We start from the raw sequence: 57507 nt of genomic DNA on the forward strand, positions 1-57507 counted from the left end.
AGCGTCGAAACCGCCTGGCCACGGATCGGCAAGAACAAATTCCGCATCGATAACGTCTCCCGCCTGTTCGATCGGCCTACCGGCTGGATGCTTGCCGGTCACCTCGGCACCCGTCGCACCCGATTGGGGGAAACCGAAGTCACCGTCGCCTCGCCCCAAGGCCAGGGCATGCGCCGCATGGATGTGCTGACGCTGCTGACGTTTGTCTGGCCGCAAGTGCAGGCCGTGTTCCCGCGTCATCCTGCCAAGTTGCTGATTGTCGGCGCCAACGACCCGATGTGGCGGGGCAGCCTGGCCGCGCGCGAGTCGATCTATCTGAATACGCGCCTGCCACTGGTCAGCGAAAGCGGCAGCAGTGTGCTGGTACGTGAACTGGCCCAAGTGTTCGGGCGGATCAATGACAAGCAGCGCAGTGACTGGATCAGCGAAGGTTTTGCCGAGTATTACGCCATCGAACTGGTGCGACGTGCCGGCGGGATGAGTGATGAGCGGTATGAACATTTGCAGAAGAAGTTGGCCAAAGAAGGCCAGAAGGTCACGACCTTGCGGGGTGAGCAGATCAGCCCGGCACAGATAGGCAAAGCAGTTTTATTGCTGGGTGAGCTGGATCAGGAGATTCGTATCAAGACCCGTAACAAGCGTTCGCTGGACGATGTGATGCGCGGGGCGATGCATTTGGAGAGTGTCGATACCAAGGCGTTCGTTCAGCTGGCCGAGAGTGTGATTGGCGAGTCTTCCAAAGTCTTGGATACCGGGTTGCTCCAGTAAAGTTGCCATCGCGGGCAAGCCCCACAGGGATCAGGGGTGTCCACAAATTCGTGGCCCAACACTAAAACCTGTGGGAGCGGGCTTGCCCGCGAAGAGGCCATAAGCCTCAACGAAAACTCAGATCAAACCCCGGTTTTCGGCGACTTCAACGAATCATTCCCGGTGACGGTCGCGGTTTTGGTCGCCGCCTCGGCATTCGCCTTCAGCCGACCCAACTCTTCCCCGGCACGCTCGATTTTCGCCCGCACGTTGTTCATGTCCTGACGGCTTTTCTCCAGCAGGCTCTTGGCCGAACTGTGGCCGGTAATGCCACGGGCCAGCGCTACGCCGCCGATGGCCACCTGGAGCAAACCGAATATTCCGCCGCGACGCAGGCCCTTGCCGACCATCACCACGCCACCGGCCAGGGAGCCGATGCGCTCCCAACCCTGAACGTTCTGATCGGAATGGGTCTGGAACGGGGTGGATTCGATGCGCTCTACGCGTTTGAGTTCGCTCATGATCTGTCTCCTGGCGGGAAGGACTGCTTCAAGAATAGATAATTAAGCTGACTGCCGAGGCGGGCGGCTTGTTCCATCGGATGTGCGTCGATTCAGCGGAATTTTGGACCGGAGCGGGTGTTGAGGCCCTTGGCCATGCGGTCGTACAGCACGACGTTGACCGTGGCAGCGAGGTTCATGCAACCGGTGGTCGGGATGTAGACCACGTCTTCGCACCAGTCGCGAATCTCTTTATCCAGCGAGCCGTCTTCCGGGCCGAAGATGTACAGCGCGCGATCCGGGTGGGTGTATTCAGGCAGCGAGCGTGCGCCTTCGACCAGCTCCACGGCGACCGGTACGCAGCCCAGTGGCAGGATTTTTTTCAGGTCGTCGATGCCGATCAGCGGGATGTCGTAGTGGACGCGTTTGGTGTCGGTGACGAAGTCGGCGGCGCGGTCATAACGCTTGCCGGTGTAGAACACGGACGCCACGTTGTAGCAGCCGGCGGCGCGCATGACCGAGCCGACGTTTTCCGGTGATTTTGGATTGAACAAACCAATGCAGCTGTACCGTTTGTCTGCCACGAGCGGGGTGCCTTCGGGGAAAAAACCGCGATTATACGGGGATTGGGGGAGGGGGTGTCTGATTTGAGATTGGTGGTGACTGGATAATTGCTATCGCCAGCAGGCTAGCTCCCGCATTGGATCTGGGGCGTTCACACATACTTATGTGCGCAGAAGATCCCCTGTGGGAGCTAGCCCGCCAGCGATGGGGCCAGGTCAGACAATGAAGATATTCAGTCGTCCTTCTTCATCAACCCTGCCAACGCCGCAAACGGGTTATGCGTCGCCTTGGCAATCTTCGGCGTGCTCAACGAGCCTTCATCGAAATACTGCTGATCGGTGTACCGCGAGTGTTCGTTGTCATGGCAATACAGGCACAACAGTTCCCAGTTCGAACCATCCTGCGGGTTGTTGTCGTGGTTGTGGTCGCGGTGGTGCACGGTCAGTTCGCTCAGGCGCTTGCCGGAAAACTCGCGGGCGCAGCGGCCGCACACGTGCGGGTACATTTTCAGGGCTTTGTCGCGGTAACCCATTTCCTTGTCGCGCTGGTTGTCGGCGAGGATGCGGTCCAGCTTCGAAGTGTTGGTCGGCGTTGACGAACTCATGGGTTCACCTTTGTAAAAGACTAATGACGGTTATGAACGAAGTTTAGCTCAGCCCTTGAGCTTCTCGGCAATCCAGATGGTGTGGCGGGTGCCCTTGTTGCCGTGGGCAAAGACCTGGACTTCCTCGGCCTTGAAGCCGGCTTTTTTCAGTTTGTCGGAAAACTGCTTGTCGGCGCTGGCCGACCAGACGGCCAGCACCCCTTTTGGCCGCAGGGCTTTGGCGCACGCGCTCAGGCCGCCTGCGGAGTAGAGCCAGCTATTGGCCCTCTGGGTCAGGCCTTCGGGGCCGTTGTCGACGTCGAGCATGATCGCATCGAACCCTTGCGGCTCGGCCTGCAGTACTTTGGCCACGTCTTCCATGCGGATCACCGTGCGCTGATCGAGCAACGGATTGCCGGCTTTCTCGCCCAATGGCCCGCGATTCCACTCGACCACGCCGGGCACCAGTTCAGCGACCACGACTTCTGCGGTCTTGCCCAAATGCTTGAGGGCCGAGGCGAGGGTGAAACCCATGCCCAGGCCACCGATCAGCACCCGCGAATTCGGCCGGCCAGCGACCTTGCGGCAGGGGATTTCGGCCAATGCGTCTTCGGAGCCGTGCATGCGGGTGTTCATCAGCTGTCCGCCGTCGCCGCCCTGGATCTTGATGACGAAATCCTCACCGTATTCGAACAGGCACAGGGCGCCGCCGTTTTCAGGAATGGGGGCGGTGTCGAGGAGAACGAAACGTTTCATGGGGCTCTCTTGAGAAGGAGGGGCAGGGGGGAGGCAAACGAACGCCGTTGGGAGTAGCCTGCAACCAGACAACAAGGCCAACGGAGCCATTGATGAAGCGCACCATTCTAACGGTCATTGCCTTGGCCGCGCTCTCGATAACTGCAGTGCAGGCCCAAGAGCTGCAAACCATTCCGACCAGCCCGGCGCCGCTGCCCGGTTCGCCCGGCACCGCGACGCCGACGCCGTATCCGCAGATCACCCCGACCATCCCGCACAAAGCCGGGCCCGGCGGTGGCGGGCCACCGCTGTTGCCACCGATCGAAGTGCCCAGCCCGCCCAAGGACCAGACGTTGCCGGGCCTGGAGCAGAACAATACGAAGATCAAGTCGCCGGGCGGTTAGACCTGCTGTGACAACAGTTGCCCGTCGGCCATGCGCAGGCGTTTGGACAGGGAGACGGCAAGGGCGCGGATGATCTTGGCGGCGATTTTCGGCGCGTCGTTGAGCATCTTTTCCAGCGAGTCCTTGCCCAGGTTCAGCAGCTGGCAATTGCTCGCCGCCACGCAACTGGCGGAACGACGCTCACCATCAAGCACGGCCATTTCGCCGAACGCCCGACCGCTGCGCAAGGTGGCCATGGTCACCAATTGTCCGTCGCTGCCGGATTTTTGCACCGCCACCTGGCCGGTATGGATGATGCACATGAAGCTGCCGGCGTCGCCTTCGTGAAAAATCTCTTCGCCTTCGGCCACGGTGCTGATACTGAAGTAGCCGGAAGCGGCAGCGAAGTCTGCAGGCAGCAGTTGGTCGAACAGGCCGCAGTCCATCAGCCAGTCACGGATTTCGTTGTTCAACAGGGTTGGTTCTGACATGTCGTCACGGTCTTTTTTTTGTGTCTGGTTCCGGTTTTCGGGATGTCCTCAATCCCTTGTGGGAGCGGGCTTGCTCGCGAAGGCGGTGTAACACCCAACATTGATGTTGAATGTGCTGGCTTTCTTCGCGAGCGAGCCCGCTCTCACATTGGAATTGTGTGGGAGCAGACCCGGTGTCTGGTCTTAAGACCGACGTGTCAGGCCAAGTTCCTCAGGCAATCCCCAAAACCTTGAAAACAAATGCGTATTCGAGTGCTACGTCACGTAATCCCTGGTAACGACCGCTCATCCCGCCATGCCCGGCGCCCAGCTCGGTCTTGAGCAGCAGCGGGTTGCTGTCGGTTTTGGTCGCGCGCAACCTGGCCACCCATTTGGCCGCTTCCCAATATTGCACGCGACTGTCGTTGTAGCCGGCGACCACCAGCGTCGCCGGATAAGCCTGTGCAGTGACGTTTTCGTACGGGGCGTAAGCCTTGATCCGATCATAAACGTCCGGCTCTTCAGGATTGCCCCACTCGTCGTATTCCGTGACGGTCAGCGGCAGCTCCGGGTCGAGCATGGTGTTCAGCACGTCGACGAACGGCACTTCGGCAATTGCCGCGCCGAACAGCTCCGGACGCATGTTGAGCACCGCGCCAATCAACAAGCCGCCAGCACTGCCGCCGCTTACCGCCAGTTGCTTTGATGTGGTGAAGCCATTGGCGATCAGGTGCTCGGCGCAGGCGATGAAGTCGCTGAAGGTGTTGTGCTTGTGTTCCTGCTTGCCGGCGCGATACCAGGCTTCTCCCAGTTCGCCGCCACCCCGCACGTGGGCGATGGCAAACGCCACGCCGCGATCCAGCAGGCTCAGGCGCGCATGGGAGAACCACGGGTCGAGGCTTTCGCCGTAGGCGCCGTAGCCGTACAGATAAAGTGGCGTCGGCTTACCGAGGGCCTCGCGTTTGACGACCAGGCTGATCGGCACTTGCGTACCGTCCGGCGCTGTCGCCCACAGGCGCTGGCTGACGTAGGCGTCGGCGTCGAACGGACCGAGCACCGGGGTTTCCTTCAACACTTTCTGTTCGCCGCTGACCAGTTCCAGTTGGCGGATCTGCGCCGGACGGTTCAGCGCTTCGTAACGCAAACGGATGCGGTCGCTGACGAATTCCAGGCTGTTTTGCACGTGCAGGCTGTAGGCCGCATCCGGCAACTGCACGCGGTAGCTCGGAAGGTCTTGCGGGTGGACTTGGATGATCGGCAAGCCACCTTCACGCAGGCTGAGGGTCAAGGCCCGGGCGTTGAGGCTCATGCCGTCGATCATCGTGGTGTCGCTGTGGGGAATCAGGTTCTGCCAGTCGGCTTCGGTCGGCGCAATGCCGGTATCGACAGCCGTGTACAAGGCAAAGTTGATGCCGTCGCGGTTGGTGCGAATGAACCAGGTCCATTGGCCATCGAGTGCGCCGTGATCAACGTCGTACTCATGGTCTTCAACCCTCGGCGCGATGCAGGTGAACGCCTGTTGCGGCTGGGACGCGTCGAGCACCCAGACTTCGCTGGTGGTCTTGCTGCCCAGCGCCAGCAGTAATTGCTGCTCCGAACTCGAGCGATAGCAATGCATGAAGAAGCGGCCGTCCGACTCATGGAACACTTCTTCGGCCGCCGTGCCGTCCAGTCGATAGCGGAACAGTTTGTGCGGGCGGTGGGTGTCGTCCAGTTCGCCGAAGAACAGCGTCAGGCTGTCGTTGGCCCAGATCATGCTGCCATCGCAGTCCGAGAATTCCAGTTCGCTGACGCGGCCGCTGGATAATTCCTTCACGAACAGGGTGTAAATCTCATCGCCGGTGGAGTCGATACTGTAGGCGAGGCGCTGGTGGTCCGGGCTGATACTGAACGCACCGAGGGAAAAGAAGCCGCCGTTGGCCAGTTCGTTCGGGTCCAGCAGCAGTTGTTCGTGGGCTTCATCGAGCTGCAGGCTGTCATCCGCCGGGCGGGGGCAGCGGTAGTGACGAGCGTATTCGTCACCGGCCGTGGTGCGCGTGTAATACAGATACGGGCCCCACGGGGAGGGCAGCGACAGGTCGGTTTCGAGAATCCGGCCCTTGATCTCTTCGAACAGGGTTTCGCGCAACCCGGCCTGATCGGCGGTTTGCGCCTCTTGATAGCGGTTTTCAGCCTTGAGGTAATCGAGCACCGCGTCGGTGTCGCGTTCCTGTAGCCAGGCATACGGGTCAGAACCTTCGGCCTTGTGGGCAATCGGGGCGCTGGTCATGTTGGCGGATACGGGCATGAAGGGGTCTCGGACGATGTACGGAATTAGGGCTTCGCAGGGGGCAGGAAACATCCTGATGCCTTACACAGATCCCTGTGGGAGTCTTGACCGGCTGGCATTGGGACAAGCCTGACGTGCGAAAAGTCGTTACTATAAGCGCCTCTGTGCGACACGCGTAGCGTGTCTTCAAGACTTCAAGGTGTATGGTCATCTTGAAGGGTTTTCGAAAGGAAACCGACAGCTTGGGTAACCAATCCCGAGAAACAAAATCGTTCCAGAAGTCCAATGCCTTCAAGGACTTGCCGCTGCGGCGGTGGCACCCCAAGGTCGACTAGCGCTCGGAGGTTCGACCACAGAACGGGTTTCACTGGTTCTGGAGCGCCCATCAAATCATCGGTTCTTTTTAGAACCCTACCCATGCGGGAGAGAATCCCCGCAGGGGTTTTCTCCTGCTTCTGAAACAGGAGGAAATAATTCTTTGGGCATGCTGCTAGTCAGTTCCTGCCCCCCTCAATGTGAAGACGCGAGCGAAAGCTCTGTCTGTCATTGTCCATCTAGCTTGTCCTCAAGCTAGCAGCGGACTCGTTGTGCGACCAACGATAGCCTAGGAAGACATGCGTCACTGGTAACGGTGAGGTGTGAAGCTCTTCTCACAATGTAGTCCCCGTCAGGGTGTGCTTTTGCCGCGAGGCAAAGCATAGATGCTCGGAGCAGTGCCGGGTTGAGACGCTAGGCTGGTTGGCATGGGTAACGTAAGTGAACTGCTGATAAACGCCGTGATTATAAACAAGCCAAAACTGCTGTCAGGCTTGAGCCAAAAGGCACGTGGTCGGATACCTCTGTAGAGGCTTGAGGTACGTCGTCATAGGACCATCGGTGAAAAGGCAGACCCTAAACCAATCGTGTGACAGGCAGGGAACGTGGTAAGCCCGTATGGCTGCCCTTCGGGCAGGTGAACCGTAAGGTGAGCTGTTGGCGGTGCGGGTATGGGATCGCAGAGAAAGCGAAAGCTGGGCTGTAATGGCTCGGATAGGGGTTGGGACATTACCCCACGGGAAACCGGGCAGACTTCTGCGTGGTCTTTCGTCGCATGAACTCTGAGTAAACCTGTCTCAATGTACGTAGAGGTCCAGCTGTAACGGACCTTTTATTAATCTAGCCCTGACGGGAGCGTCCATTCCCGTCAGGGGATGCGTACGTCTTTCGCTTGGGGAAACTTGAGAGGAAGGCAGCATGTTAGAACATAGCCAAATGGCCGTGTCTGCGCCTTCCGGCGCTCCGCAGCACTGGCATGACATCGATTGGTGGCGTGTCCAGCGGAATGTCCGGGCGATGCAGATACGGATTGCGAAGGCTTGTCGGGAAGGCAACTGGCGCAGGGTGAAAACCCTGCAGCGGATGCTGACCCGCTCTCGCTCGGCCAGATACTTGGCCGTACGGCGAGTCACTGAAAACCAGGGTAAGCGCACGGCGGGAGTCGACCGCGTGCTCTGGGATACACCCGATGCCAAATGGAAGGCGGCAAATGGGTTGAAGCGCCATGGATATAAGCCGCGGCCTTTACGACGTGTGTTTATTCCGAAGTCAAATGGAAAGGAGCGTCCTCTGGGCATTCCAACCATGACGGACAGGGCTATGCAGGCGCTGTATCTGCTGGCTCTGGCGCCTATTGCAGAAACCACGGGTGATCCAAATAGCTACGGCTTCAGGATCGAACGCTCTACGGCGGATGCGATGGGGCAGCTGTTCGTTTGCCTATCCAAAAAGGTTTCGGCCCAATGGGTTTTGGAGGCGGACATCAAAGGCTGTTTTGACCATATCAATCATGACTGGCTAATCGCCAACGTCCCAACGGACAAAGTGGTTCTCCGGAAATGGTTGAAAACTGGTGTGATTCATAAAGGCCAGCTACAGGCAACGGATGCCGGTACGCCACAGGGCGGGATTATCTCGCCCACCATGGCAAATTTGGTGCTGGATGGGCTGGAGTCACAACTCAAGCTGTACTGGGGGGTGACAAAGGCCAAGAAGCTGAAAATCAATGTGGTGCGTTATGCGGATGACTTTGTGATAACTGGAACCTCGCGAGAGGTGCTGGAAACTGAAGTCAGACCTTGGGTAGAGCAATTCCTCGCGACGCGTGGATTGCAGTTGTCACCCGAGAAAACCCATGTCATCCATATAGAAGAAGGCTTCGACTTCCTTGGTTGGAATTTCCGCAAGTTCGATGGGAAGCTTCTGATCAAACCGAGCAAGAAGAACGTCAAGGCGTTCTACTGCAAAGTGAAGGAGGTCATCAGCACCAACAAGACGGTGACGCAAGACTATCTGATAGGTCTGCTTAATCCGATCTTGAAAGGCTGGGCGTTGTATCACCAGCCAGTAGTCGCCAAGCAGGCGTATAGCCGCATGGATAACCAAATATTCCATGCTTTATGGCGTTGGGCAAAACGGCGGCACCCTAACAAATCGCTGGAGTGGATCAGGAAGAAGTATTTCCAAAGTCACGAAAGTAAAAACTGGGTGTTCTCCACCGTTGTGCTGGAAGAAAGCGGGACAAAACGGACGATCGCGTTGTATTCGCTAGCGGATACGCCGATTGAGAGGCACAAGAAGGTGAGTGGGGAGTACAACCCCTTCGATCCCTCAATGGAAGAAATGGGTGAGAAGCTGCGTATGGCGCGGATGCTGAACAAGCTGAAGTACCGCAAGCAGATTTTGAGCCTATTCCAGAGCCAAAAAGGAGTGTGTCTGCTGTGCAAGGAACCGATTAACAAGGAGACGGGATGGCATGACCATCACATCGTTCATCGCTCCCAAGGCGGTGGAGACACCTTGGATAACCGAGTACTATTGCATCCAGTTTGTCACCAACAGCTTCATAGCCGTGGATTGACAGTGAACAAGCCGGCTCCGCGAGGAGCTTACTAAAGACTTGAGCCGTATGCGCTGAAAGGCGCACGTACGGTTCTTAGGGGGAGGCAGGCCAGTAATGGTCTGTCTCCACCCGACTTGCCTGCCTTGCCATGGACACCATGACCGAGAACGACTATCTGATCGCCTGGGGCCTCTACGCCTTCGCCGCTTTAGGCTGCCTGTTGGTGTGGATGCGCATGACCCGCTGGATGTGGCGCTGGCTGCGGGAGCCGTTGCGACTGCTGGTCGCCGTGTTGCTGTTCAGTCCGACGATCATCGATCCGGTGAAGGAAAAGGTCGCCCCGGCCATCGCCATCACCGCCCTGGACCTCGCGTTCAAGGTTGGCAACAACGCCTGGCGGGCGGTCTCCGACCTGCTCATGTACGGCATGATCGCCTTCGGCCTTTATCTGGTGCTCGTCGCGATCCGCTTCCCGATCGAACGCGCCGCCAAGGCGCGCAAGGAACGGACGGCGGCTGCCAAGGCTGCGGCCAAGGCCGACGATCCTGAAGACGATCATCCTTTCGGCGGTGCCGGTGATGACCGTTATGGTCGCCCGCCGGTCCCGAGCAACCCTCAGCGTATGCGCGTAGAACCGCGTTTGTAACCTTGCCCCTGCCTTACAGAGAGTCCGAACATGTGTGAGTTATTGGGCATGAGCGCCAATGTGCCGACCGATATCGTGTTCAGCTTCACCGGTCTGATGCAGCGCGGCGGTCGTACCGGTCCGCACCGTGACGGTTGGGGCATCGCGTTCTATGAGGGCCGTGGCCTGCGGCTGTTCCAGGATCCGGCGGCCAGCAGTGAGTCGGAAGTTGCTAATCTGGTGCAGCGCTATCCGATCAAGAGCGAAGTGGTGATCGGGCACATCCGCCAGGCCAATGTCGGCAAGGTCTGCCTGTCCAACACTCATCCGTTCGTGCGCGAACTGTGGGGGCGCAACTGGTGTTTCGCCCACAACGGCCAGCTCGCGGATTTTCAACCCATCACAAGCTTTTACCGCCCGGTCGGCGATACCGACAGTGAAGCGGCCTTTTGTGATTTGCTCAATCGTGTGCGCGCAGCGTTTCCGGAACCGGTAGAGATCGAAGCGCTTTTGCCCGATCTGGTGGCCGCCTGCGCCGAATACCGCGGCAAGGGTGTGTTCAATTGCCTGCTCAGCGATGGCGATTGGCTCTTCTGTTACTGCTCGACCAAACTGGCGCAGATTACCCGTCGTGCACCGTTCGGCCCGGCGCGCTTGAAAGATGTCGACGTGATCGTCGACTTCCAGGCCGAAACCACGCCCAACGATGTGGTCACGGTGATCGCCACCGAACCCCTGACCGAAAACGAAACCTGGACCCGCTACGAACCGGGCCAATGGAGCCTGTGGCGACGCGGTGAATGCGTCAGCCAGGGCAAGACCGAATAAAGGACGCTCACATGTTGCTCAGTTATCTACGGCTGGTGTTGTTCGCGGCGGGCCTGTTGATCGGTGTCCAGGTGCCGGGGTTCATCAACGATTACGCCAAGCGGGTCGAGGCCCACCTGATCGAGGCACAGACCGGTCTTAGCGGCTTTCAGGGCACCGCCAATCAATTCTTCAAGGGCGACATGCAGGCCCTGGTCGCCCATTACCGCGCCAGCGAAGACCCGATCTTTCGCAGCGATGCCGACAGCCTGAGCAACCTGCTCACCCGTCAGCTGGCCCTCGATAAACAATTCCAGGCCATGCAAGGCCCGTGGTACATCCGTTTCCTGCAGGTTGTACTGGCCGCCGACCCGGACATCCGCAAGGAAACCTGGAACGGCTACAGCTACCAGATCCTGCTGACGCCAGAAGCGATGATCTGGGGCATGAGTGGCGCGTTGCTGTTGTCGTTCGGGATTGAATGCCTGTTCAGGCTGATCGATTGGGTGGTGCTGGGCGGCAAGCGCCTGCGCCAGAGCCGGCCGATTGAAGAGCGGGATTTGCGCGGGTTGTAAGAGGGGCCATGCGAACCCTGTGGCGAGGGAGCTTGCTCCCGCTCGGCTGCGAAGCAGCCGCCAAGCTTTTGGGGCGCTGCGCGACCCAGCGGGAGCAAGCTCCCTCGCCACAAGTTCGGTGTGCTATTTGGAAAGAAACCGCATCCCTTCTTCAAGCCCCCGCAACGTCAGCGGGTACATCTGGTCATCAATCAAATCCCGCACGATATTGGTCGACGACGTATAGCCCCACGTATCTTTCGGATACGGGTTAATCCAGATGAGCTTCTTGTACTTTTCCTTGAACCGCTGCATCCACACGTAACCGGCTTCTTCGTTCCAGTGCTCGACGCTGCCGCCGGCCTGGGTGATTTCATAGGGCGCCATGGCGGCGTCACCGATGAAGATCACTTTGTAGTCGGCGCCGTACTTGTGCAACAAGTCCTGGGTCGAGGTGCGTTCGGAGGTGCGGCGCATGTTGTTCTTCCACACCGACTCGTAAATGAAGTTGTGGAAGTAGAAGTACTCAAGATGCTTGAACTCGGTCTTGCAGGCCGAGAACAACTCTTCGCAGATCTTCACGTGGGCATCCATCGAGCCGCCGATGTCGAACAGCAGCAACAGCTTGACGGTGTTGCGCCGCTCCGGCCGCATCTGGATGTTCAGCAACCCGGCATCTTTCGCGGTGTGATCGATGGTGCCATCGATGTCGAGCTCTTCCGCCGCACCCTGACGGGCAAATTTACGCAGCCGGCGCAGGGCAACCTTGATGTTGCGCGTGCCCAGTTCCACCGAATCGTCGAGGTTTTTGTACTCGCGCTGATCCCAGACCTTGGCTGCCTTGCCCTGGCGCTTGCCGGCATCACCGACCCGAATGCCTTCCGGGTTGAACCCGCCGGAGCCGAACGGGCTGGTGCCGCCGGTGCCGATCCACTTGTTGCCGCCGGCGTGGCGTTCTTTCTGTTCTTCGAGGCGTTTCTTGAACTCTTCGATCAGCTTGTCCAGGCCGCCGAGGGACTGGATCGCCGCCCGCTCTTCGTCGGTCAGCGAGCGCTCGAATTCCTTGCGCAACCAGTCTTCGGGAATCAAGGCCTGAAGGTGATCGTCGAGTTTTTCCAGGCCATTGAAGTAAGCACCGAAGGCCCGGTCGAACTTGTCGAAATGCTTTTCGTCCTTCACCAGAATCGTCCGGGACAGGTAGTAGAACTCGTCCATGTCGGCGAAGGTCACGCGCTGTTTCAGCGCGTTGATCAGATCCAGCAGCTCGCGCACCGAGACCGGCACCTTGGCTGCGCGCATTTCATTGAACAGGTTGAGCAGCATGGCATCAGCCTCTTAGCGGGTGCCGCGACGGCTCATGAACGCCAGACGCTCAAGCAGTTGCACGTCCTGTTCGTTCTTGACCAAAGCACCGGCCAACGGCGGGATGGCCTTGGTCGGATCGCGTTCGCGCAGCACGGCCTCGCCGATATTGTCGGCCATCAGCAGCTTCAGCCAGTCCACCAGTTCGGAGGTCGATGGCTTTTTCTTCAGGCCCGGCACCTTGCGCACGTCGAAGAACACGTCCAGCGCTTCGCTGACCAGGTCCTTCTTGATGTCCGGATAGTGCACATCGACGATCCGCTGCATCGTGACGCGATCCGGGAAGGCGATGTAGTGGAAGAAGCAGCGGCGCAGGAAGGCGTCAGGCAGCTCTTTTTCGTTGTTGGAGGTAATGATGATGATCGGGCGCTTCTTGGCCTTGATGGTCTCGTCGATCTCGTAAACATAGAACTCCATCTTGTCGAGTTCTTGCAGCAGGTCGTTCGGGAACTCGATGTCGGCCTTGTCGATTTCGTCGATCAGCAGGATCACCCGCTCTTCAGACTCGAAAGCCTCCCAGAGCTTGCCCTTTTTCAGGTAATTACGAACGTCGTGAACCTTTTCCGTGCCCAGCTGCGAATCGCGCAGGCGGCTGACCGCGTCGTACTCGTACAGGCCTTGATGCGCCTTGGTCGTGGATTTGATGTGCCAGGTGATCAGCCTGGCGCCGAAGGACTCGGCCAGTTGCTCGGCCAACATGGTCTTGCCGGTGCCCGGCTCGCCCTTGACCAGCAGCGGGCGCTCCAGGGTGATGGCGGCGTTGACCGCCAGCTTCAGGTCATCGGTGGCGACGTAGGCCTGGGTGCCTTCGAACTTCATCTGCTAATCCTCGAACGGTAACGCCGACCTGACGGGGCAGGGCGGGGCGCAATAATTGTAGTACCCGACTATAACGCGCTGCCCGGTCGACTGTGAACGCAGACGGCTTATTCAGTCTCTGAATGGGGCGTCACATCTTGACTCAGTCCGCTTCCGGCTTCGGCCGTTCATACCGGGCATTGAAGGCCTGGACAAAACCATTACGCAAAATCTGCAAAAACGCCTGGAACGCGCTGATGTCTTGCCTATGAACGTTGCCGCTCAGTTCCACACGCGTGGCAAACTGGTTTTTGCCCTGGTTTTTCAGCACGGTTTCGGAGCCGCCGACTATGGCCTCCCAAATGGACCGGAACAGCCCTTTGTCCTTGTTTTCTACGTCCTGCTGCCAATTGAAAACGTCAACATCCTTCAGGAGCGGTTTGATGTAGCCGGTCAATTGGGCCTTTTTCGCTTGCGCTTCAATCACCACATCACCGTGCCCGGCATTGAAATCGAACTTGCCATAGGCCGAGGCGAAGTCGTTCATGCGTTTGAGTTCAATGTCCCTGGCGCGCAGGCGGAACTGGAAGTCTTCGAAATTGCTCAGCGGATCGAAGGTCGCGGTGGTTTCCAACGGGGCGTGCCCCAGCAGCAGCGCTTTGCCGTCGAAGCGTGCGTCGCGCTTGCCTTCCTTGTCGACGACGTTGGTCAGGTTGTAAATGCTGGCGTTGACCTGGGTCGCGTTCATGTTCACGGGAGGCTTGGAGTTGAAATTTCTGAAGCTGATCTTGCCATCGAAGATACGTACTTCGTCCAGGGTGATCGGTGCCAGTTTGCTCAATTGCGCGCGCCAGTCGGTGCCCTGGCCGGTCTGCGAGTTTTGCTTGTTGGCGCCGCCATCGACGAAGTTCACCTCGGGGTTGAAGAACTGCACCTTGGCCACCACCGCATGGTCGTACAGGAGCGAGTGCCAGCTCACGGCAAGGTCGATCAACGGCGCATTGACGAAGGGCACCGGGACCTTGCCATCGACCTTGACGATTTTCAGCCCGTTGATTTTGTAGGCGCCGCGCCACAGTGCCAGGTCAACGTCGGTGATCTGTCCACGGTAGTCGCCCATGTCGGCGAGCTTGTCATTCAGGTAGTCACGCACCATGTAGGGCAGGGCCACATGCAAGGCAATCAGTAGCACAACGAGGCCGACGAGGATCCACAAGGGCCAGCTGTATCGACGTTTCATGATGGCAAATCTCCGGCGATGTAAGACCATTGACTGCGGTGGTCACCGGACGTTCGACCCGACTGGACGACCACGGGCAACAGGCATACCGTGAAGGGCTAATTCAACGCTGCATAAGGACCCAGCCATGAGCCGTATTTTTGCTGACAACGCCCATTCCATCGGCAATACGCCGCTGGTGCAGATCAACCGCATCGCACCGCGTGGCGTGACCATCCTGGCCAAGATCGAGGGGCGCAATCCAGGTTATTCGGTCAAGTGCCGGATCGGAGCGAACATGATCTGGGACGCCGAAAGCACCGGCAAACTCAAGCCTGGCATGACCATCGTCGAGCCCACCTCTGGCAATACCGGCATTGGTCTGGCGTTTGTTGCCGCTGCACGGGGCTACAAGCTGATGTTGACCATGCCGGCGTCCATGAGCATTGAGCGTCGCAAAGTGCTCAAGGCACTCGGCGCCGAACTGGTGCTGACCGAACCGGCCAAGGGCATGAAAGGCGCGATCGAAAAGGCAGCTGAAATTGTTGCCAGCGACCCGTCCACCTATTTCATGCCCGCACAATTCGAGAATCCGGCCAACCCGGCCATCCACGAGAAAACCACCGGTCCGGAAATCTGGAACGACACCGACGGCGCGGTCGATGTGCTGGTGGCGGGCGTAGGAACGGGTGGAACCATTACCGGCGTTTCGCGGTATATAAAGAATACCCAAGGCAAACCGATTCTTTCCGTGGCGGTTGAACCGGTGGTTTCGCCGGTGATTACGCAGAAGCTGGCCGGGGAAGAAATCAAACCGAGCCCGCACAAGATCCAGGGCATCGGCGCCGGTTTTGTACCGAAGAACCTGGACCTGTCGATGGTGGACCGTGTCGAGCTGGTGACCGACGATGAATCCAAGGCCATGGCCCTGCGCTTGATGCAGGAAGAGGGCATTTTGTGCGGCATCTCTTGCGGAGCTGCCATGGCTGTGGCGGTACGCCTGGCGGAAACCCCGGAAATGCAGGGCAAGACGATCGTGGTGATCCTGCCCGATTCTGGCGAGCGCTACCTGTCGAGCATGCTGTTCAGTGACCTGTTTACCGAACAGGAGAATCAGCAATAGACGTTGCCAAAGCCGTGATTATTTGATCGTGGGGTGGGGGGTTGATTCAGATCAGCCCCCGTTCAGGAACGCTATGGTAAGAAGTGCTTTATTGCATAATTCTTAACAGTGAATGTTGAGTTAGACGGGTTTTTCCCGTGGCCGGTAATGTTTATCATGGCCGGCTGCAACGTCGGGTAAATGGCGTTGTGCAGAGTTGTTTTTTCTCAAGGAGTTGTTGATGACCTTTTCCTTTGCCGCGAAGGCGTCGCTGTTGCTGCTGTTCCTGGGCAGTACTCTTTATGTGCATTTGCGCGGCAAGGCGCGTTTGCCGGCCTTGCGTCAGTTCGTCAACCACTCCGCGCTCTTCGCGCCTTATAACGCCTTGATGTACCTGTTCTCCAGCGTGCCGTCCAAACCTTATCTGGACCGCAGCAAGTTCCCGGAGCTGGATGTGCTCAAGGACAACTGGGAAGTCATCCGCGACGAAGCGATGCACCTGTTCGATGAGGGTTACATTCGCGCCGCCGAGAAAAATAACGACGCCGGTTTTGGTTCGTTCTTCAAGAAAGGCTGGAAGCGCTTCTACCTCAAGTGGTACGACAAACCCCTGCCATCGGCCGAAGCGCTGTGTCCGAAAACCGTGGCCCTGGTCAGCAGTATTCCCAACGTCAAAGGCGCCATGTTCGCGCTACTGCCGGGCGGCAGCCACCTCAACCCGCACCGCGATCCGTTTGCCGGTTCCTTGCGTTATCACCTGGGCCTGTCGACCCCGAACTCCGATGATTGCCGCATTTTCGTCGACGGTCAGGTGTATGCCTGGCGCGACGGTGAAGATGTGATGTTCGATGAGACGTATGTGCACTGGGTGAAGAACGAAACCGAGAAAACCCGGGTCATTTTGTTCTGCGACATCGAACGTCCGCTGAGCAACCGCGTCATGACCCGCCTCAACCGTTGGGTCAGTGGCTTGCTCGGTCGCGCAACGGCGCCGCAGAATCTCGACGACGAACGGGTTGGCGGAATCAACAAGGCTTACGCCTGGAGCAAGAAGTCCAGTGACAGGGTCAGCGGTGTGGTCAAGCAGTGGAAGCGTCGCAACCCCAAGGCTTACCGCGTGTTGCGGCCGGTGTTGGCGGTGGTGGTGTTGACGTTGTTGGGGTATTGGTTGTTTGGGTGATTCCGGGCAAGAAATGAAAAACCGCTCATTGAAGCGGTTTTTTTTCGCCGATTTAATGGTCGCCCGACATTTCTCTCGAAGGTAGTTTCGGCGCGACAGCTTTCGTTACTGGCCCTTTGTCCAAGTCATTGCAATCCGGGTCGCCCGCTGGTTATAGTCGGCGCTCGGTGTTATCCAACCCACCGTCCACTTCATCAAAAAAGATCAGCCCATGCCTGCATCCCTCATCAACGCGGTAGTCGATTCAGCGGTCAACGCTGGCGTCGTGCCGTGCGGGAATCAGCAGCCTGCGCAGATCAGTCATTACCCCCCACCTGTCCGTAGCACGCCGGTGTACGCAGTCGTATCACCGCCGGGCGTTGGCGTTTCGGGCTGATCAGTTTCTATCTAGTTGCTGTTACCCGCGCCTGCCTGAAAAAGCTACTGGATTTCAGCTTCGGCTGAGTTGGCTTTTTGCCTGACTACAGGTGGTCTTCATGTTTGTCCTTTCGAAAAAATCCGCGCTCGCGGCGGCGTCCACGAGCCTGTTCGTTCTGCTGTGGAGCAGCGGGGCGATCTTCTCCAAATGGGGCCTGGCCCATGCGTCACCCTTCGCTTTTCTGCTGATCCGCTTTGCTATCGCTCTGTGTGGGTTGGTACTGCTGGTGCCGTTGCTCAAGTTGAAACGGCCCAAGGGCGGTAAGCCGATGTTGTATGCGATGGCCACGGGCGTGGTGTTGCTGGGGGCTTATCAGATTTTCTATCTGCTGGCCCTGGACCTGAAAGTCACGCCGGGTGTGATGGCCACAATCATGGGCGTGCAGCCGATTCTCACGGTAGTGATCATGGAGCGGCAGCGTTCAGCCAGCCGAATGTTCGGGCTGACCCTGGGCCTGGTCGGTCTGGTCATGGTGGTTTACCAGGGCATCGGTCTGGCGGGTATGTCGCTGGCGGGGATGCTCTTCGGTTTGCTGGCGTTGGCGAGCATGACGTTCGGTTCGATCATGCAGAAGCGCATTACCGATAATCCCCTCGGCACGTTGCCGGTGCAGTACCTCGCGGGGTTGTTGCTGTGCGGGATCTTTGTGCCGTTCCAGCCGTTTCATTTCGAACACAGCAGCGGTTTTATCGTGCCGGTGTTGTGGATGGGGCTGGTGGTGTCGGTGCTGGCGACGCTGTTGCTTTATCGGCTTATCGCTCGGGGTAATTTGGTGAACGTCACCAGTTTGTTTTACCTGGTGCCGGCGGTGACCGCGGTGATGGATTACCTGTTTTTCGGCAACAGACTGGCGGGGTTGAGCATGCTTGGGATGGTGCTGATTATTGTTGGTTTGGGGTTTGTGTTTCGTAAGACAGGGTGACGCGGTTGGGAACCTATCCGTTTCTGCGGTAATGGCTTCTGGCGGTTTCGCTTTTACAGCGAGTCACTTGGAAAAGCCCCGAGTGAACAACCTACAGAGAGATCACAGCTAGCCTGCTAGCGATGGACTTCAACGATAACGCGTGCTGTCTGAATGAACGTGTTGTCCGGACTTCCATCGCTAGCAGGCTAGCTCCCACAGGGGGGGCGGGGGACATGACATTGGTGTTCCGCGTCGATGATCCTGACGGACTTCAGGCAGGCTCTCAGGTCGCCTCGCCTTGGCTTTTGATCTTGATCTGCCCCGTCGGAAGGCCGTACGTCAGGGGCGTCAGGGCGGAACCAATAGTCGCCGTTACTCAAGAAACGGATATACACCAAAAAACCAGACCTCCATCCGGCCCTGTTACTTGGTCAACGCATGCTCCGCCCGCACCGAATTCATAAACGCCTGCATCGCCGACGATTGAATTCGATGACGCCGGGTAATCAACCCATACGGCGGCAGCCGCGCTTCAAACTTGATCGGCAACACCGCCAGCAAATCCCGCCCCGGATAATCCTCGACCACCGACACCGGCGTAACGCCAAGCATGTCAGTCTGCTGGATCAACGAGAGCAAGGTCATGATCGAGGTGGTTTCAACGATGCTGCTGGGAATGTCGACCCGTGCATTGTGGAACACCTGATTGATGATCGCGCGCATCGGGCTCGGTTGCTGTTGCAGCACCCAGGTCATGTTCTGCAATTCCGCCCAGCTCAGGTGTTTCTCCTGCGCCAACGGATTCTGCGCGCCGGCAATGACGCACAACGCCTCTTCGCCGAGGCTGTCGAACAGCAGTTCTTCGGCCCTCGCACCGGCCGGAATCCGCCCCAGCACGATGTCGAGTTGATCCTGCAGCAGTGCCTGTACCAACACGTCACTGGTATCGACCTGAATGCTCATCGACAACCGTGGATGGCTTTGCTTCAAGGTGGCGATGGTGCGGGTCAACAACCCCGAGGCCAACGCCGGAATCGCGCCGACGGCGACCCGCCCGAGGTTGCCGGATTCCAGTGCGACCAGTTCTTCACGCATGCCGCTGAGTTCGGCAAACACCATGCGCGCGTAGTAGATGACGGTTTCCCCGAATGGGGTCGAGCGCATGCCACGGGGCAGGCGTTCGAACAGCTCGACGCCGAGCAAGTCCTCGGCCTCGTGGAGCATCTTGGTCGCTGCCGGTTGGGTCATGCCGATGTGATCGGCAGCCCGGCGCAATGAGCCGAATTCCTGCAATGCCAGCATCAACCGCAATTGGCGCAGACGCAGTCGACTGTGGATTACATTGGCATCAGGAATTCGGGTCATGGGCCGCGCTCGCAGAAAAGACTGCGGCAAGCCTGACAACAAATGTCAGGCGTTGCCAGCATTGCTGTGTCACAGCACCGATTTGGTCTTGGCGACGGTCGGTTTGCGCAGGCCCGTCAGGGCGCCCAGTGCCTTGGAAATCAGCGGCCAGAACAGCATCAGCAGCGCTGCCGTGGTCAGGCAACCCACCAACGGGTTGGACCAGAAAATCCCCAACTGCCCGTCAGAAAACAGCATCGATTGACGGAACGCATCTTCAGCCTTGTCCCCTAGCACCGCGGCCAATACCAGTGGTGCAATCGGGTAACCGAGCTTCTTGAACAGGTAACCCAGCGCGCCGAAGCCCAGCATCAGCACCACGTCGAAGAACGAGTTGTGCACCGAGTACGCACCGATGGCGCAGACCATGATGATGATTGGCGCAATGATCGAGAACGGAATGCGCAGGATCGAGGCGAACAGCGGCACGGTGGCCAACACCACAATCAGACTCACCACGTTGCCCAGGTACATGCTCGCAATCAGGCCCCAGACAAAATCGTGTTGCTCGACAAACAGCGTCGGGCCAGGGTGCAAGCCCCAGATCATCAACCCGCCGAGCATCACTGCCGCCGTGGCGGAACCGGGAATCCCGAGGGTCAGCATCGGCAGCAGGGCGCTGGTGCCGGCGGCGTGGTCAGCGGTTTCCGGGGCGATCACGCCTTCGAGTTCACCCTTGCCGAAGTTCTCGCGATTCTTCGAGAAACGCCGCGCCAGGCTGTAGCTCATGAACGAGGCCGCCGTCGGGCCGCCGGGCGTGATGCCCATCCAGCAACCGACCAGGGTGCTGCGCACGATCGTCCACCAGTAACGCGGCAACTTGGCCCAGGTGCGCAGAATTACCATCGGCGTAATGCGTGCATGTTCGCCACGGAACACCAGGCCTTCCTCGACGGTGCAGAGGATCTCGCCGATACCGAACAGCCCGATGACTGCCACTTCAAAACTGATCCCGGTCATCAGGATCGGCTGGTCGAAGGTCAGGCGCAGGTTGCCGGACACGGTGTCCATGCCAACCGCTGCCATGGCGAAACCGATCATCATCGCCACCACGGTTTTCAGTGGTGGGTTCTTGCTCATGCCGATGAAGGTGCAGAACGCCAACAGGTACACCGCAAAGAACTCCGGTGAGCTGAACGACATGGCAAATGCGGCGATCTTGGTCGACAGGAAGGTCAGCAACAACACCCCGGCCAGTGCGCCGATCAATGCCGAGCTGAACGCCGCTGTCAGGGCTTCGGCGGCGCGGCCTTCGCGGGCCATCGGGTAGCCGTCAAACGTCGTCGCCACCGATGAGGGTTCGCCGGGTATGTTGAACAGGATCGAGGTGATCGAGCCGCTAAACAGCGCGCCCCAATACATGCACGACAGCAGGATGATCGCCGACACCGGCGACATGGTGAACGTCAGCGGCAGCAGCAACGCCACGCCATTGGGGGCGCCGAGGCCGGGCAATACGCCGACCAGAATGCCCAGCAGCACGCCGATCACCATCAGGCCGATATGGCCCGGGGTCAGGATCAGGTTCATGCCTTGCAGCAGGGAATCGAACTCACTCATTTGAAATTTCTCCCGGCCAGGGCAATCCAGTCGCCCATCGGACCGGCATCCAGCGGGACCTTGAACCACAGCGCGAAAATCAGGTAACTGGCAAGCACCGCGCCGAGGGATACGCTGGCGATCATCAATTTGCCGTAAGGCTTGGTGCGGACCTTGTCACGCCACATGAACCAGGCGATGAAACAGGCTGACGCCACATAGATGCCGGTGAACGGCATGGCGCCAACGAACAGCGCAATCGGAATGAACACTGACAGCACCTGTTTGAACGCGCTGCGGCTGACGAATGAAAGGCTCAGGGCTTTCCAGCGCACCATCGTCCATACGCCGTTGGCCACGCTCGCGGCGCTCAGCATCAGGCCGATGTAGAAGGGGAAATAACCCGGCTCAGGGCCGGAATCGCCCCAGCCGATACCTTGTTCGACACTGCCGAACATCACCACCACGCCGATCAGCGCGGTGAAGACAGCCAGGCCGAGTTCGACCCAGCGGGTACCGACCAGCGCCGGTGAATCCGAAGAATGGGACATGAAGACACCTCCAGAGGTGACGGCCGTGCGCAGGCGGACGGCCGTCGGCAACTCAGTTTTTCAGCCAGCCGGCTTCTTTGAACACCGGGGTGACGCGGGCGGTGTCTTTCTCAATGTAGGCAGTCAGCGGCTCGCCTTCGAGGAAGGTCGGCACCAGCGCGTTCTGCTTGACGTAGGCCTTGAACTCCGGGGTCTCGGTGACTTTACGCATCAGTTCGACATAGAACGCCCGCTGCTCGGCGGTGACTTCGCCGGGCATGAACACCGTGCGCGGGAAGCGATACTGATCTATGCCCAGGCCTTGCTCGTGGCAGGTCGGCACATCGGCCCAGGATTTTTCGCCGGCGACCTTGTCGGTATAGCTCATGCGCTCCTTGCTGAACACGCAGAGTGGCTCGACCTGATCACCGCGCCATTGGCTGATGCTTTCGCTGGGGTTGTTGACGTTGGCGGCGATGTGTTTGCCGGCCAGTTGGGTCGCGGCTTCACTGCCGCTCTTGAACGGGATGTACACCAGTTTGCTGTTGTTGGTCTGGTTCAGCAGCAGGGTCAGGGTCTGGTCGACATCCTTGGACTGGCTGCCGCCCATGCGCAGTTTAGACGGATCAGCCTTGGCAGCTTCGTAGAAGCCTTTGGCGTCTTTCCAGGGGGCATCCTTGTAACTCCAGAGGATAAAGTCGTCCTCGGCCACGGCCGCCACGGGAGTCAGCTCCTGCCATTGATAACCGAGCTTGGACACCAGTGGCAGCAGGTAAATGTTGTTGGTGCCAATCACCAGTTTTTCCGGATCGCCCTTGTTCATTTTCAGGTCGAGGAAGGCTTCGGCACCATTGCCGCCACCCTTGTTGAGGACGATGGTATTCACATCGAGAAACTTGTGGGTGGTGATGATCGACTGGATCAGGCGGCCGAGTTGATCGGTGCCGCCACCAGGGCCGCCAGCGACGACGATTTCGACGTTCTTGTCCGGTTGCCAGGCGGCGTGAGCGAGAGTGGGAAGGGTTCCGGCGGCGATCAGCGTGCAGCCAAGAAACAGACGGGATGTGCGACGGAGGAATGCATTTCGCATGATGGAAGGCCTCGTTTTTGTAGTTGTTATGAGTGACTTGTCGGTGTTCAAAAGCTGCAAGCCTGGCCTGAGTGTGGGAAGCCTCCGTCCTCGCGTCTAGTCAAAACAATACATACACCGATAGCCTGCGGTTATAGGTCTGAAGGGCCAATATCGCCATGATCGCCAAGGCCGTTGCACCAGAGCGGTTTGATAGGAAAGTCAGGCAGGTACTGCCCATTGAAAGCCCGCTGAAAGCATGGCGTGACATAACCCGAGGCTATCGCCGTATTTCAAGTTTTGATTAGACGGTTATCACTGGGCCTTCGATAGTGCTCACCAACGCCGCCTGAAGCGGCAATGCTGCATCTCACAAAAATAATAAATCGAGGTACGCACCATGGCTCGTCCCAGTGCTTCCCTGCAGCTGCCCGGCGCAGTTGCCCAGCCTGTCGCAGCGGCCACTCCGCTGACCGGCACGAACAAGGCCAGCAGTGTGCGCTGGCGGATCTTCGCGATCATCTTCGCGCTGACCATGGTCAACCTGATCGATCGGGTGTCGCTGTCGATAGCGATGCCAACCATCGCCCATGAATTTTCCCTGTCGCCGAGCATGCAAGGGCTGATCCTCAGCAGCTTCTTCTGGGCTTATGCATTGCTGCAGATTCCTGGCGGCTGGATGATCGATCGCTTCGGGCCGCATCGGGTCATCAGTTGGTCCACCGGGTTGTGGGGCACGTTTCAAGTGCTGGCGGCGTTCGCCACCGGCGGGTTGTCGTTACTGTTCGCCCGGGTTGCGCTGGGCGCTGCCGAGGCGCCGTTGTTCCCTTCGGGCGGCAAGCTGATTTCCCTGTGGCTGGCGCCGAGCGAGCGCAGTCGCGGCGCGGTGCTGATGGACAGTGGCAGCCCGTTGGGCGTGGCGCTCGGCGGGTTGATCATTGCCTACCTGATTGCTTCGCTGGACTCCTGGCGCCTGGCATTCGTGATCGCCGGTATCGCGACGCTGGTACTGGCCTGGCTGGCGCGGCGTTATCTGCGCGATGACCCGGCCAGTCACCCGCAAGTGAATGCCGAAGAACTGGAGAAGATCAACGCCGGGCGCGCGACGCCTGCTGCCGAAGCGGCGCGAGTGCCGGTCAAGGGCCTCGGCATCGCCGCCCGTTCCCTGAGTGGTTTGCTCATCGGACGCGCCAGTTGGGCGATGGTGTATTTCGGGTTGCTGACCTGGGGCCCCAGTTATCTGGCGCAGGCCCGAGGCTTCGATATCAAAGGCATTGGCGCGGCGACGTTCGTGATTTTCGTCTGCGGCGCGCTGGGTTCGTTGACCGGTGGTTTCCTCTGCGACGGGTTGATCCGCAAAGGCGTCAGTCGCGGTGTCGCGGTCAAGAGCCTGCTGGCATTTTCCGGTGTGATCGCCCTCGGCGCGTTCCTGTTGCTGCCGACCCTGACTGACCCGTTTGCCGCCGTGGCGCTGTTGGCCATGACTGCGTTTTTCCTGATGTGGGGCAGCCTCTACTGGAGCTTCCCGGCATTGCTGGCGGCACCGGCACGGGTCGGGTTGATTGGCGGGGTGATGAACATGGCCGGCAGCACTGGCGGGATTGCAGTCCCGATCCTGGTCGGCGTGATCCTGCAAATGGCCGGTGGCTTTGCGCCGGTGCTGGGGTTCTTCGCCGCCTGTTCGGCCGTCTTCGTGCTGGCCACATTGTTCATCAGTCTCGACGAGGTGCGGCATGACTAAGGTGTATGACGGTCCGATCATCGACGCCCATCACCACTTCTGGGATCCGACGATCAATCACCATCCATGGCTCGCACCCGAAGCCGACATCCCGTTTCGCTACGGCGATTACAGCGCGATCAAGCGGCGCTATTTTCCCGATGACTACTTCGCCGATGCCGGCTCGCATAACGTCGTGCAAACGGTGTACATCGAGACCGAATGGGACCCGCAAGACCCGATCGGCGAAACCCGCTTCATCGAAAGTCTGGCCGCGCGTTACGGCGTCCCCAATGCCATCGTCGCCCAGGCCTGGCTGGATCATCCGGATGCTATCGCGGTGCTTACCGAACAGGCGAGTTTCAAGGGGGTACGCAGCGTGCGCCACAAACCCGGCGGACCGACCTCGACCGCACAGGTCGGGCATCTGCGCAGCCTGATGAGCGATGAACATTGGCGGCGCAGTTACGCCGCGCTGCAAGGGTTGGGGCTGCATTTCGATTTGCAGACACCCTGGTGGAACCTGTTCGAAGCCGAGCGGCTGGCCCGGGACTTTCCCGGCACCACCCTGATTCTCAACCACGCCGGTTTGCCCAATGACCGCAGTGCCGAAGGCCTGGCCGGCTGGCGTCTGGCAATGGCGCGGCTGGCCGAGTGGCCGAACGTGCAGGTGAAGATTTCCGGCCTGGGCGTGGCGGGGCGGGCATGGCGTGCAAAGGACAACGCGTGGATCGTGCGCGAAGTGATCGCCATGTTCGGCACCCATCGAGTGATGTTCGCCAGCAACTTCCCCGTGGACAGCCTGTGCGGCTCGTTCGACGACATCTACAGCGGTTTCAAATCCATCGTTGCTGACCTGCCTGGCGCCGATCAGCAGCGACTGTTCTACGGCAACGCGCAGCGGGTCTATCGCTGCGAGCCTTGCGCCATTGACCGGACACGGCCCGAACCCTTGAGGAGTGAAGCATGAACAAGACAACCATCGCCATGGTCCTGGGCGACCCGGCCGGCATCGGCCCGGAACTGATCGCACGCCTGCTCGCGGAACCTCAGGTCCGCAGCCAGGCCAACGTGATCCTGATTGCCGACGAGGCGGAAATGCGTCGCGGCATGCGCATCGCCGGGGTGGAGTTTCCTTACCGTCGTGTGGAGTCGTTGGAGCAGCTGTCGTTTGTCGATGACACGCCGCTGTTCTATGACTTTCGCGGCGACACCCTCGGTGAATTCCCGCGCAGCGAAGCCAGTGTCATTGGCGGTCGCTACAGCCTCGACACCTTGGAAAAAGCCCTGCGCCTGACTGAGGCCGGCATCACCGATGCCATTCTGTTCGGGCCACTGAACAAGACCTCGCTGCACATGGCCGGCATGGCCCACAACGATGAGCTGCACTGGTTCGCCGAACTGCTGGATTTCCATGGGCCGTTCTGCGAGTTCAACGTGCTCGACAATCTATGGACGTCTCGAGTGACGTCCCACGTGGCACTGGCCGAGGTGCCGGGCATGTTGACTCAAGCGCGGGTGGTGGAAGCGATCCAGCTGATCGACACCGCGCTCAAGCGCAATGGCCTGGAAAAGCCGCGCATCGGCGTCTGTGGCTTGAACCCCCACAACGGCGACAACGGCTCGTTCGGGCGCGAAGAACTCGACATCATCGGGCCGGCGGTGCGCTCGGCTCAAACGTTGGGGATTGCGGCAGAAGGTCCGTACCCGGGCGACACGATTTTCCTCAAGGTTCAAGGGGATGCCAGCGCCTTCGACGCGGTGGTGACCATGTACCACGACCAGGGACAGATCGCGATCAAGTTGATGGGCTTCTCCCGTGGGGTGACGGTGCAGGGCGGCTTGCCGATTCCGATTACCACGCCGGCCCACGGCACCGCGTTTGATATCTCGGGCCAGGGCAAGGCCAACGTCGGCGCGATCCGCCAGGCCTTCGAGATCGCGTGCCGGATGGGCGGCAACACCTACTGACTCACCGCAATACCCCTGTGGGAGCGCGCCTGCTCGCGATGACGGCATGACAGACACCCTTGAAGTGACTGTCAGATCGCAATCGCGAGCAGGCTCGCTCCCACCTTTTTTTTGTGATGGCTGATAACCCGATCTAACGGATATCCGCTTTTTCCTATCACCCCAGGTTATCGACGGATGTGCATAAGTGATTATCCGCCGCCCCCAAGCGCTGGCTAAAGTCGCTCCATCGAATGACCAGCGCCGATCACCCGAACGGCTCTGCGCACACGACTCAAACAACTACAAAAAGCCGGCAGCGCAAGGAATCCGTACCCATGAAAATCAAAGCAATCCGTACCCGCGTTTTCGAGTGGAAAGGTAAAGTCGTCCCGCCTCAAGCGCACTTCTGCACCAACGCCAGCGACATCCTGTTCGAGCGCGGTGACGCCATGGGCTCGTTCCGTTTCCACGGCTGGCTGGTGGTGGAAGTCGAGACCGACACCGGTCTCGTCGGCATCGGTAACTGTGCGCTGGCGCCACGTGTGGCCAAGGAAATCATCGACACTTACCTGGCGCCGATCGCCATCGGTGAAGACCCGTTCGACAACGAATACATCTGGCAGAAGATGTACCGCCAGAGCCACGCCTGGGGCCGCAAAGGCATCGGCATGGCGGCGATCTCGGCGATCGACATCGCGATCTGGGACATCATGGGCAAAGCGGTCAACAAGCCAGTGTTCAAGCTGCTTGGCGGGCGGACCAAGGAAAAGATCTGGACCTACGCTTCCAAGCTCTACGCCAACGACAACCTCGACCTGTTTCTCGAAGAAGCCCAGGGTTATCTGAACCAGGGTTTCACCGCGCTGAAAATGCGTTTCGGCTACGGCCCGAAAGACGGCCCGGCGGGCATGCGCAAGAACATTGAACAAGTGCGCGCCCTGCGTGAACTGGCCGGCCCGGACATCGACATCATGCTCGAATGCTACATGGGCTGGACCCTCGAATATGCGCGTCGCATGTTGCCGAAACTGGCCGAGTTCGAACCGCGATGGCTGGAAGAGCCGGTGATTGCCGACGACATCGAGGGCTACATCGAGCTGAAAAAAATGGGGATCATGCCGATCTCCGGCGGCGAGCATGAGTTCACTTCCTACGGCTTCAAAGACTTGCTCGAACGCCGCGCCGTCGACGTGATCCAGTACGACACCAACCGCGTCGGCGGCATCACCGCCGCGCGCAAGATCAACGCCATGGCCGAAGCCTGGTCGGTGCCGGTGATCCCCCACGCCGGGCAGATGCACAACTATCACCTGACCATGTCCACCACTGCCTCGCCGATGGCCGAGTTCTTCCCGGTGTTCGATGTCGAGGTCGGCAACGAACTTTTCTATTACGTGTTCAAGGGCGAGCCGCAACCGGTCAACGGCTACATCCAGCTCGACGACAACACGCCAGGTTTGGGCCTGGAAATCTCCGATGAATATTTGAGCGATTTCAACATCATCGAGTGACCCCAATCCCGACTTTATGGAGGGCCGTCATGCGCCTGATTCAATTTGAAAATTCTGTCGGTGAGCGCCAGGTCGGCGTTGTCGAAGGTTCACAGGTCCAGGTGCTGAAAGGCACCCGCAGCACCCGTGAACTGGCACTCGCGGCGATCCGCGCCCAACGCAGCCTGCAAGATGAAGTCGCTTCACGCGGCACCGAGCCTGGCCCGGATTACGCGCAGCTGTTGCAGCAGGGCCAGGTCCTGCCGCCGCTGGACCACGAAGACCCGGCCCATTGCCTGATCAGCGGCACCGGCCTGACCCATCTGGGCAGCGCCTCGGCACGGGACAAGATGCACCAGCAGGACGGCGCCGTTGAAGCCGGCATGACCGATACCATGCGCATTTTCAAGTGGGGCCTGGAGGGCGGAAAACCCGCCGCCGGCCAGGTCGGCGCGCAACCGGAATGGTTCTACAAAGGCGACGGCAGCATCGTCGTGCGCCCCGGCGCGGACTTCCCGGTGCCGCCGTTTGCCGAAGACGCCGGAGAGGAACCTGAGCTGACCGGCCTCTACGTGATCGGCGACGACGGCCTGCCATATCGCGTCGGTTATGCGCTGGGCAACGAGTTCTCCGACCATGTCATGGAGCGGCGCAATTACCTCTACCTCGCGCACTCGAAATTGCGTTTCTGCGCCTACGGTCCGGAACTGCGCGTCGGTGAGTTGCCCCGGCATCTGGCGGGCACCAGTCGCATCATCCGCAACGGCGAAACCCTCTGGGAAAAAGAGTTTCTCAGCGGCGAAGACAACATGTGCCACAGCCTTGCCAACCTCGAATTCCATCACTTCAAGTACGCGCAGTTTCTGCGGCCCGGCGATGTCCACGTGCATTACTTCGGCACCGCCACACTGTCATTTGCCGACGGGGTGAAAACCCAACCGGGCGATCGCTTCCAGATCAGCCTCGATGCGTTCGGCGCACCGCTGGAAAACGGCATCGGCGAAAGCGCCCAGCCGTTGGCCATCGGCCAAGTTCGTTCGCTTTAAGCTTTCAACCTCCGGCGCTTGTCAGCCGGCCAAGGAATCACTCATGACCACACTCACAGGACACAACTACATCGGCGGTCGTCGCAGCGCCAACGGTACGTTGCAGCTGCAAAGTCTCGACGCGACCACCGGTGAACCGTTGCCCGGCCGCTTCTTCCAGGCCACTGAAGCCGAAGTGGATGCCGCCGCCAAAGCCGCCGCCGCGGCGTACCCGGTCTACCGCAACCTGAGTGCGGAAAAACGCGCGACCTTTCTTGACGCCATCGCCGATGAAATCGATGCGCTGGGTGATGAGTTCGTCGCCACTGTCTGCCGTGAAACGGCATTGCCGGCCGGTCGTATTCAGGGTGAGCGCGGACGTACCAGCGGTCAGATGCGTTTGTTCGCCAAAGTCCTGCGGCGCGGCGATTTCTACGGCGCACGGATTGACCGCGCATTGCCGGATCGTCAGCCGTTGCCGCGTCCGGATCTGCGCCAGTACCGCATCGCCATCGGCCCGGTTGCGGTGTTTGGCGCCAGCAACTTCCCGCTCGCATTCTCGACGGCGGGCGGCGACACCGCCTCGGCGCTGGCCGCCGGTTGCACGGTGGTGTTCAAGGCGCACAGCGGGCACATGGCGACCGCCGAGTGGGTGGCGGACGCGATCATCCGCGCAGCCGAGCGCACCGAAATGCCGGCCGGTGTGTTCAACATGATTTATGGCGGTGGTGTTGGCGAGTGGCTGGTCAAGCACCCGGCGATCCAGGCGGTGGGCTTCACCGGTTCGCTCAAGGGCGGCAATGCCCTGAGCCACATGGCCGCGACCCGGCCGCAACCGATCCCGGTGTTTGCCGAGATGTCGAGCATCAACCCGGTGTTCCTATTGCCTGAAGCCCTCAAGGTGCGTGGCGAGCAGATCGCTGCGCAACTCGCCGGTTCGGTGACGCTGGGTTGTGGCCAGTTCTGCACCAATCCGGGTCTGGTCATCGGTTTGCGCTCGCCGCAGTTCAGCACTTTCCTCGAAACGTTGTGCGCCAGCATGAACCAGCAACCGGCGCAAACCATGCTCAATGCCGGCGCACTCGTCAGCTACAGCAAAGGCCTGGGCGAACTGCACGAACATCCGGGACTGACGCACCTGGCGGGCAAACCGCAGCAGGGCAATCAGGCGCAGCCACAGGTGTTCAGGGCGGATGTCAGCCTGTTGCTCAAGGGCGATGAACTGCTTCAGGAGGAGGTGTTCGGGCCGACCACCATCGTCATTGAAGTCGAAGACCAGGCGCAACTCGCGGCCGCGCTGCACGGTTTGCGCGGGCAATTGACGGCGACGCTGATCGGCGAGGCCGAGGAGCTGCTGGAATACCGCTGGCTGGCCGAGTCGCTGCAGGAAAAGGTCGGGCGGATTTTGCTCAATGGCTATCCGACCGGGGTCGAGGTGTGTGAGGCGATGGTGCATGGCGGGCCGTATCCGGCGACGTCGGATTCGCGGGGCACGTCGGTGGGGACGCTGGCGATTGATCGATTCCTGCGGCCGGTGTGCTTCCAGAATTATCCGGATGCGTTGTTGCCCGAGGCGTTGCAAAACGCGAATCCGCTGGGGATTCGGCGGCTGGTGGATGGGGAGGTGAGTCAGTCAGCTTTGTAGTGCCTGAGCAGGCGCCTTCGCGGGCAAGCCCGCGATGGCGTCATCAGCATCACCACAAATCACTTGGCAGCCACCGCCGCAACCTTCTTCACCGAAGTCTTCAACACCAACCACAACGCTGCAGCAATCAAAACTCCGCCATAAATGTGCGCCATCGACAGCGGCTCATCCAGCAACAACGCCCCCCATAACACCCCGAACGGCGGAATCAGGAAGGTCGTGGTCATCGACTTTACCGGCCCGACCGAGCTGAGCAGGCGGAAGTAAATAATGTACGCCAACGCGGTACATACCAGCCCCAACCCCAGCAACGACAGCCAGACACTCCAGCCGCCCCAGCTCGCCGGCGGCTGGCTGATCACGCTGTAACCGAACAGCGGCAACAGGAATAATGTCGCGCCAAGCATACTGCCCACTGCCGAAAGACGACTGTCGAGACCACCCGCCTGATCGAGCCAGCGGCGGGCAAGGAAGCCGGCGAAGCCATAACAGGTGGTGGCGAGCAGGCAGGCGAGGGCGCCCATCAGCAGTTGCAGGTCGAACGCCACCGGGCCTGCACGGGTCAGGATGCCGACGCCGAACAGACCGAGGAACACCCCGCCCAGCTTGGCGGCGGTGAGTCGTTCACTGAAGAACAGACCGCCAATCAATACGCCCATCAATGGCGTGGTGGCGTTGAAGATGGCCGAGTAACCGGCCGGAAGCACCTGGGCCGCCACGGAATAGAGGGTCGCCGGGATCCCGGAGTTGATCACCCCGAGCAGCATCACCGTTTTCAGCTTGCCCTTGAAATCCCAGCTGATACGCATCAACCCGAGAATCACCAGCAACCCCGCCGCCGCAATCGACACGCGAAAAAACGCCGTGGGAATCGAGCCGATCACCGGGGCAATGATGCGCATGAACAGGAAACTCGCGCCCCAGATGGCCGCCAGCGACAGTAAACGAACGATATCGACAGGGCTCACGACGCACTCCTTCCTTGATGGGGACGAGAGTGTTGCCGAGAGCCTTGCCTATGGCAACCGAAAAACCGGCACTCAATTCTTGTGGCGAGGGAGCTTGCTCCCGCCGGGCCGCGCAACGGCTCCGCAAACCGGTGAGCGCTGTGCACTCAAGCGCGAGCAAGCCCCCTCGTCACCGTTATAGTTGAAAGCGAGTGACCAGCCCGTTGAGGTCGACCGCCAGCCGCGACAGTTCCTGGCTGGCGGCGGAAGTCTGGGTGGCACCTGCGGCGGTCTGGGTCGAGAGGTCGCGAATGTTCACCAGGTTCTGATCGACTTCCCGGGCCACCAGCGCCTGCTGCTCGGCCGCGCTGGCGATGACCAGGTTGCGCTCGTTGATCTGCGAGATCGACGCGGTGATTTTCTCCAGGGCCTGGCCCGCGCCGTTGGCCCGGCGCAAGGTCTGGCTGGCATGTTCGGCGCTGCTTTGCAACGCGATGACCGTGGCCCCGGTACCTTGCTGGATATTGTTGATCATCAGCTCGATTTCTTCGGTGGAGTTCTGAGTGCGTTGCGCCAGCGAACGCACTTCATCGGCCACCACCGCAAAGCCGCGTCCTGCTTCACCGGCGCGAGCGGCTTCGATGGCCGCGTTGAGCGCCAGCAGGTTGGTCTGCCCGGCGATTGCGCGAATCACTTCCAGGACTTTACTGATGTCCTGGGCCTGAACCGCCAACCCCTCGGCCTGTTCCGACGCGCTGAGCACTTCGCTGACCAGTCCCTGAATCGAGTTGATGGTTTCACTGACCTGCACGTGCCCGTGCTTGCTGTCCTCGTTCGACGCCTGGGAAGCTTCGGCGCTGGACACGGCGTTTGCGGCGACTTCGTCCACCGCAGTGCTCATCTCGGTGACCGCGGTGGCGGCCATCTCGATCTGGTCGTTCTGTTGTTGCAGGCCTCGGGTACTTTCCTCCATCACCGAGCTCATTTCCTCGGCAGCCGACGCCAGTTGCCGCGCCGAGTCGCTGATGCCGCGAATGGTGGTGCGCAGGTTGCCTTGCATCTCGTCGAGGGCGTTGAGCAATTGCGCGGCTTCGTCCTTGCCGCTGATGTCTATCGGTGCGCTGAGGTCGCCCGAGGCAATCCGGCGTGCAACGTTCAGGGCCTGGTTGATCGGCGCGGTGATGCTGCGCGTCAGCAGCCAGGCCAGGAGCAATGTGGCGAACAGCGCGGCGACGATGATTGCGCCGACGACCCATTGCGCACGCTGGTACATCAACGCGGCTGCGTCCGCGGCGGTATCGGCGCCTTGCTGATTGAAACTGATCATCGACTCCAGGGATTTATCCAGCACGCTGCCCTGAGGGGCCAGTTCATTGTTGAGGCGGGCGTAGGCCTGGTCATTCTGGCCCGCATCGATCTGCGCGAGGATCTGGTCGAGGATCGCCAGGTACTTGGCCACGGCCGCGTTCAGACTGTCGAGCATCACCCGTTCCTGATCACTGGACAGCATCGTCTTGTGGTCATCGAGGCGCTTGAGCAGCTCCTGGCGTTGGGCGCTGAGAATGCCTTTACTCTTTTCCCGCACGGCGCTCTGGCTGTTGGCGATCAGCCGCAACGATTCGAGACGGAGGGTGGCGATGTTGGCCGCGCTGTCATGGATGCTCTCGATGCTCGGCATCCACGACTCCTCGATGACCGCCGCACTTTCGCGCAGGGTCGCCATCTGGCCCAGTCCGAACAGCCCGACCACTACCAGAAGACTGGCCAATACGGCAAAACTCAAGCTCGCGCGCAAACCTATGCGCATGTTCCTTATCGGCATCTAAAGTGCTCCTTGGGCATTTTGGGAGGTAGCCCTCGTGGACCGAGGATCTTGTTTTTAGGCGGGTGAGAGCGAGCTGTATATCAAAGTGCCATCATTTTGGTAAGACCAATCCGCATGCGTTTTTCGATTGGCTGGCTTCAGGGAAAAGCAGAATACCCGGCGTCTGGCGATTGGCCTGAGCGTGGATTGGATCCGAACGCCTGATAATCAGAGGGCTGTAGGTGAATCGATTAAGTGGAGAGAGGATGACTATCAAGGTTGATTACTGACCGAACGGTCAATTAAAAAAAGTCTGAAAAAACTGTGCTCCCGAGTGATTCATTCGTTGTCGGACCGAAATTAGGCTTCTCCTGCACCCGGTTCACTGGCTAAGCTCAGGCCTTCCGAATTCCCGCAGAGGTCTCACCATGCCGCAGCAATGGCCAGCCGCCGACATCGCCCGAATGATCCTCGATGGCTTTGACGATTACCGCGAGCATTTCCGGCAAATCACCGATGGTGCCCGAGCGCGCTTCGAGCAGGCCAAGTGGCAGGAGGCGCAAGTCGCCTCGGCGGCGCGGATCAACCTCTACGAAGAGAAAGTCAGCGAAACGGTCGAGCGCCTGCACGTCGCGTTCGACGCCGACACGCTGGATGTCAGCTGTTGGCCACTGGTCAAAAGCGCCTACATCAGCCTGATCGACCTGCGCTTCGACGATGAGCTGTCCGAGACCTGGTACAACTCGATCTTCTGCGGGCTGTTCAGTCATGACCTGATCAGCGACGGCTGCATGTTCATCCACACCACCCGGCCGAGCCTGCGGCGGGCACGCGCCGCACAGACCCGTACCTACAAGCCCCAGGGCAAGCTGTCCGACATGCTGGCGAGCATTTTTGCCGACTACCGCTTCAGCGAGGATTACGCCGACCTGGCGGGTGATCTGCATCGTCTCGAAGCGCAACTGCGCGAGAACCTGCCGGACTGGGTGTGCAAAGACCCGGAACTGAGCGTCGAACTGTTTTCCTCGGTGCTTTACCGCAACAAGGGCGCGTACCTGGTGGGGCGCATCTACACCCGGGACGAGCAGTGGCCGCTGGTGATTCCGCTGCTGCACCGCGAAGGGCGGGGGATTCAGATCGATGCGTTGATCACCGATGAAGCCGATGTGTCGATCATCTTCTCGTTCACCCGTTCGTACTTCATGGTCGACGTGCCGGTACCGGCGGAGTTCATCGGTTTCCTGAGGCGCATTCTGCCGGGCAAACACATCGCCGAGTTGTACACCTCGATCGGTTTCTACAAGCACGGTAAATCCGAGTTCTATCGGGCGCTGATCAACCACCTGGCCAACACCGACGACCAGTTCATCATGGCCCCCGGTGTGCGCGGCATGGTCATGAGCGTGTTCACCCTGCCGGGGTTCAACACCGTATTCAAAATCATCAAGGACCGTTTCTCACCGTCGAAAAACGTCGACCGCGCGACGGTGATCGAGAAGTACCGACTGGTTAAAAGTGTCGACCGCGTCGGGCGCATGGCCGATACCCAGGAGTTTGCCGATTTCCGTTTCCCGCTGAGCAAGTTCGACCCGGCGTGCCTGGAAGAATTGCTGGAGGTGGCCGCGTCCACCGTTTCGTTGGAGGGCGACACGGTGTTGATCCGCCACTGCTGGACCGAGCGGCGGATGACGCCGTTGAACCTCTACCTGGAAAACGCCAACGAGGCGCAGGTGCGCGAAGCGCTGGAAGATTACGGTCTGGCGATCAAGCAACTGGCGGCGGCGAACATCTTTCCCGGCGACATGCTGCTGAAAAACTTCGGCGTCACCCGTCACGGTCGCGTGGTGTTTTATGACTACGACGAGATCTGCTTCCTGACCGAAGCCAACTTCCGCCACATCCCGCAACCGCGCACGCCGGAAGATGAGATGGCGTCCGAACCCTGGTATTCGATCGGGCCGCTGGATGTGTTCCCCGAGGAGTTTCCGCCGTTCCTGTTCGCCGATTCCGGTCAGCGACGCTTGTTCGATCAGTTGCATGGCGAGTTGTACAACGCCGATTACTGGAAAAGCCTGCAAGAGGCGATTCGGGCGGGGAAGGTGATTGATGTGTTCCCGTATCGGCGCAAGGGTCTCGATAACGAGTAGCCCACCTGAGTGAACACACTGTGGCGAGGGAGCTTGCTCCCGCTGGGTCGCGAAGCGACCCCAAAACCATTCATCTCGGAGCTTCAGGCAAACCGCGATGACAGGATTACGGCTGCTTCGCAGCCGAACGGGAGCAAGCTCCCTCGCCACAAAAGCGCGTCACTCCGCGCCCCAAATCTGCGACAATCCGCCCCCTGCGCCACTAGACGACTTATTGCGTACCTGATGACTGACGAATCGCCTTCCATCGACAAACTGCTGAAAAACCTCGATCACGCCATGCTTGCCGACCGCCACCGGCTGCGGCGGCAGTTGCTTGAGCTGCGCAAGAAGCCCGACGAGGCCAAGCTGGCCCAGTGGGTGACGCGTATGCAGGCGTCCTGTGATCAGGTGCTGGCGCGGCGTGCCAGCCTGCCGGTGATTCGTTACGACGACAGCCTGCCGATCGCCGCCAAGCGCGACGAAATCAAGGAGGCGTTGCTCAAGCATCAGGTGCTGATCATTGCCGGCGAAACCGGTTCGGGTAAAACCACCCAGTTGCCGAAAATCTGCCTGGAAATCGGTCGCGGTCAACATGGCCTGATCGGCCACACCCAACCGCGTCGAATCGCCGCCCGCAGCGTCGCGAGCCGGGTTGCTGAAGAATTGGCGACGCCGCTGGGTGCGCTGGTCGGCTATCAGGTACGGTTCGAGGATCAGAGCGATTCCAATACCCTGATCAAACTGATGACCGACGGCATCCTGCTGGCGGAAACACAGAACGACCGTTACCTCGAGCGCTACGACACGATCATCGTCGACGAAGCCCACGAGCGCAGCCTCAACATCGACTTCCTGCTCGGTTACCTGAAAACCCTGCTGCCCCGTCGTCCGGACCTGAAGGTCATTATCACGTCGGCGACCATCGACCTGGAGCGCTTCTCCAAGCACTTCGACGATGCACCGATTGTCGAGGTCTCCGGTCGCACCTTCCCGGTGGAAACCTGGTACCGCCCGCTGACCCTGGAACAGGACGAAGAGGGCAACCGCGTCGAAGACGATCTGACCGTGGACCAGGCGATTCTCGCCACCCTCGACGAAATCGCCGCGTTCGAACGCAGCGAACGCAAGAGCCCTGGCGATGTGCTGGTGTTCCTGCCCGGCGAACGCGAGATTCGCGACGCCGCCGACATGCTGCGCAAAGCCCAGCTCAAACACACTGAAATCCTGCCGCTGTACGCACGGCTTTCGCCGGCCGAACAGCAGCGGATTTTCCAGTCGCACCCGGGGCGTCGCGTGGTCCTGGCGACCAACGTCGCGGAAACTTCGCTGACCGTGCCGGGCATTCGTTACGTGATCGACAGCGGCACCGCGCGCATCAGCCGTTACAGCTACCGCGCCAAGGTCCAGCGCCTGCCCATCGAAGCGATTTCCCAGGCCAGCGCCAACCAGCGTAAAGGCCGTTGCGGGCGGGTCGAACCGGGCATCTGCGTGCGGTTGTTCAGTGAAGAAGATTTCCTCGGTCGCCCCGAATTTACCGACCCGGAAATCCTGCGGACCAACCTCGCGGCGGTGATTTTGCAGATGCTCCATCTGCGCCTCGGCGAAATCACCGATTTCCCGTTTATCGAGCCGCCGGATGGCAAGGCCATCAGCGACGGGTTCAACCTGCTGCAAGAACTCTCGGCGGTGGACCGCAACAGCCAGCTCACTCCGCTCGGTCGCCAATTGGCGCGGCTGCCGGTGGACCCGCGCATGGGCCGCATGTTGCTGGAAGCGGCGAAACTCGGCAGCTTGCAGGAAGTGCTGATCGTCGCCAGCGCCATGTCGATCCAGGACCCGCGCGAACGTCCGCCGGAGCGTCAACAAGCGGCGGATCAGGCCCACGCCCAATGGAAAGACGTGGACTCGGACTTCGCCGGGCTGGTCAATCTGTGGCGTGGTTTTGAAGAGCAGCGCCAGGCGCTGACGGCGAGTCCGCTGCGTAACTGGTGCCGCAAGAACTTCCTGAATTACCTGCGACTGCGCGAGTGGCGCGACTCTCATCGTCAGTTGAGCCTGATTTGCCGCGACATGCAGTTGAGCCTCAACAAAGAGCCGGCGGATTACCCGAAACTGCACAAAGCCGTGCTGTCCGGATTGCTCAGCCAGATCGGGCAGAAAACCGAGGACGGCGATTACCTCGGCGCCCGTCAACGGCGCTTCTGGATTCACCCGTCATCGGGTCTCGGCAAGAAGCGTCCGCAATGGCTGATGACCGCCGAACTGGTGGAAACCACCAAGCTCTACGCGCGCATGGTCGCCAAGATCGACGCCGACTGGATCGAGCCGCTCGCCGGGCACCTGATCAAGAAAAACCACTTCGAACCCCATTGGGAGAAGAAGCGCGGACAGGTCGTTGCGTTCGAGCAGATCACCTTGTTCGGGCTGATCGTGGTCGGTCGCCGGCCGGTGCATTACGGGCCGGTCGATCCGGTGGTCTCCCGCGAGTTGTTCATTCGTGAAGGGCTGGTGCGTGGCGAGATTCAGTCAAAGGCCAAATGCCTGACCGCCAACAAACAACTGCTGGAACAACTCGACGAACTGGAAGCCAAGGCCCGTCGCCGCGACATTCTGGCCGACGAAGAAACCCTGTTCGCCTTCTACGACGCACGGCTGCCGGCGGAGATTCATCAGACCGCGACGTTCGACAGCTGGTACCGGGTCAACAGCCAGAAAGATCCGCAGCTGCTGATCATGCGCGAAGAAGACGTGCTGGCCCGCGAGGCCAGTGAAGTCACCGCCGCACATTACCCGGACACCTTGCACATTGGTGATCTGGAACTGTCATTGAGTTACCACTTCGAACCGAACCATCCGCGTGATGGCGTGACGCTGCGGGTGCCGGCGCCACTGTTGCCGATGCTGCCGCCGGAGCGTCTGGAGTGGCTGGTGCCGGGTGTGATCGAGGCCAAGTGCATCGCGCTGGTGCGCAACCTGCCCAAGGCGCTGCGCAAGAATTTCGTGCCGGTGCCGGACTTCGTCAAAGCCGCGTTGCAGCGCATGACCTTTGCCGAGGGCTCGTTGCCTCAGGCGCTGGGTCGCGAACTGCTGCGCATGACGGGGGCGCGGGTCAGTGATGAAGCCTGGGCCGAAGCGGCGCAGCAAGTCGAAAGCCATTTGCGGATGAACCTGGAAATCGTCGATGGCCAGGGCAAGTTCCTTGGCGAAGGACGGGATCTGGCGGAACTGACCGCACGATTCGCTGAGGCGAGCCAGGCGGCTTTGGCCGCTCCGCAAACGGCGAAAAGTCAGCAGCCGGTGGAGGCGAAAGTCTTCGCGGCGGTGGCGGAAAAAACCCAACAGAAGATTGCCGGGCTGTCGATGACGGTGTATCCGGCGCTGGTGGAAGAGGCCGGCACGGTCAAGGAAGGGCGGTTCTCGACGCCGGCCGAAGCCGAGTTCCAGCATCGCCGTGCCTTGCAGCGCTTGCTCATGCAACAGCTGGCCGAGCCGGCGAAATTCCTGCGCGGCAAGTTGCCGGGGCTGACCGAGTTGGGTTTGATGTACCGCGACATGGGGCGCGTCGACAGTCTGGTGGAAGACATTCTGCTGGCCAGTCTCGACAGTTGTATCCTCGACGGCGAAGACCCGCTGCCGCGTGATGGCGCCGGGCTGGCGGCGTTGGCCGAGCGCAAACGCGGCGGCTGGACCGAGCACGCCGAGCGGCTGGCCAAATTGACGCTGGAGATTCTGAAGCTCTGGCACGGCCTGCAAAAACGCTTCAAGGGCAAGATCGATCTGGCGCAGGCCGTGGCCCTGAATGACATCAAGCAGCAGCTCAGTCATTTGGTGTATCCGGGTTTTGTCCGCGAAACGCCGATGCAGTGGCTCAAGGAACTGCCGCGTTACCTGAAAGCCATCGAGCAACGCTTCGAGAAACTCGGGGCGCAGGTGCAGAAGGACCGGGTGTGGAGTGGCGAGTTGTCCGGTCTCTGGACCCAATACCAGGCCCGCGCCAGCAAACACGCCCAGGAAGGCAAGCGCGATCCGCAGCTTGAGCTGTACCGCTGGTGGCTGGAGGAATACCGGGTTTCACTGTTTGCCCAACAGTTGGGGACCAAAGTGCCGATATCCGACAAGCGCCTGAACAAACAATGGACCCAGGTCGAACCGTAGGCCCTTTGGGAGAGGACTTTGTGGCGAGGGGATTTATCCCCGTTGGGTGGCGAAGCCGCCCTGAAATCAGCGCACTCGATGTATCAGTTACACCGAGTGCGCTGGTTTTGCGACTGCTTCGCAGCCGAACGGGGATAAATCCCCTCGCCACAAAAGGCTGACAGAGATACGCCGCTACTTCGCAAAAGGCGCCAAAACCCAACGTTTATGGCAAACTTCGCGCCTATAAACGCCGGCCCCGCGGTTTTGAGCCTCCACAGGTTCGGGCGGAACGGAATAAAGCGATGCCAGGTTTGATTCCTCTCACGGGAACAGACCCTTTGTGTATTGGTACGTCGGTGCCAATGCTTTCTGCCTGAACAGATTAGAGAAACGACCATGCATAACGTCGTCATCAGCGGCACCGGCCTGTACACCCCGGCCAACAGCATTTCCAACGAAGAGCTGGTGCAGTCTTTCAACGCTTACGTCGCGCAGTTCAACGCCGACAACGCCGATGCCATCGCCCGTGGCGAAATCGAAGCGTTGACCGAGTCCAACGCAGCGTTTATCGAAAAAGCTTCCGGCATCAAAAGCCGCTTCGTCATGGACAAGGACGGCATTCTTGACCCGCAACGCATGGCGCCACGCCTGCCGGAGCGCTCGAACGACGAGTGGTCGGTCCTCTGCCAGATGGCCATCGGCGCGGCCGAACAAGCCTTGCAGCGCGCCGGCAAAACCGCCGCCGACATCGACGGCGTGATCGTTGCCTGCTCCAACCTGCAACGCGCGTACCCGGCTATCGCCATCGAAGTCCAGGAAGCGCTGGGCATCCAGGGTTTCGGTTTCGACATGAACGTCGCCTGCTCCTCGGCGACTTTCGGTATTCAGGCGGCCGCCAACAGCGTGCAACTGGGCCAGGCCCGGGCCGTCCTGATGGTCAACCCGGAAGTCTGCACCGGACACCTGAACTTCCGTGACCGCGACAGCCACTTCATCTTCGGCGACGCGGCCACCGCGGTGATCATCGAGCGCGCCGACCTGGCGACGTCCAAGTATCAGTTCGACGTGGTCAGCACCAAGCTGTTGACCAAGTTCTCCAACAACATCCGCAACAACTTCGGCTTCCTCAACCGCGCGGCGGAAGAGGGCATCGGTGCCAGGGACAAACTGTTCGTGCAGGAAGGCCGCAAGGTGTTCAAGGAAGTCTGCCCGATGGTTGCCGAGCTGATCGGTGCGCACCTGGAAGAGAACCAGCTCAATGTTGGCGACGTGAAGCGCTTCTGGCTGCACCAGGCCAACCTCAGCATGAACCACTTGATCGTCAGGAAACTGCTGGGTCGCGAAGCCACCGAAGAAGAAGCGCCGGTGATTCTCGACACCTACGCCAACACCAGCTCCGCCGGTTCGGTGATTGCGTTTCACAAGAACCAGGACGATCTGGCCGCCGGTTCGCTGGCCGTGCTCAGCTCGTTTGGCGCCGGTTACTCGATTGGCAGCGTGATTCTGCGCAAGCGCTGAGTTCGCTTTAAAAGATCGCAGCCTGCGGCAGCTCCTACTGGGTTACGTAATCCCATGCAGGAGCTGCCGCAGGCTGCGATCTTTTTTTTGCACAAAAAAACTCGCGTTGCAGTATCGGACGGATGATGGGGACCGATACTGCAACGCGAGTTTGTAAAAGCAGTCCGGGCTTCCTTGCCCGGGCCGTGTAGCCGGGATCAGAACTTGGCTTCGGCATCCAGTTGCAGGGTGTTGATTTTCGAGTCCCGCAGCGTGGCGTTGGTGTAGTCGGAATCAGCCATGAAGTAGGTCGCGCCAAGGGCGAAGTTCTTGTCGATCTCGTAGCTCACTTTCAACTTGCTGCCGCGCGAACCGGTGAAACCGTTGGCGAAGTCGGAGTCGGTGAAGGCGCCGACCACCGCGTTACGCTGTACGTCGCGATAGTTGTAGTCCACGCCGAAGCCGAAGACGTTGGTCTTGACACCGGCCAGCCAGCCCATGTCCTGATCGTTGCTGGCATCGTCGTTGTTGACGACTTGACCGTAGATCGACAGCGGCATTGGCAGGCCGCCGATGTCGAGCTGACCAAAGCCTTCGTACAGTTTGAACTGCTCGTTCGCCGTGTTGCCGTTAATGGCCAGGCGGCAGGTGTTCGCCGCACAGGTGTTGTTGATGTCGTTGTCGTTGTCGTAAGCGTAGAGACTGCCACCCAGGGTCATTTTCAGGTTGTCAGTGATCGCGAAACGAGCGCCCAACTGGCCTGCGTACAGACGCAGGTCGTGACGGAACTGCTTGCCTTCGCCGTCGACGTTGTCCTTGAGGGTGTAGTGGCCGGCGCTGCCGAACAGCTCGGTGCTGCCGCCCAACGGGTATTTGTAAGTCAGTGCCAGACCTTCCGGGCTGATGTCGCTATCCCAGATGATGTCGCCCATGCTCACCCATTGCTGTGGCATCTTGCCGCCAACGAGGTGCAGGTTCTTGATGGCATCAGGGTGGTAGTCGACGTAACCCTGGTCCAGCCAGATATCCTTCTTGGTGAAGTTGCCATCCAGGCTCTGGTTGGTGGAACGAGAGTCGTTGTCGCTGCCAGTGGCGATACGGATGCCGGTGTCCACTTGCGGGTTGATTGCCGTGTAGGCACCCAGGCGGACACGGATACGTTGACGATCCTGGTCGCCGGTGTTCGATACGCCATCGTTCTTGACCGTCTCCTGACGGAAACGCACGTCACCCTTGAACTGGGTCTTGGCAGCCCACGCCAGCTTCTGGTCGAAGGTGCTCAGTGCTTCGGTTTTCTTCGCGGTGGCCGCGATCTGCTCGTTGGTCTCTTGTTGAGCCTGACGGGCGATTTGCTGTTCTTTCTGATCCCGGGCCAGTTCGGCTTGCAGTTCGCTGTACTGCGCGTTGGTAATCGAACCGTTAGCCTTCAGCATGTCGAGCAGTTTGCCGTCGACTGCGGCGCTGGCCGGAACACTCATGGCCAGCAGCAGGCCGCCACACAGGGCCGCCGCAGTTTTCGTGGAAGCAAGACGCATATCAATCTCCGAAGATGAGAGGGGATGACTGAGCCATCCGGGGCACAACCGGCCGCAAAGGGACGGAAAACAGTGGCCGGGTGCTATAACCCGGCGCTCTAAAAACAGGCGCCAGTATCGCGATGGTTTATGACAAAGCAGTGGCAATGTGATGGCGTCTCGATGACGATACAAAATCGGAATGAACTTTCTATTCCGGGCTCTGTCGGCGAATCGCGGGTGTGGATTGCGACGCTATAGGCGATACTCGCGAGGCTTTTACGCCAAGAAGTGGGGAAGGAAGTGATGCCGTTGCAACGTCTGGAAAGTCTGTCCGATATAGCGCCGCACACCTGGGATGCCCTGGTGCCGGATGATCAGCCGTTTCTGCGTCATGCCTTTCTCAGCGCACTGGAGGACAGCGGCAGCGTCGGTCCGCATTCCGGGTGGCAGCCCGAGCATTTACTGCATATGGAAGGTGATCGGTTGATCGCCGCGCTGCCCAGCTACCGCAAATGGCACTCCTACGGCGAGTACGTGTTCGATCACGCCTGGGCCGATGCATGCGAGCGTGCCGGCATCGACTATTACCCCAAACTGCTGACTGCCGTGCCCTTCAGCCCGGTCAGCGGCCCGCGTTTGCTGGCCGCCACGGTTGAAGACGGTTTCGAACTGCTGAAGAGTTTGCCCGGCTACCTTGAAATCGAAGAGCTCTCCAGCGCTCACATCAACTTCACGGACCCGTTCACCGACGCGGCACTGGCCGAACACCCTGGCTGGCTGCAACGCATCGGCTGTCAGTACCACTGGCAGAATCGCGGATATCGGGATTTTCAGGACTTCCTCGACGTCCTCAGTTCACGCAAACGCAAGCAGATGCGCAAAGAACGCGAGCAGGTGGCGGGGCAGGGCTTCGAATTCGAATGGCTGGAAGGCCGGCAACTGGATCAGGCGCAGTGGGATTTCGTTTACGCCTGTTACGCCAACACCTACGCAGTGCGTCGGCAACGACCTTATCTGACGCGGGAATTTTTCAGCCTGTTGGCCGAACGCATGCCGGAGTCCATTCGCGTGGTGTTGGCCAGACAGGGCTCACGCCCGGTGGCCATGGCCTTCAGCCTCGTCGGTGGCGACAGTTTTTACGGCCGTTACTGGGGCTGTCTGGCGGAGTTCGACCGGCTGCACTTCGAGACGTGTTTCTATCAAGGCATGGACTACGCGATTGCCAACGGCTTTCAGCGTTTCGATGCCGGTGCTCAGGGTGAACACAAATTGATTCGCGGGTTTGAACCGGTGATCACCCATTCCTGGCACTACTTGCGTCATCCCGGCCTGAAAGCGGCGGTAAAGGACTTCCTGCAGCAGGAACGTCTCGGCGTGCTGGCGTATGCCGAGGAAGCGAGGACCGCCTTGCCTTATCGGCAAGGCTGATCCTTCTCCGTTGGGCTCAAGTGCCTTCCTTGCCCAGCCATCGATAGGTCACGCCACCGATCACCGCACCGAGTAGCGGCGCCACCCAGAACATCCACAATTGCGCGATGGCCCAGCCGCCGACAATCAGTGCCGGGCCGGTGCTGCGGGCCGGGTTGACCGAGGTGTTGGTGATGGGGATCGAGATCAGGTGGATCAGCGTCAGGGCCAGGCCGATGGCGATCGGTGCCAGCCCGGCGGGTGCACGTTTATCGGTGGCGCCGAGGATGATCAGCACGAACATCGCCGTCATCACCAGCTCACAGACAAAGCCTGCGGCCATCGAGTATTTGCCGGGGGAGTGTTCGCCGTAGCCGTTGGAGGCCAGGCCTGCTGAGAGGTCGAAGCCTTCCTTGCCATTGGCGATGTAGTAGATCAGCGCGGCGGCGATGATCCCGCCGATGACTTGCGCAACGATGTAAGCCGGCAGTTCCCTGGCCGGGAAACGACCACCGACGAACAAACCGACTGATACGGCGGGGTTGAGATGGCAACCGGAGATGTGGCCGATGGCGAAGGCCATGGTCAGCACGGTCAGGCCAAACGCGATGGCCACACCGAGCACGCCGATTCCCAGCGGAGACGACGCGGCCAGGACCGCACTGCCGCAACCTCCCAACACCAGCCAGAACGTACCTAACAACTCAGTGACTGAACGTTTGAACAGAGACATGAGATCTTCCTTGATAGGCGAGCTATCGAGTCTGAATCGAGTGACGCATCCTGCGGGTTTACGACAGGTTCATCTTCAGGACCTTGGGTGAGTACAGCAGGGTTTTTCTGGAATTCCAGTGCGGATGGGGAAAGTGCCAGAGCTTGTGGTTGGTGGGGTATGGCGGTTTATTGGGTTGGCTTGGGATTGGAGGCATATCCGTTGTTTTGGTAACGGATATTCACCCAACAAAACAGCCTCAATCGATCCCGACAAACCCCCCAGTCTGATGCTGCCACAATCGCGCATACAACCCGCCCTGCGCCAGCAGTTCAGCATGGGTCCCCGTCTCGGCAATCTGGCCTTTCTCAAGCACCACCAACCGGTCCATCCGCGCAATGGTCGAAAGCCGGTGGGCGATGGCAATCACGGTTTTACCCTGCATCAGGGTTTCGAGACTTTCCTGGATCGCCGCTTCAACTTCCGAGTCCAGCGCGGAGGTGGCTTCGTCCATGATCAGGATCGGCGCATCCTTGAGCAGCACCCGTGCGATGGCGATCCGCTGACGCTGGCCGCCAGAAAGTTTCACCCCGCGCTCACCCACATGCGCATCAAACCCGGTGCGCCCTTCGGCGTCCGACAGCAACGGAATGAACTCGTCGGCACGGGCTTTGTGCACCGCTTCCCAGAGTTCGGCGTCGGTGGCATCGGGTTTGCCGTAAAGCAGGTTGTCGCGGATCGATCGATGCAGCAGCGACGTGTCCTGGGTGATCATGCCAATGCGCTCGCGCAGGCTCTCCTGAGCGACGTCAGCGATGTTCTGGCCGTCGATCAGGATTTGCCCGCCCTGCACGTCATAGAGGCGCAACAGCAGGTTGACCAGGGTCGATTTGCCGGCGCCGGACGGGCCGATCAAGCCGATTTTCTCACCGGGTTTGATCGTCAGGTTGAGGTCGCCGATGATCCCGCTTTTCTTGCCGTAGTGAAAATCCACGTGCTCGAAGCGCACTTCACCACGGGTAACGGCCAACGGTTTTGCCGCTTCACGGTCGGTGACGCTGACCGGTTGCGAGATGGTCTGCAAACCGTCCTGGACCATGCCGATATTTTCGAAAATGCCGGTGACCACCCACATGATCCAGCCAGACATGTTGACGATCCTGATCACCAGGCCGGTGGCCAGGGCGATGGCGCCAACGGTGATCAGCGACTGGGTCCACAGCCACAACGCCAGGCCGGTGGTGGTGACGATCAGCAAGCCGTTCATGCTGGTGATGACCACGTCCATGCTGGTGACCACGCGGCCGGCCAGCTGGGCTTTTACGGTCTGTTCTTCGATGGCTTCCTTGGCGTATTGCTGTTCGAAGTTGGTGTGGGCGAACAGCTTCAGCGTGGTGATGTTGGTATAGCCGTCGACGATCCGCCCCATGAGTTTGGAACGCGCATCCGAAGACACCACGGAGCGTTCTTTCACCCGTGGCACGAAGTAGCAGAGGGCGCCGATGTAGGCGGCGATCCAGGTCAACAACGGGATCATCAGGCGCCAGTCGGCTTCGGCGAACAGCACCAGTGAACTGATCGCGTAGATCAGCACATGCCACAGCGCGTCCACCGCTTGCACGGCCGAATCGCGCAGCGAGTTGCCGGTTTGCATGATGCGTTGGGCGATGCGCCCGGCGAAGTCGTTCTGGAAGAAATTCAGGCTCTGCTTGAGCACGTAGCTGTGATTCTGCCAGCGGATCATGCTGGTCATGCTCGGGCTCAGGGTCTGGTGCACCAGCATGTCATGCAAGGCGAGAAACAGCGGACGCAGAATCAGCGCAACCACTGCCATCCAGGCCAGTTCCACGCCGTGGATCTTGAAGAAGTCGACGTTGGGTGTGCCTTGAGTCAAATCGATGATGCGACTCAGGTAGCTGAACAGCGCCACCTCGATCAGCGCACCGAACAGGCCGACGATCAGCAACACCGCAAACATTGGCCAGACTTGCTTCAGGTAATAGGTATAGAAGGGGAGAACACGATCGGGCGGAGCCGCCGTCGGGGCGTCACGGAATATGTCGATCAGTTTTTCAAAACGGCGATAAAGCATTTGTTCTCCGCCCGCGTGCGGGCTCTCCTTTAAACGATTTGAACGGCGCCGGATACCGGCGGCCGCTCAACACTCCCTGTGCGTTTTGGACTTAGTCGATGCGCTTGGCCGACTTGATGAACACAGGATCGGCAGGCACATCTTTCATGCCGCCACGGGTGGTGGTTTGCGAGTTGACGATGACGTCCACGACATCCATGCCTTTCACGACTTTACCGAAGACAGCATAGCCATCGCCCTGGTCCAGGAAGTCGTTGTCCTTGACGTTGATAAAGAACTGGCTGGTGGCCGAATCCGGCACGGAGGTACGGGCCATGGACAGCGTGCCACGCACGTTATGCAGGCCGTTTTTGGACTCGTTCTTGATCGGTGCCTTGGTTTCTTTTTGCTGCATTTGTTGGGTGAAACCACCGCCCTGGACCATAAAGCCCGGAATCACGCGGTGAAAAATCGTGTTGTTGTAGAAACCGCTGTCGACGTACTCAAGAAAGTTCTTGGTACTGATCGGCGCCTTGACCGGGTCCAGTTCGATTTCGATCTGACCGTTGGTGGTTTCCAGCAGGACGTGCGGTGCCTTGGCGGGCGTGGCGGCCATCAGGTTGGCGGCAAACAGAACGGAGCCAGCGACGAGGGCGATTTTTTTCAGCATGGGTCAGTGATCCTGAGGGTAGTGGTGTCGACTGCAGTGAGAAACTCGAGCAGGGTTTGGTTGAAGTGTTCGGGTTGATCCAGCGGGGTGGCGTGACGCGAATCGGCGATTACCACCAGCCGCGCATCAGGCAGCAGTTTTACGTAAGTCTCCTTCAGCGACACCGGTGTGTAGTCACGGTCGGCGCTGACGATGAGGGTTGGACAGGACACTCTGGAAAGTCGTTCCTGAACGCCCCAGCCAACGATCGCGTCGAAGCTGGCGAGATAAGCATGTTTGTCGTTTTTTGCCCAGCGTTCGGCCATCTTTTGACGCAATTCGGCCTGCTCCGGTTTCGGGAACAGCTTGGCGCCCAAGGCTTTGCCGATGGCGCCCAGACTGAGCGCGCGCATCAGGCTCCAGCGCTTGAACCACTGCCAATAATCGTCGCGACTGCGCAATTTGACCTCGGGCGCGCTGTTGACGATGCACAGGCTTTTGAGCAGTTGCGGCTGATCCACCGCCAGTTGAAAGCCGATCATGCCGCCCATCGACAGGCCCACATAATGCGTCGGGCCAAGGTTCAAATGCTCGATCAAGGCGACCAGGTCGGCGCTGAATCCGGCGATGCTGTAGCGCTCGCGGGGTTTGTCCGAGCGACCGTGGCCGCGCACATCCGGCACGATCACTCGGTAGCGGGCGGACAGCGCCGGGATCTGCTTTTCCCAGTCCAAGGTGCTGGAACCCAGCCCGTGGACCAGCAGCAACGGCGTGCCGTGGCCATATTCCTCGTAGTGCAGGTTGCAACCTTCGTGTTCGAAATAGGCCATGGGTTCACTCCGTGTCAGGCTTGTTCAGGGGCGGCGAAGGGCGCATCCAGCGGCGCGGTGTCGAACGTGCGCAGCAGTTCGATGAGGATCTGTGTCGCCGGGCCCAGCGGTTTGTCCTTGTTCGAATACAGGTAGAAGCTCGGGTTACGGCTGCCGCCCTGGTCCAACGGTAGCAGCTTGAGCGTCCCTTCCTTCAGTTCGCGTTCGATCATGTGCCGGGGCAACCAGGCGAAACCCAGCCCGCTGCCGACAAATGTCGCGGCGGTGGCGAGGCTGCCGACGGTCCAGCGCTGTTCGGCGCCGAGCCAGCCGACATCCCGTGGCTGTTGACGGCCGGAGTCGCGGATCACCACTTGCATCTGGCTTTCCAGGTCCTGGAAATTCAGTTCGCGGTTCAGGCGGTGCAGGGCGTGTTCGGGGTGGGCGACGGCGACGAATTCGACGTCGCTCAATTCCGCGCCCAGGTAACCGGGAATGCTGAAGCCGGTGATTGCCAGATCGGCCACACCTTCGAGCAGGACTTCCTCCACGCCCGACAACACTTCTTCGCGCAGCCGCACCCGGCAGCCGCGGCTTTGCGGCATGAACGCGGTCAGGGCGCGGACGAGGCGGGCACTCGGGTAGGCTGCGTCGACCACCAGCCGCACTTCCGCTTCCCAGCCTTGCTCCATGTGATGCGCCAGGTCTTCCAGTTGGCTGGCCTGTTTCACCAGTTGGCGCGAGCGGCGCAGCAACACGCCGCCGGCTTCGGTCAGCACGGCTTTGCGGCCGTCGATGCGCAGCAACGGCACACCGAGCTGGTCCTGCATGCGCGCCACGGTGTAGCTGACTGACGATTGCGAGCGGTGCAGCGCTTCGGCGGCCTGGGCGAAACCGCCGTGGTCGACCACGGCCTGCAGCGTTCGCCATTGATCAAGGGTCACGCGGGGCGCTTTCATGTTGAGCTCCTCTTGTCCTAAGCTGGCAGTCCTTATTGGAGACTGCCGAATGAAAAAATTCTGTTGTGTGGTGTTGGCGATGCTGCCGCTGACTGCCTTTGCTTACCCGATCGACGTACAAAAACAGTTGAACGGCTTGAGCATCGACTACAACACGTATGACACGGATACCGACATCGCCTCCATTCAGGTGAACAACTACGGCAGCACCGATGCAGTCTGTAAGGTGGTTTTCAATAACGGTCCGGAAGCGCCGCGCACCCGCAATATCGAAGTGGCTGCCGGCAAGCACAAAAATGCCACCGCCAAGTTCAACCGGACCATCATCAAGATGCGCATCAATCTGACCTGCACCCCGAAATAAGCACCAAAATCCTGTGGGAGCGAGCCTGCTCCCTCAGGGTGTATCCAGCTTATAAACGAATTTATTGATGGGTTATAGCAATTATTTGCGCTTTTTCATCGATATGACTCTGTTTAACCTTCACTCCATCGACTTACAGCATTCTCAGATGGAGCCTACATCCCATGTCCCGCGTTCTGATCATCGAAAGCAGCGCCCGTCAGCAAGACTCGGTGTCCCGTCAACTGACCCAGACCTTCATCAACCAGTGGAAAGCCGCCCACCCCAACGATCAGATCACCGTGCGTGACCTGGCCGTCAATCCGGTGCCGCACCTGGACATCAACCTGTTGGGCGGCTGGATGAAACCCGCCGAGCAGCGCAGCGACATCGAACAGGTTTCCCTGGAGCGCTCCAACCAGTTGACCGATGAATTGCTGGCCGCTGACGTGCTGGTCATGGCCGCTCCCATGTACAACTTCGCGATCCCGAGCACGCTGAAAGCCTGGCTCGACCACGTGCTGCGTGCCGGCGTGACCTTCAAGTACACCGAGACCGGCCCGCAAGGCCTGCTCAGTGGCAAGCGCGCTTACGTGTTGACCGCTCGCGGCGGTATCTACGCCGGTAGCACCGCGGATCATCAGGAACCCTACCTGCGCCAGGTCATGGGCTTCATCGGCATTCACGACGTGACTTTCATCCACGCCGAAGGCATGAACCTGGGCGGCGACTTCCAGGAGAAGGGACTGAACCAGGCCAACGCCAAGCTTTCCCAGGTCGCCTGACCCGTTAATCGCCAGATAATCGCTGGATGGTCTAGTGACCTGGCGCAACCCTTCAAGCCTGTACGCGCATCGACCTCCCTTTGCACTTGTTGCTCCTGAGTGCTGTAGCCCGATTGAACGCTTTAGCGAGATCGGGCTTTTTTTTGTCTGCGGTTTGATGGCGGACACAGATCCCTGTGTGCGGGCTTGCCCGCAGGTTTATGTGTGTTCTCGCGATCGCCGGCAAAACCCGCTATCGTCGCCGCCATTCAAAACGAGGCGAGCATGGGCTATCTACTTTTTGTCACGCTGATCCAGGCGTTTTCCTTCAGTCTGATCGGCGAATACCTGGCCGGTCATGTCGACAGTTACTTCGCAGTGCTGGTGCGGGTGTTGCTGGCGGGTTTGGTGTTTATTCCGCTGACGCGCTGGCGTTCGGTCGAACCGGCGTTCATGCGCGGCATGCTGCTGATCGGCGCGTTGCAGTTTGGCGTGACCTACGTCTGCCTGTATCTGAGCTTCCGGGTGCTGACGGTGCCGGAAGTCTTGCTGTTCACCATCCTCACGCCACTGCATGTGACGTTGATTGAAGATGCGCTTAACCGGCGTTTCAATCCATGGGCGCTGGTCGCAGCGCTGGTGGCAGTGCTCGGCGCAGCGGTGATCCGCTTTGACCGGATCAACCCGGATTTCTTCATGGGGTTCCTGCTGCTGCAACTGGCCAACTTCACCTACGCCGCCGGGCAGGTGCTTTATAAGCATCTGGTGGCGCGTCATCCGAGCGATCTGCCGCATTACCGGCGCTTCGGTTTTTTCTATCTCGGCGCATTGGCGGTGGCGTTGCCGGCCTTTCTGCTGTTCGGCAAACAGAATTTCCTGCCCGAAGCACCGCTGCAATGGGGCGTGCTGGTGTTCCTCGGCCTGGTCTCGACCGCGTTGGGGTTGTACTGGTGGAACAAGGGCGCGTGCCTGGTGAATGGCGGGACGTTGGCGGTGATGAACAACCTGCATGTGCCGGTGGGGTTGCTGATCAATCTGCTGATCTGGAATCAGCATGAGGAGCTGGGGCGCTTGTTTTTGGGTGGTTCGGTGATTTTGATGGCGGTGTGGATTAGCCGGTTGGGTATACGCCAACCGGCAGTCGCGCACTAAACCCTTGTGGGAGCGAGCAGGCTCGCTCCCACAAGGGGAGACCTGAAGTTACATGACGTGTTTTTCAGGCTCTGGAATGTGGCTGGCGCCCAGCATGGCCGGGAGCAACCCGGCCCTGAGATCCCCGCCACTCGGCTGCTGATAAAGGCTTAACCCGAACTCCGGCAGCACCGCCAGCAAGTAATCGAAAATATCCCCCTGAATCCGCTCGTAATCCGCCCACGCCGTGGTGCGGGTGAAGCAGTAGATTTCCAGCGGAATCCCCTGCGCCGTGGTTTGCATCTGCCGGACCATGCAGGTCATGTTCGGCTGAATCTCCGTGTGGCTCTTCAAATACGCCAGCGCATAGGCGCGGAAGGTCCCGATGTTGGTCATCCGCCGCCGGTTGGCCGACATGGCCGCGACGTTGCCCTGAGCCTCGTTCCACGCCTTGAGTTCAGCCTGTTTGCGGCTGATGTAATCGGTCAGCAGATGCACCTGGGACAGCTTCTGCTCTTCATCATCACGGATGAATCGCACACCGCTTGCGTCGATGAACAGGCTGCGTTTGATCCGTCGCCCACCCGACTGCTGCATGCCGCGCCAGTTCTTGAACGACTCGGACATCAGGCGCCAGGTCGGAATCGAAACGATGGTCTTGTCGAAGTTCTGCACGCGTGAGCTTATTATTGAAATGGACATATCAAATTCATGAAAATCAATTAGTTACAAGAAAACGGTAAGTGTCCATTTTTCTTCGCTAATTTTGACAGCTCTCGAGCAGCGGCAACAGCTTCCGCCATATACGCGTTAGGTTGTGGGGATATGCAGGCATGCTAGTGATAGCCTATCCGAGCTTCTCGGCTACAATCGGCGCTTGCGGAATACATCATGATCAACCTCCATCGCTTAATCACTAAACTGTTTCCCGACCGCCGTCCTCAACAAGAGAAGAAGCGTGAGCGCGAGTTCATCCAGGCGGCCAACTCCTTGAAGACCCTCAAGGTGACACCGGAGGGCGGGATGTCCATCGATCCCGAAGAACTCCGAGATCAGATAATCGCCTCACGTCAGCAGTTGAAGCATCTTGTCCACAAACCAGGAGCGCCTAGGAAACCTTTCGAGGCAGCGACAGGCCTCCTGCTGGAACAGGAAGCGAGTCCCTCCGTAGAGACGCCAGTGGGTGCCATGGACTGTATCGAGGTGGTGGCTTGGCGTCGGTTGCACAGTGGCGGTGCAGTGCGTTATCTGTGCCTCCAGTCTACGAGTACGGGGCGATTCGCTGTCGCGACCGCAAGCCTGTTCTCGGACGGCACGCAAAGTATCCCAACTTGGATCGAAGCCAACACCGCCAAGCACGTCGCCAATGCCATACAGAACGATCATCTCCGCTGGTTGGCTACTGTGAGCGAGGCGATGGACGCTTGGGATGCACACCTTTGATTGCCTTGAGGCGAGACTTACCGACGCTTGGGCCTACAACTGCCATGCCTCAATAGTGTTGAAAAGTCTTTCAATCTGAGTTGGCAAGTCGGTTTGTGGGTCATAGCTATGGTTGAAAGTGCTACCCCCGGCTACGAACTTGTCCGCGATTGTAACTTTTGAATAAGTAGTAATTTGCTTTAGTCTAGCGCCGAAAATCCGATAATGCTTGTCTCGAAAAGCTGCTGGCAAATAACTTTCAATCGTATAGCCATCAGTCACCCAGCAATATCCTGTCTTCGATTCATGTTCAGCAATGTCTGCCCAAACCTGATATTTCACGCAGTTTTGGTTAATGCATTCATCAGTGCCGTCAGCTGCGCGCTGAAAGTCTAGATCTCGATCCATAACTACTATGGAGTTCCTGTTTATACTGAATATGTCAATTAATCCTGGCGTAGCATTTGATGTGAAATGGCCGAGCATAGAGCCGCCGTAAAAAACGAAGGAGAAATCAAGATTCTCCATGGGCATGGATTTACCATGCGTCGAGCACCAGAGCGAAAGCCAGTGCAAAATGTAGATTCGATCAGACGCCCCTTCGACCCATATCACTCCGTTGGCTTGAAAAACATCGCTTGGTTTTATGCCGAGCCCTGACAGAGCCCTTGCAGGTGATGTTAATTCTGATAATGCGTAACCATTTACTTCAAATAGCTTTGTGTCTGGTACAGACCAGCTTGATATGTCTAGAAGCACAGAAGAGTGCGTAGAGATGAAAAGCTGAAGGTTCTTGCGGGTGACGATTTCAGAAACTCTAGCCATCATGAGTCTCTGAAGCGTTGGATGCAGGTGGACTTCAGGCTCCTCGATGACACATATCTGGTCATCCTTAACAGAGTTCAGCCATCCTATTAGTCCAGCAAACGCCCGCCATCCAGACGGCAGCATCTTTATTGGGATATGGTTGTACTGACCTAAATCATCGTTGAGGTAGACACCTAACGTATTCTTATCAAGAAAGCTAATTGGGTTGGCATGCTTGTAGGCGTCATCTGCATTTGGAGGCCTTTTATAGTCTACTTGGTCGGGCTGCAATGGGTGCGGCGCGAGTCCCACTAGATGCTTGCCATCATTATTGAGCGCGTTGATGACTTTGTTAATACAAACTCCGCGCTCGTCGTGTGATGAGCGAAAACTAATTATTGCTTCTAGTTTATCTAAAACCTTTAAAAGTTCTTTGGGAGATTTCGACGATTTACTGTAAATGCTTCCCTTGAATAAGTGTCTGTCTTCTCGTGTGGTAACGGCTATGTATGTGCCAAATTCATCAATATCTAGCTTGTTGAATACTGAAGCTACCCAAGCTCCATTGTCAAAGTAGATGATGGAAGCCGCCACGGTAGTGGATCGCATGTTTTCACGAGCAATCGTTTTTATAATCTCAACATCCTTGAGTGCGCGCACCATATCTAGCACAGTTGACTTACCGCCGCCGTTGGGGCCGACGAAAATATTAACCTTTGAAGCTTTGACTTGAGGAACATCACGCGGTTTAAGGGAGTTGGTCTGCATGATGTTATTGAGGCAGAGTGTTCGAAGCCCCAACAGACCAAAACTTTTAATATGCAAGACTGTATTCCTTTACTGATTGATTTTGATAGGCGCACTCATTAGGCATCTTCTGAAAATGAGCTCCCGAGCGGTGCAGGCGTCACGCTCGTATTGTACCTAGAGAGACGGAAGGAGAGGTGCTTGCAGGAGTTGTAGTCGCCGGCACCGGCAGCTTTCACACTGGTGGGCTATCCGCGATATACAGGAAGAAACAGTACGGGCTGTGGTGAGGTTTACTGAAACCAAGGCCCCCAGGTCGGCGGGTTCTCAACGATGTCGATTGAGGTGCTGAGCTCGTCCTGAATGTGTTCAAAAACTCTGTCGAGACTTGGATGAGCTTTCGACTCTCGCAGGGCAGTCACTACTTCCAGTAGCTCCCGGCCTTGGGCTACATGCATTTGGATATCGCAATACACGGTGTCATCGCTGTCTCGTTCCACGTCTTTTCTCCGTCTGCATCAATCCAGCTTGGGCTTACTTCTGGCAGCTCTGTGTGCCTCGAGGTGCTGCATCTCTGATTCCCAACAAGCCAGGAATTTACACCAGTCCGCAGCGTAAGGCCCATCTAACAATCTGGTCGACCCGATACTCGCCTGATTGAAGCGCTCCCTCCAGGGCTGGGGGATAGTCTGCTCCAAAATGATGTCGATTCCGGAGTGGTGATACTGCACGGTGACACAATCCCGAAGCTGGTTGAGCTCAAGTGCCTTGTCAGCATGAGGGGAGTATTTCCGTTCTTGAAGATCAAGGTTATCAAGGATAGATAAGGCATCGAACGCCTTCAAATCGCCTGGAGATATGTTCGCAAGCATCCACAAAGCCTTTCGTCTCTTGGCCTCCAGTTCGCGGAGTTCATCGTCGGGCATTTGAGTTACCTCTTGTTGGCGTTGATGGCGTGCCGCCTGCGGCGTCAGGCTGCCGTGAATCGAGCCCCGCCAAGGCGTGTCTCGACCCTGCGGGCTCGCATCCCTCACGCCTGCGCGCTCCGCTTGCTTGGTGTCTGAGCCTCTGTGAAGCATAGATCGCAACGCATCCTACCCTCATGATTCGGAGCTCGGCATCGCTATTCGCAGCGTTCTGTTATCGTTCTAAAAGTAATTTAGTCGCTCTTAGTCATCAGCCTTCTGGGGAGCCGGGAATGGACACAACTCGACGTGTACCAGGCAGAGCCTACCAAAAGGTTCGCGATCCCGAGCGCCTACTCATTGAAGAACGCGCCGAAGCTCTATCCGCTGCCGGCTACCCGCTGCCAGCTGATGACCCGGCTATGTACGCTGAGCAAAGGCTGAAAGAGGCCAGAGCGGCAGCGCGTTCATCCCAGGTAGGTAGCGTTAGCGAAAACACTGCGGCTGAGCTCTCCGCAAGAGAGGTATCCCACGTACTTAGGGAGGTGATTTTGGGTCGAAGCGTCATGAGTAAGGTAGGTCATGAATCGTGGGACGAAATTTATGCCGGCCACTTCCAGATCAATGTAGATGGTTGGGAGATATCGATTTACAACGACTGCGATCAGCTCGACTACTGCGAAAAATGCATCAGCCCGGATGGGCGACACTGGTCGTTTGACTCCGGAGATCGCTTTGGCACAGACCCCATTGCACTGCTATCTGTATGGGAGCATCAGATGCTTGAGAAACTGCTGAAGGCTCTCTAGCGGTCGACTTTTAGTCGGCAACGACGACTGCCGCAGCCGCGCACCTTCTAACACCTACGTCAGCGTACATAGCCTCTAGTAATCATCCCAGTCGTCGTAATGCTCGTCGGACTCTGGCTGACCATCATCGCGCTGCAGGTCTTCAGTTATGAATTTGACACGACAAACCTTATGCCTTACCAGCGTGTCAGGCACGTACTCAATCGCAGGCGTCTGCGATGAGGGGCTGCTAAGCAAATCATCTAGGTTCGTGAAAGCAGTTCTAGGCTCGAGTGAAGCCACCACGGCATGATTAAAAAGGGTCAGGTTTGTACCTTTCCGCACTTGAGCTGATTCGAACAGCACTCCGTCGAGCGGCGGGTCGAATTGTGTAGCTAGGTACTCCGCCATGACTTGTGTAGCTAGGTATTCGTGTTCCTGGTTCGGAAGCACCGGAACGGTAATTTTTGCGTGGAGTGTTTTCAAGAAGATGCGCCTACCCATTTGCTCTTCGTAGCTGGCTTCAAACGCACTCAACGGCCTCGCTTCGTAGGCTTCATCCAATGCGATGAAATCCAGGACGCGAACGGGTCTTGTGAGTTTGAATTCTCCGCTTACGACTCGTCCTCCTACTGGCGGGCGAAGCTCGGCAACACAGGTCTTTCGGTCAAAAGCGCCATAAAAAGCGGCCAGCCCTTTAGGGTTCATTCGGCCAGCACCTGCGGCCTCCTTGGGTGGAGGGCCGAGTTCTGCAGCAGGCTTGCTAATGATCGAGTCGTATTCTGAAGCGGAATCACAGCGCCTAGCACGAAAGATCTGATCGTCGACAAGCTCTCTGACAACGGACATCAAGCCATTAGGGCTTTTGAAGGATGAGAGCCCTCGAAACAGCCAGTCCAGAAAATCCTTGGCATGCTGACTAAAAAATCGATTTCCATGCTTCATTTCGTTCTGAAAATTCAGCCATCGAGCTTCTGCTTCCCTTGGTCGAATCACTCTCCACTCATAGTTTTCATCATCGCTGTACCTCGCGTCACCTCCTTGCATGATGTCGTAATGGGAGCTTTCGTTGAGGTCGCAGAGAACACGCTCGGCAACCGGGTCGTCCTCATCCAAACCAAGCAATTCTGCGACATGGAAGATAAGGGGATCGCCAGTCTGCTCTGTTTCAGAGCGTTTTCCGTTGTCATCGTACTGATCGTATATCGCTCCAGGATGGCAATACTTCTGGAGGACATCGTCGACCATGCTGATCAGGTCTTCGAATGGGATACCCTTACGCCTTTTTAGGCAGAACGAGCACTCCGCAGTCACGCCTGTTCGCCTGATCAACCTAATGAGATAGGCTTCGTTCAAGCATTGGTGGCAGATCAGGTCTTTGTCCATGGGGCTGTGCCTAGCAAAGTTCAGATGGCGGTGATTCTAAGTCACCTTAGACGCTGAGCCCGATGGAAACTTGCTGCGTCTTAGTCTTCCGTCTTCAGGGCGC

The 57507-nt window shown here is 59.0% G+C and carries 49 protein-coding genes and 2 pseudogenes (1 of these 51 only partly in view); 25 read left to right on the forward strand and 26 right to left on the reverse strand.

What is annotated here, in order from left to right:
* Positions 1-768, forward strand: partial view of a hypothetical protein gene (locus B723_RS12860; RefSeq protein WP_017336994.1) — the 3' portion only. Its footprint begins 462 nt before the window's first position; only the last 768 of its 1230 coding nucleotides appear in the window; the start codon falls outside the window, past its left edge; its stop codon occupies positions 766-768.
* A 122-nt stretch (positions 769-890) separates the two neighbouring features.
* On the opposite strand, the gene B723_RS12865 is transcribed toward B723_RS12860, so the two are convergent.
* The 4 genes from B723_RS12865 to B723_RS12880 form a co-directional block, all read right to left on the reverse strand.
* Complete coding sequence (locus B723_RS12865; RefSeq protein WP_017336995.1) at positions 891-1268, reverse strand: YgaP family membrane protein; 378 nt, start codon at positions 1266-1268, stop codon at positions 891-893.
* Between the two features lie 92 nt (positions 1269-1360).
* The gene (locus B723_RS12870; protein WP_017336996.1) at positions 1361-1831 is read right to left on the reverse strand and encodes an RNA methyltransferase; all 471 of its coding nucleotides are present in this window, start codon (positions 1829-1831) and stop codon (positions 1361-1363) included.
* Positions 1832-2043: 212 nt separating this feature from the next.
* Positions 2044-2415: a YajD family HNH nuclease gene (locus tag B723_RS12875; protein WP_017336997.1), complete on the reverse strand. Its 372-nt coding sequence runs from the start codon at positions 2413-2415 to the stop codon at positions 2044-2046.
* A gap of 48 nt (positions 2416-2463) precedes the next feature.
* Positions 2464-3150 carry a spermidine synthase gene (locus tag B723_RS12880; RefSeq protein WP_017336998.1) on the reverse strand — a complete coding sequence of 229 codons (687 nt, stop codon included), beginning with the start codon at positions 3148-3150 and terminating at the stop codon, positions 2464-2466.
* Positions 3151-3242: 92 nt separating this feature from the next.
* On the opposite strand from B723_RS12880, the gene B723_RS12885 reads away from it, so the two are divergent.
* On the forward strand, positions 3243-3533 hold the full coding sequence (locus B723_RS12885; RefSeq protein WP_031318505.1) for a hypothetical protein: 291 nt from the start codon (positions 3243-3245) through the stop codon (positions 3531-3533).
* Here B723_RS12885 and B723_RS12890 read toward each other — a convergent pair.
* Together B723_RS12890 and B723_RS12895 are read right to left on the reverse strand one after the other, a co-directional pair.
* Entirely contained in the window at positions 3530-4003 is a 474-nt protein-coding gene (locus B723_RS12890) for a cyclic nucleotide-binding domain-containing protein (protein ID WP_017337000.1), read from the reverse strand. The two genes, B723_RS12885 and B723_RS12890, sit on opposite strands and share 4 nt — an antisense overlap.
* A 211-nt stretch (positions 4004-4214) precedes the next feature.
* Positions 4215-6269, reverse strand: coding sequence for a S9 family peptidase (locus B723_RS12895; RefSeq protein WP_017337001.1), 2055 nt, complete (start codon positions 6267-6269; stop codon positions 4215-4217).
* Positions 6270-7484: 1215 nt separating this feature from the next.
* Here B723_RS12895 and ltrA point away from each other — a divergent pair.
* The 4 genes from ltrA (at position 7485) to B723_RS12915 (ending at position 11136) form a co-directional block, all read left to right on the forward strand.
* Entirely contained in the window at positions 7485-9182 is a 1698-nt protein-coding gene (gene ltrA / locus B723_RS12900; protein WP_017337003.1) for a group II intron reverse transcriptase/maturase, read from the forward strand.
* Positions 9183-9277: 95 nt separating this feature from the next.
* On the forward strand, positions 9278-9775 hold the full coding sequence (locus B723_RS12905; protein ID WP_017337004.1) for a hypothetical protein: 498 nt from the start codon (positions 9278-9280) through the stop codon (positions 9773-9775).
* A 30-nt stretch (positions 9776-9805) separates the two neighbouring features.
* The gene (locus tag B723_RS12910) at positions 9806-10582 is read left to right on the forward strand and encodes a class II glutamine amidotransferase (protein ID WP_017337005.1); all 777 of its coding nucleotides are present in this window, start codon (positions 9806-9808) and stop codon (positions 10580-10582) included.
* An 11-nt stretch (positions 10583-10593) separates the two neighbouring features.
* The gene (locus tag B723_RS12915) at positions 10594-11136 is read left to right on the forward strand and encodes a DUF2937 family protein (protein WP_017337006.1); all 543 of its coding nucleotides are present in this window, start codon (positions 10594-10596) and stop codon (positions 11134-11136) included.
* 123 nt (positions 11137-11259) lie between these two features.
* Here B723_RS12915 and B723_RS12920 read toward each other — a convergent pair whose 3' ends face one another.
* The 3 genes from B723_RS12920 to B723_RS12930 form a co-directional block, all read right to left on the reverse strand.
* Positions 11260-12438, reverse strand: coding sequence for a vWA domain-containing protein (locus B723_RS12920; protein WP_017337007.1), 1179 nt, complete (start codon positions 12436-12438; stop codon positions 11260-11262).
* A 12-nt stretch (positions 12439-12450) separates the two neighbouring features.
* Positions 12451-13296 carry an AAA family ATPase gene (locus B723_RS12925; protein WP_017337008.1) on the reverse strand — a complete coding sequence of 282 codons (846 nt, stop codon included), beginning with the start codon at positions 13294-13296 and terminating at the stop codon, positions 12451-12453.
* 142 nt (positions 13297-13438) lie between these two features.
* A complete protein-coding gene (locus B723_RS12930) occupies positions 13439-14515 on the reverse strand; it encodes a DUF748 domain-containing protein (protein WP_017337009.1) in 1077 nt (358 codons plus the stop codon).
* 127 nt (positions 14516-14642) lie between these two features.
* Here B723_RS12930 and cysK point away from each other — a divergent pair, with 127 nt between their 5' ends.
* From cysK to B723_RS12945, 4 genes are all read left to right on the forward strand, one after another.
* On the forward strand, positions 14643-15617 hold the full coding sequence (gene cysK, locus B723_RS12935; RefSeq protein ID WP_017337010.1) for a cysteine synthase A: 975 nt from the start codon (positions 14643-14645) through the stop codon (positions 15615-15617).
* 220 nt (positions 15618-15837) lie between these two features.
* Positions 15838-16776: an aspartyl/asparaginyl beta-hydroxylase domain-containing protein gene (locus B723_RS12940; RefSeq protein WP_017337011.1), complete on the forward strand. Its 939-nt coding sequence runs from the start codon at positions 15838-15840 to the stop codon at positions 16774-16776.
* A gap of 211 nt (positions 16777-16987) precedes the next feature.
* On the forward strand, positions 16988-17152 hold the full coding sequence (locus tag B723_RS33445; protein ID WP_193393006.1) for a hypothetical protein: 165 nt from the start codon (positions 16988-16990) through the stop codon (positions 17150-17152).
* 100 nt (positions 17153-17252) lie between these two features.
* Positions 17253-18116 (forward strand): DMT family transporter, encoded by an 864-nt coding sequence (locus B723_RS12945; protein WP_017337012.1) that lies wholly within the window; start codon positions 17253-17255, stop codon positions 18114-18116.
* Between the two features lie 405 nt (positions 18117-18521).
* On the opposite strand, the gene B723_RS12950 is transcribed toward B723_RS12945, so the two are convergent.
* The 4 genes from B723_RS12950 to B723_RS12965 all read right to left on the reverse strand — a co-directional run bounded on the left by B723_RS12950 (position 18522) and on the right by B723_RS12965 (position 22661).
* The gene (locus tag B723_RS12950; RefSeq protein ID WP_017337013.1) at positions 18522-19463 is read right to left on the reverse strand and encodes a LysR family transcriptional regulator; all 942 of its coding nucleotides are present in this window, start codon (positions 19461-19463) and stop codon (positions 18522-18524) included.
* A 69-nt stretch (positions 19464-19532) separates the two neighbouring features.
* Positions 19533-21062 (reverse strand): tripartite tricarboxylate transporter permease, encoded by a 1530-nt coding sequence (locus B723_RS12955; RefSeq protein WP_017337014.1) that lies wholly within the window; start codon positions 21060-21062, stop codon positions 19533-19535.
* On the reverse strand, positions 21059-21592 hold the full coding sequence (locus tag B723_RS12960; RefSeq protein ID WP_017337015.1) for a tripartite tricarboxylate transporter TctB family protein: 534 nt from the start codon (positions 21590-21592) through the stop codon (positions 21059-21061). Before B723_RS12960 ends, B723_RS12955 begins: the two co-directional genes overlap by 4 nt.
* A gap of 52 nt (positions 21593-21644) precedes the next feature.
* A complete protein-coding gene (locus B723_RS12965) occupies positions 21645-22661 on the reverse strand; it encodes a Bug family tripartite tricarboxylate transporter substrate binding protein (protein WP_017337016.1) in 1017 nt (338 codons plus the stop codon).
* 379 nt (positions 22662-23040) lie between these two features.
* On the opposite strand from B723_RS12965, the gene B723_RS12970 reads away from it, so the two are divergent.
* From B723_RS12970 to B723_RS12995, 6 genes are all read left to right on the forward strand, one after another.
* On the forward strand, positions 23041-24381 hold the full coding sequence (locus B723_RS12970; protein ID WP_017337017.1) for an MFS transporter: 1341 nt from the start codon (positions 23041-23043) through the stop codon (positions 24379-24381).
* Positions 24374-25330: an amidohydrolase family protein gene (locus B723_RS12975; protein ID WP_017337018.1), complete on the forward strand. Its 957-nt coding sequence runs from the start codon at positions 24374-24376 to the stop codon at positions 25328-25330. The genes B723_RS12970 and B723_RS12975 overlap by 8 nt, the downstream gene beginning before the upstream one ends.
* Positions 25327-26331: a 4-hydroxythreonine-4-phosphate dehydrogenase PdxA gene (locus tag B723_RS12980; protein ID WP_017337019.1), complete on the forward strand. Its 1005-nt coding sequence runs from the start codon at positions 25327-25329 to the stop codon at positions 26329-26331. Before B723_RS12975 ends, B723_RS12980 begins: the two co-directional genes overlap by 4 nt.
* Before the next feature lie 317 nt (positions 26332-26648).
* The gene (locus B723_RS12985) at positions 26649-27824 is read left to right on the forward strand and encodes an L-rhamnonate dehydratase (protein WP_017337020.1); all 1176 of its coding nucleotides are present in this window, start codon (positions 26649-26651) and stop codon (positions 27822-27824) included.
* Between the two features lie 29 nt (positions 27825-27853).
* Entirely contained in the window at positions 27854-28849 is a 996-nt protein-coding gene (araD1, locus tag B723_RS12990) for an AraD1 family protein (RefSeq protein ID WP_017337021.1), read from the forward strand.
* 43 nt (positions 28850-28892) lie between these two features.
* The gene (locus tag B723_RS12995; RefSeq protein WP_017337022.1) at positions 28893-30473 is read left to right on the forward strand and encodes an aldehyde dehydrogenase (NADP(+)); all 1581 of its coding nucleotides are present in this window, start codon (positions 28893-28895) and stop codon (positions 30471-30473) included.
* Between the two features lie 59 nt (positions 30474-30532).
* Here the strand turns inward: B723_RS12995 and B723_RS13000 are convergent, their stop codons facing one another.
* Positions 30533-31441 (reverse strand): DMT family transporter, encoded by a 909-nt coding sequence (locus tag B723_RS13000; RefSeq protein WP_017337023.1) that lies wholly within the window; start codon positions 31439-31441, stop codon positions 30533-30535.
* A gap of 175 nt (positions 31442-31616) precedes the next feature.
* Positions 31617-33242: a methyl-accepting chemotaxis protein gene (locus B723_RS13005; protein WP_017337024.1), complete on the reverse strand. Its 1626-nt coding sequence runs from the start codon at positions 33240-33242 to the stop codon at positions 31617-31619.
* A gap of 410 nt (positions 33243-33652) precedes the next feature.
* On the opposite strand from B723_RS13005, the gene aceK reads away from it, so the two are divergent.
* From aceK to B723_RS13020, 3 genes are all read left to right on the forward strand, one after another.
* Complete coding sequence (gene aceK, locus B723_RS13010; RefSeq protein ID WP_017337025.1) at positions 33653-35371, forward strand: bifunctional isocitrate dehydrogenase kinase/phosphatase; 1719 nt, start codon at positions 33653-33655, stop codon at positions 35369-35371.
* Between the two features lie 225 nt (positions 35372-35596).
* Positions 35597-39508: an ATP-dependent RNA helicase HrpA gene (hrpA, locus tag B723_RS13015; RefSeq protein ID WP_017337026.1), complete on the forward strand. Its 3912-nt coding sequence runs from the start codon at positions 35597-35599 to the stop codon at positions 39506-39508.
* Positions 39509-39886: 378 nt separating this feature from the next.
* Complete coding sequence (locus B723_RS13020; protein ID WP_017337027.1) at positions 39887-41008, forward strand: beta-ketoacyl-ACP synthase III; 1122 nt, start codon at positions 39887-39889, stop codon at positions 41006-41008.
* Positions 41009-41205: 197 nt separating this feature from the next.
* Here B723_RS13020 and B723_RS13025 read toward each other — a convergent pair whose 3' ends face one another.
* Positions 41206-42522 carry a putative porin gene (locus B723_RS13025; RefSeq protein WP_017337028.1) on the reverse strand — a complete coding sequence of 439 codons (1317 nt, stop codon included), beginning with the start codon at positions 42520-42522 and terminating at the stop codon, positions 41206-41208.
* Positions 42523-42807: 285 nt separating this feature from the next.
* Here B723_RS13025 and B723_RS13030 point away from each other — a divergent pair, with 285 nt between their 5' ends.
* Positions 42808-43932 (forward strand): GNAT family N-acetyltransferase, encoded by a 1125-nt coding sequence (locus B723_RS13030; protein ID WP_017337029.1) that lies wholly within the window; start codon positions 42808-42810, stop codon positions 43930-43932.
* Positions 43933-43948: 16 nt separating this feature from the next.
* Here the strand turns inward: B723_RS13030 and aqpZ are convergent, their stop codons facing one another.
* From aqpZ to B723_RS13055, 5 genes and pseudogenes are all read right to left on the reverse strand, one after another.
* Positions 43949-44644, reverse strand: a complete 696-nt coding sequence (gene aqpZ, locus B723_RS13035) for an aquaporin Z (RefSeq protein WP_017337030.1) — start codon at positions 44642-44644, stop codon at positions 43949-43951.
* 238 nt (positions 44645-44882) lie between these two features.
* The gene (locus B723_RS13040) at positions 44883-46715 is read right to left on the reverse strand and encodes an ABC transporter ATP-binding protein (protein ID WP_017337031.1); all 1833 of its coding nucleotides are present in this window, start codon (positions 46713-46715) and stop codon (positions 44883-44885) included.
* Between the two features lie 91 nt (positions 46716-46806).
* Positions 46807-47364: a peptidylprolyl isomerase A gene (locus B723_RS13045; protein WP_017337032.1), complete on the reverse strand. Its 558-nt coding sequence runs from the start codon at positions 47362-47364 to the stop codon at positions 46807-46809.
* A gap of 3 nt (positions 47365-47367) precedes the next feature.
* Positions 47368-48173: pseudogene (locus B723_RS13050) on the reverse strand (alpha/beta fold hydrolase).
* Positions 48174-48187: 14 nt separating this feature from the next.
* Complete coding sequence (locus tag B723_RS13055; protein WP_017337034.1) at positions 48188-49111, reverse strand: LysR family transcriptional regulator; 924 nt, start codon at positions 49109-49111, stop codon at positions 48188-48190.
* 49 nt (positions 49112-49160) lie between these two features.
* On the opposite strand from B723_RS13055, the gene B723_RS13060 reads away from it, so the two are divergent.
* The 3 genes from B723_RS13060 to B723_RS13070 all read left to right on the forward strand — a co-directional run bounded on the left by B723_RS13060 (position 49161) and on the right by B723_RS13070 (position 51370).
* Positions 49161-49475, forward strand: coding sequence for a hypothetical protein (locus B723_RS13060; RefSeq protein ID WP_017337035.1), 315 nt, complete (start codon positions 49161-49163; stop codon positions 49473-49475).
* A gap of 164 nt (positions 49476-49639) precedes the next feature.
* On the forward strand, positions 49640-50239 hold the full coding sequence (locus tag B723_RS13065; RefSeq protein WP_017337036.1) for an FMN-dependent NADH-azoreductase: 600 nt from the start codon (positions 49640-49642) through the stop codon (positions 50237-50239).
* 264 nt (positions 50240-50503) lie between these two features.
* Positions 50504-51370, forward strand: coding sequence for a carboxylate/amino acid/amine transporter (locus B723_RS13070; RefSeq protein WP_017337037.1), 867 nt, complete (start codon positions 50504-50506; stop codon positions 51368-51370).
* A 48-nt stretch (positions 51371-51418) separates the two neighbouring features.
* Here the strand turns inward: B723_RS13070 and B723_RS13075 are convergent.
* Positions 51419-52027, reverse strand: a pseudogene (locus B723_RS13075) (mechanosensitive ion channel family protein); the annotation flags it as partial.
* A gap of 213 nt (positions 52028-52240) precedes the next feature.
* On the opposite strand from B723_RS13075, the gene B723_RS13080 reads away from it, so the two are divergent.
* Positions 52241-52792 carry a hypothetical protein gene (locus tag B723_RS13080; RefSeq protein ID WP_017337039.1) on the forward strand — a complete coding sequence of 184 codons (552 nt, stop codon included), beginning with the start codon at positions 52241-52243 and terminating at the stop codon, positions 52790-52792.
* A 33-nt stretch (positions 52793-52825) separates the two neighbouring features.
* Here B723_RS13080 and B723_RS13085 read toward each other — a convergent pair whose 3' ends face one another.
* From B723_RS13085 to B723_RS13095, 3 genes are all read right to left on the reverse strand, one after another.
* Positions 52826-54403: an ATP-dependent nuclease gene (locus B723_RS13085; protein ID WP_017337040.1), complete on the reverse strand. Its 1578-nt coding sequence runs from the start codon at positions 54401-54403 to the stop codon at positions 52826-52828.
* Positions 54404-54618: 215 nt separating this feature from the next.
* Positions 54619-54825 (reverse strand): hypothetical protein, encoded by a 207-nt coding sequence (locus B723_RS33630; RefSeq protein ID WP_017337041.1) that lies wholly within the window; start codon positions 54823-54825, stop codon positions 54619-54621.
* 18 nt (positions 54826-54843) lie between these two features.
* Positions 54844-55251: a hypothetical protein gene (locus B723_RS13095; protein WP_031318510.1), complete on the reverse strand. Its 408-nt coding sequence runs from the start codon at positions 55249-55251 to the stop codon at positions 54844-54846.
* A gap of 272 nt (positions 55252-55523) precedes the next feature.
* On the opposite strand from B723_RS13095, the gene B723_RS33980 reads away from it, so the two are divergent.
* Positions 55524-56039, forward strand: coding sequence for a DUF7693 family protein (locus B723_RS33980; protein WP_017337043.1), 516 nt, complete (start codon positions 55524-55526; stop codon positions 56037-56039).
* A gap of 75 nt (positions 56040-56114) precedes the next feature.
* Here the strand turns inward: B723_RS33980 and B723_RS13105 are convergent, their stop codons facing one another.
* The gene (locus B723_RS13105; protein ID WP_017337044.1) at positions 56115-57404 is read right to left on the reverse strand and encodes an RES family NAD+ phosphorylase; all 1290 of its coding nucleotides are present in this window, start codon (positions 57402-57404) and stop codon (positions 56115-56117) included.
* Between the last annotated feature and the right edge of the window lie 103 nt (positions 57405-57507).

Source organism: Pseudomonas fluorescens NCIMB 11764 (assembly GCF_000293885.2).
Taxonomy (GTDB): Bacteria; Pseudomonadota; Gammaproteobacteria; order Pseudomonadales; family Pseudomonadaceae; genus Aquipseudomonas; species Aquipseudomonas fluorescens_B.

Excerpts from the sequence above, each read along its gene's own strand:
- B723_RS12865 (WP_017336995.1), bottom strand. The coding sequence starts at position 1,268 with ATGAGCGAACTCAAACGCGTAGAGCGCATCGAATCCACCCCGTTCCAG.
- B723_RS12875 (WP_017336997.1), bottom strand. The coding sequence starts at position 2,415 with ATGAGTTCGTCAACGCCGACCAACACTTCGAAGCTGGACCGCATCCTC.
- B723_RS12880 (WP_017336998.1), bottom strand. The coding sequence starts at position 3,150 with ATGAAACGTTTCGTTCTCCTCGACACCGCCCCCATTCCTGAAAACGGC.
- B723_RS12885 (WP_031318505.1), top strand. The coding sequence starts at position 3,243 with ATGAAGCGCACCATTCTAACGGTCATTGCCTTGGCCGCGCTCTCGATA.
- B723_RS12890 (WP_017337000.1), bottom strand. The coding sequence starts at position 4,003 with ATGTCAGAACCAACCCTGTTGAACAACGAAATCCGTGACTGGCTGATG.
- B723_RS12895 (WP_017337001.1), bottom strand. The coding sequence starts at position 6,269 with ATGCCCGTATCCGCCAACATGACCAGCGCCCCGATTGCCCACAAGGCC.
- ltrA (WP_017337003.1), top strand. The coding sequence starts at position 7,485 with ATGTTAGAACATAGCCAAATGGCCGTGTCTGCGCCTTCCGGCGCTCCG.
- B723_RS12905 (WP_017337004.1), top strand. The coding sequence starts at position 9,278 with ATGGACACCATGACCGAGAACGACTATCTGATCGCCTGGGGCCTCTAC.
- B723_RS12910 (WP_017337005.1), top strand. The coding sequence starts at position 9,806 with ATGTGTGAGTTATTGGGCATGAGCGCCAATGTGCCGACCGATATCGTG.
- B723_RS12915 (WP_017337006.1), top strand. The coding sequence starts at position 10,594 with ATGTTGCTCAGTTATCTACGGCTGGTGTTGTTCGCGGCGGGCCTGTTG.
- B723_RS12920 (WP_017337007.1), bottom strand. The coding sequence starts at position 12,438 with ATGCTGCTCAACCTGTTCAATGAAATGCGCGCAGCCAAGGTGCCGGTC.
- B723_RS12925 (WP_017337008.1), bottom strand. The coding sequence starts at position 13,296 with ATGAAGTTCGAAGGCACCCAGGCCTACGTCGCCACCGATGACCTGAAG.
- B723_RS12930 (WP_017337009.1), bottom strand. The coding sequence starts at position 14,515 with ATGAAACGTCGATACAGCTGGCCCTTGTGGATCCTCGTCGGCCTCGTT.
- cysK (WP_017337010.1), top strand. The coding sequence starts at position 14,643 with ATGAGCCGTATTTTTGCTGACAACGCCCATTCCATCGGCAATACGCCG.
- B723_RS12940 (WP_017337011.1), top strand. The coding sequence starts at position 15,838 with ATGACCTTTTCCTTTGCCGCGAAGGCGTCGCTGTTGCTGCTGTTCCTG.
- B723_RS33445 (WP_193393006.1), top strand. The coding sequence starts at position 16,988 with ATGCCTGCATCCCTCATCAACGCGGTAGTCGATTCAGCGGTCAACGCT.
- B723_RS12945 (WP_017337012.1), top strand. The coding sequence starts at position 17,253 with ATGTTTGTCCTTTCGAAAAAATCCGCGCTCGCGGCGGCGTCCACGAGC.
- B723_RS12950 (WP_017337013.1), bottom strand. The coding sequence starts at position 19,463 with ATGACCCGAATTCCTGATGCCAATGTAATCCACAGTCGACTGCGTCTG.
- B723_RS12955 (WP_017337014.1), bottom strand. The coding sequence starts at position 21,062 with ATGAGTGAGTTCGATTCCCTGCTGCAAGGCATGAACCTGATCCTGACC.
- B723_RS12960 (WP_017337015.1), bottom strand. The coding sequence starts at position 21,592 with ATGTCCCATTCTTCGGATTCACCGGCGCTGGTCGGTACCCGCTGGGTC.
- B723_RS12965 (WP_017337016.1), bottom strand. The coding sequence starts at position 22,661 with ATGCGAAATGCATTCCTCCGTCGCACATCCCGTCTGTTTCTTGGCTGC.
- B723_RS12970 (WP_017337017.1), top strand. The coding sequence starts at position 23,041 with ATGGCTCGTCCCAGTGCTTCCCTGCAGCTGCCCGGCGCAGTTGCCCAG.
- B723_RS12975 (WP_017337018.1), top strand. The coding sequence starts at position 24,374 with ATGACTAAGGTGTATGACGGTCCGATCATCGACGCCCATCACCACTTC.
- B723_RS12980 (WP_017337019.1), top strand. The coding sequence starts at position 25,327 with ATGAACAAGACAACCATCGCCATGGTCCTGGGCGACCCGGCCGGCATC.
- B723_RS12985 (WP_017337020.1), top strand. The coding sequence starts at position 26,649 with ATGAAAATCAAAGCAATCCGTACCCGCGTTTTCGAGTGGAAAGGTAAA.
- araD1 (WP_017337021.1), top strand. The coding sequence starts at position 27,854 with ATGCGCCTGATTCAATTTGAAAATTCTGTCGGTGAGCGCCAGGTCGGC.
- B723_RS12995 (WP_017337022.1), top strand. The coding sequence starts at position 28,893 with ATGACCACACTCACAGGACACAACTACATCGGCGGTCGTCGCAGCGCC.
- B723_RS13005 (WP_017337024.1), bottom strand. The coding sequence starts at position 33,242 with ATGCCGATAAGGAACATGCGCATAGGTTTGCGCGCGAGCTTGAGTTTT.
- aceK (WP_017337025.1), top strand. The coding sequence starts at position 33,653 with ATGCCGCAGCAATGGCCAGCCGCCGACATCGCCCGAATGATCCTCGAT.
- hrpA (WP_017337026.1), top strand. The coding sequence starts at position 35,597 with ATGACTGACGAATCGCCTTCCATCGACAAACTGCTGAAAAACCTCGAT.
- B723_RS13020 (WP_017337027.1), top strand. The coding sequence starts at position 39,887 with ATGCATAACGTCGTCATCAGCGGCACCGGCCTGTACACCCCGGCCAAC.
- B723_RS13025 (WP_017337028.1), bottom strand. The coding sequence starts at position 42,522 with ATGCGTCTTGCTTCCACGAAAACTGCGGCGGCCCTGTGTGGCGGCCTG.
- B723_RS13030 (WP_017337029.1), top strand. The coding sequence starts at position 42,808 with ATGCCGTTGCAACGTCTGGAAAGTCTGTCCGATATAGCGCCGCACACC.
- aqpZ (WP_017337030.1), bottom strand. The coding sequence starts at position 44,644 with ATGTCTCTGTTCAAACGTTCAGTCACTGAGTTGTTAGGTACGTTCTGG.
- B723_RS13040 (WP_017337031.1), bottom strand. The coding sequence starts at position 46,715 with ATGCTTTATCGCCGTTTTGAAAAACTGATCGACATATTCCGTGACGCC.
- B723_RS13045 (WP_017337032.1), bottom strand. The coding sequence starts at position 47,364 with ATGCTGAAAAAAATCGCCCTCGTCGCTGGCTCCGTTCTGTTTGCCGCC.
- B723_RS13055 (WP_017337034.1), bottom strand. The coding sequence starts at position 49,111 with ATGAAAGCGCCCCGCGTGACCCTTGATCAATGGCGAACGCTGCAGGCC.
- B723_RS13060 (WP_017337035.1), top strand. The coding sequence starts at position 49,161 with ATGAAAAAATTCTGTTGTGTGGTGTTGGCGATGCTGCCGCTGACTGCC.
- B723_RS13065 (WP_017337036.1), top strand. The coding sequence starts at position 49,640 with ATGTCCCGCGTTCTGATCATCGAAAGCAGCGCCCGTCAGCAAGACTCG.
- B723_RS13070 (WP_017337037.1), top strand. The coding sequence starts at position 50,504 with ATGGGCTATCTACTTTTTGTCACGCTGATCCAGGCGTTTTCCTTCAGT.
- B723_RS13080 (WP_017337039.1), top strand. The coding sequence starts at position 52,241 with ATGATCAACCTCCATCGCTTAATCACTAAACTGTTTCCCGACCGCCGT.
- B723_RS13095 (WP_031318510.1), bottom strand. The coding sequence starts at position 55,251 with ATGCCCGACGATGAACTCCGCGAACTGGAGGCCAAGAGACGAAAGGCT.
- B723_RS33980 (WP_017337043.1), top strand. The coding sequence starts at position 55,524 with ATGGACACAACTCGACGTGTACCAGGCAGAGCCTACCAAAAGGTTCGC.
- B723_RS13105 (WP_017337044.1), bottom strand. The coding sequence starts at position 57,404 with ATGGACAAAGACCTGATCTGCCACCAATGCTTGAACGAAGCCTATCTC.